The sequence below is a fragment of the Marinomonas polaris DSM 16579 genome, from assembly GCF_900129155.1.
Classification (GTDB): Bacteria; Pseudomonadota; Gammaproteobacteria; order Pseudomonadales; family Marinomonadaceae; genus Marinomonas; species Marinomonas polaris.
The window spans coordinates 57,672-115,342 of sequence record NZ_FQVF01000004.1; the positions used below are offsets into that span (position 1 = coordinate 57,672).

Annotated in this window: 54 protein-coding genes and 1 riboswitch (2 of these 55 cut by a window edge); of the genes, 28 read left to right on the top strand and 26 right to left on the bottom strand. The window is 43.9% G+C overall.

Translation table 11 applies throughout. The annotated features are described in order from the left end of the window. A protein-coding gene (locus tag BUA59_RS04165) for a cryptochrome/photolyase family protein (protein WP_072838475.1) crosses the window boundary here: on the top strand, window positions 1–1,215 show its 3' portion. 348 nt of this gene lie to the left of the window's left edge; only the last 1,215 of its 1,563 coding nucleotides appear in the window; its start codon lies off the left edge, out of view; it ends in the stop codon at window positions 1,213–1,215. 36 nt (window positions 1,216–1,251) lie between these two features. Here BUA59_RS04165 and BUA59_RS04170 read toward each other — a convergent pair whose 3' ends face one another. Continuing rightward, window positions 1,252–2,193 (bottom strand): DMT family transporter, encoded by a 942-nt coding sequence (locus BUA59_RS04170; RefSeq protein WP_072838476.1) that lies wholly within the window; start codon window positions 2,191–2,193, stop codon window positions 1,252–1,254. Between the two features lie 98 nt (window positions 2,194–2,291). Between BUA59_RS04170 and BUA59_RS04175 the strand changes: the two genes are divergently transcribed. Then, the gene (locus BUA59_RS04175) at window positions 2,292–3,191 is read left to right on the top strand and encodes a LysR family transcriptional regulator (RefSeq protein ID WP_072838477.1); all 900 of its coding nucleotides are present in this window, start codon (window positions 2,292–2,294) and stop codon (window positions 3,189–3,191) included. 30 nt (window positions 3,192–3,221) lie between these two features. Here the strand turns inward: BUA59_RS04175 and BUA59_RS04180 are convergent, their stop codons facing one another. Together BUA59_RS04180 and BUA59_RS04185 are read right to left on the bottom strand one after the other, a co-directional pair. Next, window positions 3,222–3,740 carry a glycine cleavage system transcriptional repressor gene (locus BUA59_RS04180; protein ID WP_072838478.1) on the bottom strand — a complete coding sequence of 173 codons (519 nt, stop codon included), beginning with the start codon at window positions 3,738–3,740 and terminating at the stop codon, window positions 3,222–3,224. A 127-nt stretch (window positions 3,741–3,867) separates the two neighbouring features. Further along, on the bottom strand, window positions 3,868–5,106 hold the full coding sequence (locus BUA59_RS04185; RefSeq protein ID WP_072838479.1) for an MFS transporter: 1,239 nt from the start codon (window positions 5,104–5,106) through the stop codon (window positions 3,868–3,870). 223 nt (window positions 5,107–5,329) lie between these two features. Between BUA59_RS04185 and BUA59_RS04190 the strand changes: the two genes are divergently transcribed. Beyond that, window positions 5,330–6,979 carry a methyl-accepting chemotaxis protein gene (locus BUA59_RS04190; RefSeq protein WP_198432034.1) on the top strand — a complete coding sequence of 550 codons (1,650 nt, stop codon included), beginning with the start codon at window positions 5,330–5,332 and terminating at the stop codon, window positions 6,977–6,979. A gap of 99 nt (window positions 6,980–7,078) precedes the next feature. Here the strand turns inward: BUA59_RS04190 and sstT are convergent, their stop codons facing one another. Beyond that, complete coding sequence (sstT, locus tag BUA59_RS04195) at window positions 7,079–8,302, bottom strand: serine/threonine transporter SstT (protein ID WP_072838480.1); 1,224 nt, start codon at window positions 8,300–8,302, stop codon at window positions 7,079–7,081. A 223-nt stretch (window positions 8,303–8,525) separates the two neighbouring features. Here sstT and BUA59_RS04200 point away from each other — a divergent pair, with 223 nt between their 5' ends. The 3 genes from BUA59_RS04200 to BUA59_RS04210 all read left to right on the top strand — a co-directional run bounded on the left by BUA59_RS04200 (window position 8,526) and on the right by BUA59_RS04210 (window position 12,042). Then, window positions 8,526–9,164 carry an NAD(P)H-dependent oxidoreductase gene (locus BUA59_RS04200; RefSeq protein WP_072838481.1) on the top strand — a complete coding sequence of 213 codons (639 nt, stop codon included), beginning with the start codon at window positions 8,526–8,528 and terminating at the stop codon, window positions 9,162–9,164. Window positions 9,165–9,346: 182 nt separating this feature from the next. Continuing rightward, on the top strand, window positions 9,347–9,883 hold the full coding sequence (locus tag BUA59_RS04205; protein WP_072838482.1) for a DUF3750 domain-containing protein: 537 nt from the start codon (window positions 9,347–9,349) through the stop codon (window positions 9,881–9,883). Window positions 9,884–10,116: 233 nt separating this feature from the next. Then, window positions 10,117–12,042, top strand: coding sequence for an amylosucrase (locus BUA59_RS04210; protein WP_084122141.1), 1,926 nt, complete (start codon window positions 10,117–10,119; stop codon window positions 12,040–12,042). A 78-nt stretch (window positions 12,043–12,120) separates the two neighbouring features. Here the strand turns inward: BUA59_RS04210 and BUA59_RS04215 are convergent, their stop codons facing one another. Together BUA59_RS04215 and prlC are read right to left on the bottom strand one after the other, a co-directional pair. Continuing rightward, window positions 12,121–12,381: a YheV family putative zinc ribbon protein gene (locus tag BUA59_RS04215; RefSeq protein ID WP_072838709.1), complete on the bottom strand. Its 261-nt coding sequence runs from the start codon at window positions 12,379–12,381 to the stop codon at window positions 12,121–12,123. Window positions 12,382–12,489: 108 nt separating this feature from the next. Further along, entirely contained in the window at window positions 12,490–14,520 is a 2,031-nt protein-coding gene (gene prlC, locus BUA59_RS04220; protein ID WP_072838483.1) for an oligopeptidase A, read from the bottom strand. 169 nt (window positions 14,521–14,689) lie between these two features. On the opposite strand from prlC, the gene BUA59_RS04225 reads away from it, so the two are divergent. From BUA59_RS04225 to BUA59_RS04235, 3 genes are all read left to right on the top strand, one after another. Further along, window positions 14,690–15,235, top strand: coding sequence for a gamma carbonic anhydrase family protein (locus BUA59_RS04225; protein ID WP_072838484.1), 546 nt, complete (start codon window positions 14,690–14,692; stop codon window positions 15,233–15,235). 80 nt (window positions 15,236–15,315) lie between these two features. Then, window positions 15,316–15,945, top strand: a complete 630-nt coding sequence (locus tag BUA59_RS04230) for an RNA polymerase factor sigma-70 (RefSeq protein ID WP_072838485.1) — start codon at window positions 15,316–15,318, stop codon at window positions 15,943–15,945. Next, entirely contained in the window at window positions 15,946–16,137 is a 192-nt protein-coding gene (locus tag BUA59_RS04235; protein ID WP_072838486.1) for a zf-HC2 domain-containing protein, read from the top strand. It abuts the gene before it with no gap. Window positions 16,138–16,162: 25 nt separating this feature from the next. Here BUA59_RS04235 and BUA59_RS04240 read toward each other — a convergent pair whose 3' ends face one another. After that, a complete protein-coding gene (locus BUA59_RS04240; RefSeq protein ID WP_072838710.1) occupies window positions 16,163–16,753 on the bottom strand; it encodes a biliverdin-producing heme oxygenase in 591 nt (196 codons plus the stop codon). Between the two features lie 82 nt (window positions 16,754–16,835). Beyond that, complete coding sequence (locus BUA59_RS04245) at window positions 16,836–17,228, bottom strand: YbaN family protein (RefSeq protein ID WP_072838487.1); 393 nt, start codon at window positions 17,226–17,228, stop codon at window positions 16,836–16,838. A gap of 327 nt (window positions 17,229–17,555) precedes the next feature. Between BUA59_RS04245 and BUA59_RS04250 the strand changes: the two genes are divergently transcribed. Next, window positions 17,556–18,221 carry a response regulator transcription factor gene (locus tag BUA59_RS04250; protein WP_072838488.1) on the top strand — a complete coding sequence of 222 codons (666 nt, stop codon included), beginning with the start codon at window positions 17,556–17,558 and terminating at the stop codon, window positions 18,219–18,221. A gap of 4 nt (window positions 18,222–18,225) precedes the next feature. After that, window positions 18,226–19,605, top strand: a complete 1,380-nt coding sequence (locus BUA59_RS04255; RefSeq protein ID WP_072838489.1) for a sensor histidine kinase — start codon at window positions 18,226–18,228, stop codon at window positions 19,603–19,605. A 66-nt stretch (window positions 19,606–19,671) separates the two neighbouring features. On the opposite strand, the gene znuB is transcribed toward BUA59_RS04255, so the two are convergent. The 7 genes from znuB to BUA59_RS04290 all read right to left on the bottom strand — a co-directional run bounded on the left by znuB (window position 19,672) and on the right by BUA59_RS04290 (window position 28,128). Continuing rightward, a complete protein-coding gene (gene znuB, locus BUA59_RS04260; RefSeq protein WP_072838490.1) occupies window positions 19,672–20,463 on the bottom strand; it encodes a zinc ABC transporter permease subunit ZnuB in 792 nt (263 codons plus the stop codon). A 38-nt stretch (window positions 20,464–20,501) separates the two neighbouring features. Next, the gene (gene znuC / locus BUA59_RS04265; RefSeq protein WP_072838491.1) at window positions 20,502–21,290 is read right to left on the bottom strand and encodes a zinc ABC transporter ATP-binding protein ZnuC; all 789 of its coding nucleotides are present in this window, start codon (window positions 21,288–21,290) and stop codon (window positions 20,502–20,504) included. Beyond that, complete coding sequence (locus BUA59_RS04270) at window positions 21,287–21,811, bottom strand: Fur family transcriptional regulator (protein WP_072838492.1); 525 nt, start codon at window positions 21,809–21,811, stop codon at window positions 21,287–21,289. The genes znuC and BUA59_RS04270 overlap by 4 nt, the downstream gene beginning before the upstream one ends. Next, window positions 21,811–22,770 (bottom strand): nickel/cobalt transporter, encoded by a 960-nt coding sequence (locus tag BUA59_RS04275; protein ID WP_072838493.1) that lies wholly within the window; start codon window positions 22,768–22,770, stop codon window positions 21,811–21,813. Before BUA59_RS04275 ends, BUA59_RS04270 begins: the two co-directional genes overlap by 1 nt. Before the next feature lie 114 nt (window positions 22,771–22,884). Then, complete coding sequence (locus BUA59_RS04280; protein WP_072838494.1) at window positions 22,885–23,505, bottom strand: MarC family protein; 621 nt, start codon at window positions 23,503–23,505, stop codon at window positions 22,885–22,887. Between the two features lie 322 nt (window positions 23,506–23,827). Next, a complete protein-coding gene (locus tag BUA59_RS04285) occupies window positions 23,828–26,932 on the bottom strand; it encodes an efflux RND transporter permease subunit (protein ID WP_072838495.1) in 3,105 nt (1,034 codons plus the stop codon). A 50-nt stretch (window positions 26,933–26,982) separates the two neighbouring features. After that, window positions 26,983–28,128: an efflux RND transporter periplasmic adaptor subunit gene (locus tag BUA59_RS04290; protein ID WP_072838496.1), complete on the bottom strand. Its 1,146-nt coding sequence runs from the start codon at window positions 28,126–28,128 to the stop codon at window positions 26,983–26,985. A 234-nt stretch (window positions 28,129–28,362) separates the two neighbouring features. Between BUA59_RS04290 and BUA59_RS04295 the strand changes: the two genes are divergently transcribed. Continuing rightward, the gene (locus BUA59_RS04295; protein WP_072838497.1) at window positions 28,363–28,920 is read left to right on the top strand and encodes a TetR/AcrR family transcriptional regulator; all 558 of its coding nucleotides are present in this window, start codon (window positions 28,363–28,365) and stop codon (window positions 28,918–28,920) included. A gap of 23 nt (window positions 28,921–28,943) precedes the next feature. Here BUA59_RS04295 and BUA59_RS04300 read toward each other — a convergent pair whose 3' ends face one another. Genes BUA59_RS04300 through BUA59_RS04310 form a run of 3 tightly spaced genes read right to left on the bottom strand, consistent with a single transcriptional unit; the run spans window position 28,944 to window position 31,195 of the window. After that, a complete protein-coding gene (locus BUA59_RS04300) occupies window positions 28,944–29,579 on the bottom strand; it encodes a LysE family translocator (RefSeq protein ID WP_072838498.1) in 636 nt (211 codons plus the stop codon). A gap of 60 nt (window positions 29,580–29,639) precedes the next feature. Next, complete coding sequence (locus BUA59_RS04305; RefSeq protein WP_072838499.1) at window positions 29,640–30,203, bottom strand: DUF1007 family protein; 564 nt, start codon at window positions 30,201–30,203, stop codon at window positions 29,640–29,642. Between the two features lie 29 nt (window positions 30,204–30,232). Next, a complete protein-coding gene (locus BUA59_RS04310; protein ID WP_072838500.1) occupies window positions 30,233–31,195 on the bottom strand; it encodes a homoserine kinase in 963 nt (320 codons plus the stop codon). 252 nt (window positions 31,196–31,447) lie between these two features. Here BUA59_RS04310 and BUA59_RS04315 point away from each other — a divergent pair, with 252 nt between their 5' ends. From BUA59_RS04315 to BUA59_RS04330, 4 genes are all read left to right on the top strand, one after another. Further along, window positions 31,448–32,518 (top strand): GGDEF domain-containing protein, encoded by a 1,071-nt coding sequence (locus tag BUA59_RS04315; protein WP_072838501.1) that lies wholly within the window; start codon window positions 31,448–31,450, stop codon window positions 32,516–32,518. A 155-nt stretch (window positions 32,519–32,673) separates the two neighbouring features. Further along, window positions 32,674–35,424: a DNA polymerase I gene (gene polA / locus BUA59_RS04320; RefSeq protein WP_072838711.1), complete on the top strand. Its 2,751-nt coding sequence runs from the start codon at window positions 32,674–32,676 to the stop codon at window positions 35,422–35,424. Between the two features lie 73 nt (window positions 35,425–35,497). After that, a complete protein-coding gene (locus tag BUA59_RS04325; protein ID WP_072838502.1) occupies window positions 35,498–36,493 on the top strand; it encodes a hypothetical protein in 996 nt (331 codons plus the stop codon). Between the two features lie 12 nt (window positions 36,494–36,505). Beyond that, a complete protein-coding gene (locus tag BUA59_RS04330) occupies window positions 36,506–36,829 on the top strand; it encodes an STAS-like domain-containing protein (protein ID WP_084122144.1) in 324 nt (107 codons plus the stop codon). Between the two features lie 137 nt (window positions 36,830–36,966). Here the strand turns inward: BUA59_RS04330 and BUA59_RS04335 are convergent, their stop codons facing one another. Next, a complete protein-coding gene (locus BUA59_RS04335) occupies window positions 36,967–37,560 on the bottom strand; it encodes a hypothetical protein (RefSeq protein WP_072838504.1) in 594 nt (197 codons plus the stop codon). 601 nt (window positions 37,561–38,161) lie between these two features. Next, entirely contained in the window at window positions 38,162–39,049 is an 888-nt protein-coding gene (locus BUA59_RS04340; protein WP_072838505.1) for a DMT family transporter, read from the bottom strand. Window positions 39,050–39,309: 260 nt separating this feature from the next. Between BUA59_RS04340 and BUA59_RS04345 the strand changes: the two genes are divergently transcribed. The 5 genes from BUA59_RS04345 (at window position 39,310) to BUA59_RS04365 (ending at window position 42,564) form a co-directional block, all read left to right on the top strand. Then, window positions 39,310–39,906 carry a hypothetical protein gene (locus tag BUA59_RS04345; protein WP_072838506.1) on the top strand — a complete coding sequence of 199 codons (597 nt, stop codon included), beginning with the start codon at window positions 39,310–39,312 and terminating at the stop codon, window positions 39,904–39,906. A 56-nt stretch (window positions 39,907–39,962) separates the two neighbouring features. Continuing rightward, entirely contained in the window at window positions 39,963–40,118 is a 156-nt protein-coding gene (locus BUA59_RS04350; protein WP_072838507.1) for a DUF2256 domain-containing protein, read from the top strand. Window positions 40,119–40,314: 196 nt separating this feature from the next. Beyond that, window positions 40,315–40,698: a SpoIIAA family protein gene (locus BUA59_RS04355; RefSeq protein WP_072838508.1), complete on the top strand. Its 384-nt coding sequence runs from the start codon at window positions 40,315–40,317 to the stop codon at window positions 40,696–40,698. Between the two features lie 214 nt (window positions 40,699–40,912). After that, window positions 40,913–42,238 carry a type II toxin-antitoxin system HipA family toxin gene (locus BUA59_RS04360; RefSeq protein ID WP_072838509.1) on the top strand — a complete coding sequence of 442 codons (1,326 nt, stop codon included), beginning with the start codon at window positions 40,913–40,915 and terminating at the stop codon, window positions 42,236–42,238. Beyond that, window positions 42,235–42,564 carry a helix-turn-helix transcriptional regulator gene (locus BUA59_RS04365; RefSeq protein WP_072838510.1) on the top strand — a complete coding sequence of 110 codons (330 nt, stop codon included), beginning with the start codon at window positions 42,235–42,237 and terminating at the stop codon, window positions 42,562–42,564. The genes BUA59_RS04360 and BUA59_RS04365 overlap by 4 nt, the downstream gene beginning before the upstream one ends. Before the next feature lie 11 nt (window positions 42,565–42,575). Here BUA59_RS04365 and BUA59_RS04370 read toward each other — a convergent pair whose 3' ends face one another. After that, window positions 42,576–43,298 carry a metal-dependent hydrolase gene (locus tag BUA59_RS04370; protein WP_072838511.1) on the bottom strand — a complete coding sequence of 241 codons (723 nt, stop codon included), beginning with the start codon at window positions 43,296–43,298 and terminating at the stop codon, window positions 42,576–42,578. 269 nt (window positions 43,299–43,567) lie between these two features. On the opposite strand from BUA59_RS04370, the gene mtgA reads away from it, so the two are divergent. Continuing rightward, window positions 43,568–44,245: a monofunctional biosynthetic peptidoglycan transglycosylase gene (gene mtgA / locus BUA59_RS04375; protein ID WP_072838512.1), complete on the top strand. Its 678-nt coding sequence runs from the start codon at window positions 43,568–43,570 to the stop codon at window positions 44,243–44,245. A gap of 1 nt (window position 44,246) precedes the next feature. Here the strand turns inward: mtgA and BUA59_RS04380 are convergent, their stop codons facing one another. The 4 genes from BUA59_RS04380 to BUA59_RS04395 are packed head-to-tail and all read right to left on the bottom strand — an operon-like array spanning window position 44,247 to window position 48,703. Continuing rightward, the gene (locus tag BUA59_RS04380; protein WP_072838513.1) at window positions 44,247–45,020 is read right to left on the bottom strand and encodes an ABC transporter ATP-binding protein; all 774 of its coding nucleotides are present in this window, start codon (window positions 45,018–45,020) and stop codon (window positions 44,247–44,249) included. Beyond that, a complete protein-coding gene (locus BUA59_RS04385) occupies window positions 45,017–45,955 on the bottom strand; it encodes a FecCD family ABC transporter permease (RefSeq protein ID WP_072838514.1) in 939 nt (312 codons plus the stop codon). The genes BUA59_RS04380 and BUA59_RS04385 overlap by 4 nt, the downstream gene beginning before the upstream one ends. Before the next feature lie 52 nt (window positions 45,956–46,007). Next, entirely contained in the window at window positions 46,008–46,910 is a 903-nt protein-coding gene (locus tag BUA59_RS04390; RefSeq protein WP_084122150.1) for a cobalamin-binding protein, read from the bottom strand. Then, window positions 46,910–48,703, bottom strand: a complete 1,794-nt coding sequence (locus BUA59_RS04395) for a TonB-dependent receptor domain-containing protein (protein WP_072838515.1) — start codon at window positions 48,701–48,703, stop codon at window positions 46,910–46,912. Before BUA59_RS04395 ends, BUA59_RS04390 begins: the two co-directional genes overlap by 1 nt. A gap of 62 nt (window positions 48,704–48,765) precedes the next feature. After that, a riboswitch (cobalamin riboswitch) is annotated at window positions 48,766–48,959 on the bottom strand. Between the two features lie 200 nt (window positions 48,960–49,159). Here BUA59_RS04395 and BUA59_RS04400 point away from each other — a divergent pair. From BUA59_RS04400 to BUA59_RS04425, 6 genes are all read left to right on the top strand, one after another. Then, window positions 49,160–51,088 (top strand): B12-binding domain-containing radical SAM protein, encoded by a 1,929-nt coding sequence (locus BUA59_RS04400; protein WP_072838516.1) that lies wholly within the window; start codon window positions 49,160–49,162, stop codon window positions 51,086–51,088. A gap of 242 nt (window positions 51,089–51,330) precedes the next feature. Next, window positions 51,331–51,873 (top strand): heme NO-binding domain-containing protein, encoded by a 543-nt coding sequence (locus BUA59_RS04405; RefSeq protein ID WP_072838517.1) that lies wholly within the window; start codon window positions 51,331–51,333, stop codon window positions 51,871–51,873. Between the two features lie 14 nt (window positions 51,874–51,887). Continuing rightward, entirely contained in the window at window positions 51,888–53,405 is a 1,518-nt protein-coding gene (locus tag BUA59_RS04410) for a sensor histidine kinase (RefSeq protein ID WP_072838518.1), read from the top strand. Next, window positions 53,402–54,748, top strand: a complete 1,347-nt coding sequence (gene nosR, locus BUA59_RS04415) for a response regulator c-di-GMP phosphodiesterase, NosR family (protein ID WP_072838519.1) — start codon at window positions 53,402–53,404, stop codon at window positions 54,746–54,748. Before BUA59_RS04410 ends, nosR begins: the two co-directional genes overlap by 4 nt. Before the next feature lie 115 nt (window positions 54,749–54,863). Continuing rightward, entirely contained in the window at window positions 54,864–56,522 is a 1,659-nt protein-coding gene (locus tag BUA59_RS04420) for a diacylglycerol kinase family protein (RefSeq protein ID WP_072838520.1), read from the top strand. A 201-nt stretch (window positions 56,523–56,723) separates the two neighbouring features. After that, the gene (locus BUA59_RS04425; RefSeq protein WP_072838521.1) at window positions 56,724–57,311 is read left to right on the top strand and encodes a cytochrome b; all 588 of its coding nucleotides are present in this window, start codon (window positions 56,724–56,726) and stop codon (window positions 57,309–57,311) included. 84 nt (window positions 57,312–57,395) lie between these two features. On the opposite strand, the gene BUA59_RS04430 is transcribed toward BUA59_RS04425, so the two are convergent. Further along, a protein-coding gene (locus BUA59_RS04430; RefSeq protein WP_072838522.1) for a BCCT family transporter crosses the window boundary here: on the bottom strand, window positions 57,396–57,671 show its final stretch. 1,713 nt of this gene lie beyond the right edge of the window; the window shows 276 of its 1,989 coding nt (coding positions 1,714–1,989); its start codon lies beyond the right edge, outside the window; it ends in the stop codon at window positions 57,396–57,398.

The window sequence follows — 57,671 nt, forward strand, 5'->3', positions numbered from 1 at the left end:
TATCATCAGTTAATTTCTAGTGACTCAGATCCGAAATTTAGCATGGTCGATAGCGAGCATTTCTTATTACCCTTCAACGATATTCCTAACTTTTTTCAGGCGAAAAGCACCGTTCGCATGGAGCATTTTTATCGAAAAATGCGTCAGCGGTTTAACATATTGATGGCAGATGAAAGAGAGCCTGAAGGTGGTCAATGGAACTATGACAGCGCCAATCGCAATAAACTCAAAGCAAAAGATCTAGCAGATATACCAACACCTTTGTGTTTTCAGCATGATGTGACACATTTGCTTGAACGCATTCAACGTCACAATATTCCTTCCCTTGGCAAAGCAGAATCCAGTTTACTTTGGCCTGTCACCAGCCAAGACGCGCTGAATTTACTCACCTTTTTCTGCGAGCATTTGCTGCCAAATTTTGGCCGTTTCCAAGATGCGATGACAAACAAAACACCACACAGTTGGAGTTTGTACCATTCACGTTTGTCTTTTGCACTCAACGCTAAATTGATCAGCCCAAAACATGTGATCAAAGCCACCATTACGGCTTATCAAGAAAATGACAATATCGACATCGCCCAAATCGAAGGTTTCGTTCGGCAGATACTTGGCTGGCGCGAATATGTACGCGGCATGTATTGGATCAATATGCCGGACTATGAACAACAAAATGCCCTAAACGCCGAGCGAGATTTACCAAGCTATTTCTGGAACGGACAAACCAAAATGAAGTGCATCGCTAGCGCTATTGGGCAATCTCTTGATTATGCTTATGCGCATCATATTCAACGCTTGATGGTGACAGGCAACTTTTGTTTATTAACCGAAATTCAGCCGCAGCAAGTCGACGAATGGTATTTAGGCATTTACGTGGATGCGTTGGAATGGGTGGAATTACCTAATACGCGCGGCATGAGTCAATTTGCTGATGGTGGTTGGATTGCCTCCAAACCCTATGCGGCGAGCGGCAGCTATATGCAGAAAATGAGCGATTACTGCGGTGATTGCCATTACAAGGTAAAAGAGAAAACCAGCGCGGAGTCTTGCCCGCTAAACAGTCTATATTGGCACTTTATGGTGAAACATCGAGAACGTCTTGCGAAGAATCATCGCATCGGCATGATTTATGGTAACTGGGATAAACAAGACGACGCGCAAAAGCATGCCGTCTTAGAAAGAGCCGAATGGTGTTTGGAAAACATTGAATCGCTCTAATTTCTACTTTTTACTTTTTACTTTCTGATTAGACGTTTAATTAGTCGACGCGGCTTCTTGACGATTAAAACGTTGTTGCTGCCATTTAACGACTCTTGGCAGTAACAAACCGGCAATCACAATCGCTACTCCTAATAGCTGCAAGCTTGTTACGGTTTGACCGTAAGCGAATGCCGTCAAGGCCGCAAAGACAGGCACAAAATTGAAGAACAAGGAAGCGTTCGCCGCACCGAGTTGCTTCACACCTGAGATCCACAACAAGTAACCACCAACAGTACCAAACACACCGATGAATAATAAGTCACCCAACACATAACCACTGATCGCCAAACTTTCTTGCAAGGGATGAACCTCAGCACTAAATGCCGTGACCAAAGAGATCACCCCTAACCCTGATAGCATGCCAACTAGAGTATAAGGAATCATTGGCATCCAGCGACTCACACCTTGCGTTAAATAGGTATAAAGGCTCCAGCACAACATGCCCAGAAAGATCATTTGATCGCCGTGGTTAAACTCAAAACCCAGCAAGCGTTTTAGCTCACCATTGGTTAACACCAGCAACACACCGGATAAACAAACCACCAAACTAAAAACCGCACCGCGAACTGGCAGTTTACGTTGCAACAAAGAGCCAATCAAAGAGGTGGCCAATGGACTAAGCGCCATGATCAAGGCGCCATTGCTGGCATCTGTTTGCGCCAAACCAGTAAACAAACCCAGGTTTAATCCACCAACACCAATGATAGAAACGCCAATAGCCCACGCCCATTGTTTTGCCGTTAAGCTAGGCATTGGCATGTTTTTCCACTTGGCATAAATAAACAAACAAACAGCAGCAATGGCAAAACGCCAAATAACCAAAGTCAGCGCATGCACTTCTCCCAACGCATGCTTACCCACAGGAAAACAAGCTCCCCAGAAAAACGTGCATAGCAACAATAGTAATACGGCATTAGTACTCGCCGAACGATTCATATCTTTCTCCATTAAAAGAAAACTTGAAAATATAAGGCGCAGTGTATAGATTTTAAATACGGAATAAATAGACAAAATTGAGACAATAGATCCCAAATATGAAATTTAACTATTCACTCGATGATATGCGTTGTTTTTGCGCGGTTGCCCAACACGGCAGTTTTAAACAAGCTTCGGCGGCATTGGAGATTCCTCTTTCCACATTGAGTCGACGAGTCGCTAAATTAGAAGAAGACTTGGCGATAAGATTGCTAAACCGTGACGCCCATAGAGTCCAGCTCACCCATTCTGGGCAAAGATATTTCGAAAGGAGCGCGTCTCTTTTTGAGGAATTAGACGATGTTGCTGTGTGTCTTCTGCAGGACAAAACCCAAGCCAAAGGTACTATTCGGATTTCTGCGCCGGTGAACTTTGGCGTGCATGTTTTAGCTCAGCATTTTAATGCCTTTTTGATCGAATACCCTGACATCCATTTGGATTTGCGACTTTCAAATCAAAACATCGATATTGAGGAAGAAGCCATCGACATCGCGTTCCGCGTCGGTGACCATAATGCAGACCATTGGATTGGCAGGCACTTAACGAACATTCGCTTTGTTATTTGTGGCTCCGTCAATTTAGACATGTCTAGCTTAAAGACACCTTGTGATTTAGAAGGCTTTCCCACTGTATTGTGCGCGCCTATGTCCACTTGGAAGCTGCAACACACTACCTCTGGAGAAATGCAAACTCATAAACCAAACCATAATATTCGCCTAAAAGTAGACGACATCAGCTTACTTACGCGCGCCATACAAGATGGCTTAGGTATCGGTTTTATGCCTGATTATCATGCGCAGCCATTGATCGATTCGGGAGAGCTTCGACAAGTTTTACCTGAGTGGAGCAACCAACCTCGCGGTTGCCAAATGCTCTATCGTGACCGAGATAACATGCCCTTTCGGTTACGCTTGTTAATCGATTTTATGATTAAGCGGTTTAACGAAAAACCGCTATAAACCAACAAACATGTCATAAAAATTAAGTAACTAGGCAAACTGATTAACGGATAGCTCCACTATTAAATCGCTACTAATTTTTTCTAGTGCAGCTTCCAACTCTGACAAAGGTAGATCTTTCGGCACAGCCAACACCATGTCGGTTTTAAACAGCATATCGGAACTCATCGGCGCAGGTTCACAAGTGGTAGTGAGTTCTTTGACGTTAACCATCAAAGAATGCAGCACCTGAGATACTTCTTTGACAATGCCGGGACGATCATTGCCAACAACAGACAGCGACAAAGTCGATCCTTCCGTCACACTCTGTTTTGCCATTTCTACCGTGACATGCAGACCAAGTTGTTCGAAATTACGTAATGCGTTAACCAGTGCTTCTTGATGCTCCAACGGAACAGTCACGGTTAAAATACCCGCAAATTTATCGGCTAGATGTGCCATACGGCTTTCCAGCCAATTACCATTATGGCGAGCGATAGTATCGGATAAACGCTCAACAAGACCGGGGCGATCTTCTCCAATGAAACTCAGTACAAGATGCTGTGACATGGCTTTCTCCATCAATATTTTTAGAATTATGCAAAAGAGTGAATCACTTCATGCGATGCTATTTATAAAAAGTACACTAAATAATCACTATAGACGACTGCAATTTATTTAAGTTATTCACGCCGTACTAAAGCATTTTGTTTTTCAACTCTGTTTGAGCCTGTCGACGCAAAAACCAAAAGCCTAACGAAGCCGCGACAATACCCGAAATACTGCCCATGCCAATCGCCCATCGGGCACCAAATACATCAGCAATCCAACCAACCAAAGGCGCGCCTAGTGCGGTACTCCCTAACGCAGTTGCCAGAACCACAGCCATTACTCGGCCTCGATAACGTTTTTCCGTTGTAACCTGCATGTAAGACGCAGTAGAAGTGGTAAACAACTGCAAACTGAGCCCAAGGAAAATAAGCAGCACAGCAAACGCCCAAAACGACGTACTGATAGCAACCAAAAAGCAGCTAACAGCGAACATGGCTGCCACATAAATCATAAAGCGAAATGACGGCGAAGAGCGACGGCTCGCTGTCACCATAGCACCAGAAATAGAACCAATCGCCATCATTGAAATTAAGAAACCATATTGATCCGCGTGACCTTGAAATACATGCACCGTCATCGCAGATAGGTACACAGAGAAATTCATCCCTAAGCTACAAATCAAGAAAGACATTACCAATATGACGGCCATTTCTCGATGCTGCCAAATATAACGAAAACCATCAAAAAATTTCGCCAGATCAGGTGTTGCTTTGCCGTTATCTGAAACAACAGCTGGCAGACGCGTTTTGAATTTATGGAGGGCAATTAATAACGGAATAAAAGACAACACATTGATCATAAATACCCAACCGCTGCCGATCAACGCAATCAATATCCCAGCAATAGCAGGCCCAACCAAACGAGCCGAGTTAAACGCCACCGAGTTTAACCCCACCGCGTTTGATAATTCTTTTTCACTGACAATATCAGACACAAAGGCGTGGCGCGCAGGCGCATCAAACGCAGCAACACAACCCAAAGCAAACGCACAAACGCAAACTTGCCACAACACCACTTGTCCACTCAGAACCAACACGCCCAGCACTAAAGCCAGTAGCGCCATTAAGGATTGAGTAATAAAGAGTAATTTACGTCGATCCATACGGTCTGCCGTCCAACCTGTAAGCGGCAATAAAAGAATTTGCGGGGCGAATTGCAAAAAGACCACCAAACCAACAGCCGAAGCATTTTTATCCGACAACTCAGCAATGACGATCCAGTCCTGAGCAGTACGTTGCAACCAAGCGCCAATATTCGAAATCGCCGCGCCACCAAACCAAAGCCGATAATTCGGATTGGATAGAGACCGAAATGTACTGCTCAATTCAAACTCCTTTGACTATTCAACGAAATATCCTTTTATCACTTAAAAAGTGTCATTTATTGGATATAACATAAGACAAACTAATAACAGAGAGTAAAAAAACATTTATTAAAGATACTTTCTTGTACAATTAACGAAGCACATCCTATCCTGTAAAACGACAGTAGATTTAAAGTTTCACAGTAATTCCACATTCAAAAAAATAATCAGCAGGTAACACATCGTGATCTTCAACAAAATGTCTCTAAAAACACAATTTATATCTGTGATCGCACTCCCCTGCCTTGTACTCTTGCTTGTCAGTTGGGCTGGTTTACGCGGCCTTTCTAGCGTGCAAGAACAAACAAAACAGCTTGCCCAAAACACCAGTGCACCAATGAGATCTCTTGCGGAAGTTGCTTCGCGCATTCCACGCATGCGTGTTGGTATCGATATTATTTTGCTGCAAGAAATTCCAGCTATGCAGGATAAACGAGGCGCACTCACTCGCGTAAAAGAAACCCGCGCAGAAGATATTCCTGAGATGGATATAGCTCTTAAACAAGCGTTGGATTCTCAAGTGAACCCTAAAATGCGCGCAGAAGTACAAAAGGTCATAGATATATTTGCTAAAGTCAAAAGCGATGAACTAGCTCCAATGCTAACGGCAATAGAAAACAATGACCTGACCACAGCTCAAGAAATATACAAAACAAAATACGCAGACAGCTATGGTGTAATGCGTAAAGCCGTCAACAAAATACTTGATGACTTACTTGAACAAGGTCAGCAAGGCTATGCTCAAAGCCAAGTAAATTACGAAAACAGTCGCAACAACATGATTGTCTTAATTATCTTAGCATTGTCGGCTTCGATTATCTTAGCTTGGCTAATGTTACGTCGTCTTAATAGCCGTGTCTCTTATCTTCAGCAACACATTTCAAGTGCCAGTGACAAACTTGACCTTGGCACCGTGATGAAACTAGATGGCAAAGATGAACTGAGCGACATTGCTCAGCACTTTAACCAATTTATTACCAAAGTACGTACCGCCATCGAAAACGTAGCCGAGAACTCGCGTCAGCTAGCTCACACCGCAAATGATGTCGCAGCGAAAGCAAAGGCGACGCACACTAACTGTCTAAATGAACGCGATCGTACTACTCAGATTGCCACGGCAATTCATGAAATGGGGGCTACGGTAGAAAACATCGCAGAAAATGCCTCTCAAGCTGCAAGAGCTGCACAAGAAGCCGATAAACAAGCCCATCAAGGTGCAGGATTGGTCGCACGCGCCCGCCAAGGCGTAACGGCGTTGTCTACAGAAATACAGCACATCAGTTCAGACATTGGTTCATTAGCAACGCAGACAGATTCGATTGGTAGCATCCTAGACACTATTCGTAGCATCTCTGAACAAACTAACCTGTTAGCCTTAAACGCTGCGATTGAAGCCGCTCGTGCTGGCGAACAAGGTCGAGGATTTGCAGTAGTTGCCGATGAAGTTCGAAACCTTGCAAGTCGCTCTGCCGCTTCCACTGATGAAATTCAAAAAATGATCGACAAGCTACAAGAGCAATCAGCGAAAACAGTCGCGACCATTCAATCTGGACAAGACCAAAGCACTACTGTAGTTGGTCAAGCAAACGAAGCAAACAGCTCGCTTGAACAAATCACCAAACATATTGGCCAGATTAGCGATATGAACATACAGGTTGCTACCGCCACAGAAGAGCAAGCGCTTGTGGTAAATGACATGAGCAAAAACGTCGAAGAGATTAACCAACTAACAACAGAAACTTCTGAGATAGCTGATGAACTGACAGCATCAAGTACTAACTTGCAAAAACTGTCTGTTCAACTTGATAAATTGGTTACCCAGTTCAAGCTTTAAAACAAACAGCCAATTGACAAGAAAACCATACAAACAAAAAAGGGAAGCCAAATGCTTCCCTTTCTTTTTGTGATCCTATTTACCAAGCAAGCCTCAATTTCAACTCGCTTTTTCGTTAGCAAGACAAGCCGCTGCGGTAAACAGTACATCCGTCGAGCTATTCAGCGCAGTCTCAGCGGAGTCCTGCAATACGCCGATAATGAAACCGACAGCAACAACCTGCATCGCAATCTCATTGGGAATATTAAATAAGCTACACGCCAATGGGATCAATAATAATGAACCACCAGCCACGCCCGATGCGCCACATGCAGACACAGCCGCTATCACACTAAGCAATAACGCCGTACCAAAATCCAATGTAATACCTAAAGTATTTACCGTCGCTAAAGTTAAAACCGTAATGGTAATCGCAGCGCCAGCCATATTAATGGTCGCGCCTAATGGAATAGACACAGAATAGGTATCTTCATCCAAGTCTAAACGCTTACACAGATCTAAGTTGACCGGAATGTTAGCTGCAGAGCTACGCGTAAAAAATGCCGTTACGCCACTTTCCTTTAAGCACTTAAAAACCAATGGGTAAGGGTTACGACGAATCTTCCAGAACACCAATAATGGATTGGTAACGAATGCAATAAACAACATAGCGCCAATTAATACAGCTAACAGATGAGAATACCCAAATAAGGCATCAAAACCAGTTTCTGCGATTGTACTAGCAACCAAGCCAAAGATCCCAAATGGTGCCAAGCGAATAATCACCGACACAATACTTGTCACACTGGTCGCTAAATGCTGCAACAATGCTTTTGTAGCTTCGGAGGCATGACGCAAACCCAATCCAAAGCCAATAGCCCAAGTCAATATGCCTACATAATTCCCCTGAACAAGTGCATTTACTGGGTTATCAACCATTTTAAATACTAGTGTACGCAGGACTTCCCCTACTCCCTGAGGCGCACTTTGGCTTAAGTCTGGAGCAACCAAATGCAGCTGTGTTGGAAACACAAAACTAAACACCACTGCCGTTAAAGCGGCAACAAACGTACCAAACAAATAAAGGACAAGTACCGGACGAATATGACTTTGTTGAGCTTGTTTATGATTAGCAATAGATGCCATTACCAATAAAAACACCAAAATCGGAGCAATAGCTTTTAGTGCTTTAACAAAAAAATCACCAAGTAAACTTGCCGATAAAGCGGTGTTAGGTGAAACGTATGCCAACACGACACCACAGATAATACCGATAGCAATTTGTAGTACTAAGCTACCGCGCAAATAACGCTGTAATATTGATGATTTATGATTTAACGTCATTTAAAAGGGGTCCATTGAAGTTTACGAAATCGCACCTTACTGCATCTCGCAAAAAAAATGAACCATTTTAGGGCGTTATTAAAGAAACTATTGCAAGATACCAACAAAGTTCGACATTTAACCGATCATTCAACTTCCTCATTTTCTACTTAAAACAACACTTGTACTTAACTAACATTAGACCCATATTGCTTCCATATACAAACCTTACCAAGGAATTGAAATGTCGAATTTGTTAGATAAATTGAACTGGCGCTATGCCACTAAAAAAATGGACTCAAGCAAAGCCGTTGAGCAAGAAAAAGTAGACCGCATTCTAGAAGCGATTCGTCTTACAGCAACGTCAAGCGGACTTCAGCCATACGAAGTCATCGTAGTAAAAAACAAAGCATTGCGTGAAGCCATCGTGCCTCACGCTTGGAACCAAGCGCAAATTACTGATGGTTCTCATCTATTAGTTTTTGCGGCATGGGACAACTACACAGAAGAACGCATCAACAAGATGTTCGACTTAGTAAACGACGAACGTGGCTTTAAAAACGAAGGCTGGGAAAACTACCGTCAAATGATTTTAGGCGCTTACCCTCCTCGCGAGGCCGAAGTGAATTACCAACACGCAGCTCGTCAAGCATACATCGGTCTTGGAACGGCATTGATCGCGGCCGCCGAAGAAGGCGTAGACAGCACACCAATGGAAGGTTTTGACCCTGCAAAAGTAGACGAAATTCTAGGTCTAACTGAACGTGGACTTCGCTCTGTGATTCTACTTCCTTTAGGTTACCGCGCAGATGAAGGTGACTGGTTAAAAGGCCTGAAAAAAGTACGTCGTTCAGCAGAAGACTTTATTACTGAAATGAACTAATTTGCTGTTTCGTTGAAACAACAAACCTAAAACGTCAGTCTTCTGGCGTTTTTTATGTCCAATTTTTGAACTGGGCAAAAACCATGAAATAAAACATATTTGATAAAAAATAATGGCCCAAATAGAGCAAAACTTGCGTATGTTAATAGCATTAAAACGATCTAACAGCCCAAGGACAAAGCATGACAAAGTATTTAGGACTATTATTTATCACCCTATTTTTAAGCGCTTGCTCTTCTAACGATAGCTGGCGCACCGCAAGCCGAGAACCCGCAGGCATAGCCCCATCACCCGAAGAAGAAAAAGACGCTGTTATCGAATTTTATGCCGCCGACGCTTTCAGCTGGCGCGGTTGGTTTGCAGTCCATACTTGGGTGGCAACCAAAGAGAAAAACGCGGCCGAATATACTGTTCATGAAGTCGTTGGTTGGAGAGTAGATAGAGGACTTCCAGCCTTATCTGAATATAAAACCACAACACCAGATCGCTATTGGTTTGGCGCAAAACCAGAGAAAGTTCTTTCAATTATTGGCCCAAAAGCGGAAGCATTGATTCCAAAAATCAACGAAGCAGTGAAACGTTATCCTTGGGCAAACGAATACACGGTATTCCCTGGTCCAAACAGCAACACCTTCCCAACCTGGATTGGCTTACAAGTCCCAGAACTCAATCTTGATATGCCTTTTAATGCTATCGGCAGCGGTTACGCAGACAACTAACCTAACGATTAATTTCCGAGAGGTGAGCTTCTCGGAAATTAAGTCAGTATTTAGAAAGCTGCCATATTGACCCGCCATACCCCTTAGGCTACGTTTTCTCCATGGAAAACGAAGCGCGCTGATCTTGTTGTTAAAGCGAACTCTCCAACCAAACTTTTAGCCTAAGGTTCCAGCCTAGGTAACAATAATCCGAACTCGTCGTTTTTCACGAGCACGTCTTACAAGGCAAAAATATGGTCATGAATTTCGCTTTTGAAGCACAAAAAACACAACAGCGTTTGTTAGCCGAATTAGATTTTAGCCAACTGACTTCTCAACAAAAAGCGATCTTCGTTAAGCGATTAGAGAACGGTTTTGCACCACTCTTCGAACAGCTTTTCCCGCTTTATGGACAGTGCTTCGACCTGCACTATCATCTCAAGGTGTTGCTACAATCCTTTATCGATTTTCATAAGAAAAAACGCCCTGCCCAAATCAAAGACAAATCAGAGTTCTGGTTCGAATCCAATCAAAATGTCGGCATTGCCGTATATGTGGATTTATTAGCTGACGACCTCAGCTCTCTAATCGACAAAATCCCTTATTTTGAATCCTTAGGAATTAACTATGTGCATCTAATGCCGCTTTATTTAGCTCCAGAAGGCAACAGTGACGGCGGTTATGCGATTTCAGATTACCGTACCGTGTCACCTAATTTGGGCACTAACAAAGACCTAAAAGACCTTGCTTCCGCGCTACACAAAAAAGGCATACGCATGGTGTTGGATTTTGTGTTTAATCACACATCAGACGAACATCGTTGGGCCGAAGCTGCAAAATCAGGTGACCAAGGGTTCCAAGGCTATTACTACTTCATGGGCGAGCAAGACGCCATGGAATACAACCAAACCGTACGCGAAATATTTCCTCAAATTCGTCGCGGTAGTTTTACCTATTTACCTGAATTAGACAGCCATGTCTGGACGACCTTTAACTCATTTCAATGGGATTTGAACTATTCCAATCCGGCGGTTTTTGTCGCTGTCGTCGAAGAAATGTTACATCTAATTTTAAACGGTTGTGATGTCTTACGACTCGACGCCTTAGCCTTTGTCTGGAAAGAGAAAGGAACAGTGTGTGAGAACTTACCTAAGGCTCACAACCTGATCAAAGCTTTCAAAGCCTGCTTGGACATCGCAGCACCACAAGTCGTCTTTAAATCCGAAGCAATTGTTCACCCAGATGAAGTCAATAAATACATTGGCGCCGATGAGTGCACGCTGTCTTACAACCCACTAATGATGGCCTTGTTATGGGAAAGTTTAGCGACACGTCAAACCAACTTGTTGTACCAATCTCTTGAGCGCAGCTTCGCGATTCCAGAGCATACGACTTGGATCAACTATATCCGCTGTCATGACGATATTGGCTGGTTATGGGATGACGCCATTTCTGATCGTCTTGGCATTGATGGGATCGGTCATCGTCGCTTCTTGAATCAATTCTATACTGGCCAATTCGAAGGCTCTTTTGCTGCAGGTGTGCCGTTCCAAGAAAACCCAGTGAATGGCGATTGCCGTGTTTGCGGTACCTTGGCGTCTCTTGCGGGCGTGGAAAATGCCATCGCTGCAGACGATCCGCTGTTGCTTGATCATGCCATCAGCCGCATACGTGTCCTCAATGGTATCAACTTCGCCATGCCCGGCATCCCATTGTTGTATCAAGGCGACGACCTTGGCGTGCTAAACAACGATGACTACCTAAACGACTCGACAAAAGCAGAAGATAGTCGCTGGGTACATCGTAAGAAGCTCACCAACGCAGATTTCGCGCTTGCTGAGGATAACGGCGCACCGCAGGGAAAAATCGCTCAGCTAATCCGAGAGATGATTAAAATCCGCAAAGCTAATCCACTTTTCGCTGCGCAGGAATTCGAACTTGTCTCACTAGGCAGCGAACACCTATTCGCCTTTAGGCGACAAATGGACGACAAAACACTATTAGTCATCGCCAACATGAGCGAACACCTAGTACCGCTCGAACATCTACCACTTGGGAAATCACTAAGTGAACTAATCGGACAAGAAACAGCAATTAACTTGTTAAACAAGGAATTGGTAGACTTGCCATCGTTAAGCCTCATTCAACCGTTAGATATCCTTTGGTTGGTTAATAACTAAGCGCTTTCCAGCGGGTACAAAAAAGCGGATTGATAGAAATATCATCCGCTTTTTTAATTGCTCTGTGCTCGATTGAGGCTAGTGTTTGGTCGAACCCGGATTCGGTATAAAATTAATCACCATTTCTTCCGCTTGAGGAGCGCTACTGTGAGGCGTATTCACTCGCGTTGGAATCTCAGTTGGCTGCGCCTGTATTACCGTAGATTGCTCATCCGTGTAACCACAGGAAATGCACTCTCGATATTGCTTTTCAACATCATCGTCGCGCCATGCACGAATCTTATCCATCTCACTACAACGAGGGCACACAGCCCCTGCGATAAAGCGTTTTACAGTCATAACCCAACTACCTTTAAAAAAAGTAACGCCTTCGAGCGACGTCATAAAAAAGCAGCGTCTTGTCTGATCGTCATCAGGCGAGACGCTGCTTCCTTGCAGAACAAATATTTATGCCGCGATGCCGCTGTGTCTCAATAAGGCATCGGTGCTTGGCTCACGACCACGGAATTCAGCGAATAATTCCGCTGCTGGACGAGAACCACCATTGGCTAATATGGTATCACGGAAGCGTGCGCCGGTATCTTTATTGAAGATGCCGTCTTCTTCGAATTTCGAGAACGCATCGGCTGACAAGACTTCCGCCCATTTATAGCTGTAGTAACCCGCCGCGTAACCACCAGCAAAAATATGCGAGAAGCTAGTTTGGAAACGGTTAAATTCAGGTGGCGTCGTTACTGCTACTTTGCTGCGTACGTCGTTGATAACGGATTGAACAGAAATGCCTTTTTGGTATTCCATGTGCAAACGGAAATCGAACAAAGAAAACTCCAGCTGGCGCATCATCTGCATACCAGATTGGAAGTTCTTCGCTGCCAGCATCTTATCTAACAAGTCTTGAGGCAATGGTTCGCCCGTTTCGTAATGTCCTGCGATGTGGGCAAGCGCTTCTGGCTCGTAACACCAGTTTTCCATAAATTGACTTGGCAACTCGACGGCATCCCATGCCACACCATTAATACCGGATACGGATGAAACGTCCACTTGGGTCAACATGTGATGCAAACCATGACCAAATTCATGGAACAAGGTGGTGACTTCATCGTGAGTCAATAACGCTGGCTTAGCGCCAATTGGTGGTGTGAAGTTACACACAAGATACGCAATCGGTAGCTGCAGACGATTGTCTCTCAAACGACGACGAGTACGACAAGAATCCATCCATGCGCCACCGCGTTTTGCTTCGCGAGCATAAGGATCTAGATAGAAACGAGAAACGTCTTCACCGTCTTTGCTGATAGTAAAAAGTTGCAAGTCTTTGTTATAGCTATCAAATTCTTTTTCTTCTCGAATATCCACGCCAAATAAGGTTTGTGCCACGTGAAACAATCCGGACAAAACCTTATTCATTGGGAAGTAAGGACGCAGCTCTTCTTGAGAGATACTGTACTTATGCTGACGCAATTTTTCCGCGTAGTAAGTCATGTCCCACGCGTTCAATTTTTCTACGCCATTTTCGTCTTTTGCGAACGCAGTTAACTGTGCAAGATCTTGTTCTGCCGAGCTTTTTGACTTTTTAGCAAGGTCTTCCAAGAAGTCGATAACCTGCTGTCCGTTGTCAGCCATCTTAGTGGCAACCGACAATTCAGCGTAATTATCAAAACCAAGAATATGCGCCATTTCATGACGCAATGCCAAAATCTCGTCAATCAAAGGCGCGTTATTGAATTTGATGTCGCCACCTTGATCTGACGCGCGAGTCGCAAAAGCGCGATACATTTCTTCGCGCAAAGCGGCGTTGTCAGCATAGCTCATTACAGGCATGTAAGATGGGAAGTCTAAGGTGAACAACCAACCGTCTTTTTCTTTGACTTCGGCCATTTGCTTCGCTTGTGCTAGTGCTGACTCCGGTAATCCAGACAATTCACTTTCGTCGGTGATTAACTTGCTCCACGCTTGTGTCGCGTCCAACACGTTTTCACCAAACTGGCTACCCAACTCGGACAAACGCTGGTTTATCTCGCCGTAACGTTTTTTGGCGTCGCCTTCTAGACCAACACCTGACAATTCGAAGTCACGGATGGTTTGGGTCAAAGCTTCACTTTGTGGTTGTGTTAGCGTTTTTGCTGCATCGCTTTGCGCAAGCGTTTTGTAGGCTTGGTACAAGGCTTTGTTTTGCCCAAGATCCGTATAAAACTGGGTCAATTTTGGCAAGCAAGCGTTATAAGCCGCACGCAACTCTGGAGTGTTCTTAACTGAGTTCAAATGGCCAATTGGTGACCAGAAGTTGTTTAGGTCATCGTGCAGTTGATCCAAGGGCAAAACAAGGCTTTGCCATGTTGGATTGGTATTTTCACTCACACAAGCGTCGATGGCTTCTTGATTGTGCTTTAGTAGTTTCTCTAGATCCGCTTCGATGTTCGCAACATCGACATCGGTAAAATTCGGTAAGCTGGTCGCGTCCCATACAGACTGTGACATATCATGATATCCTTTTATATTAATTGAACGCTGTATTGCATTGATCAATACTATGCTTACTAAGATAGGTTGTCTTAACACTTTTTCAATGCATAAAAGCCTATTGTGTTAATAGTTCCTTCATTTATTAGTACATTCTATTAAGAAGCCCCCCTTTAAGAGAGGATTTATGGTGATGAAATCTTTCCGTGGTAAAACACCACAACTTGGCGACCGTGTTTGGGTCGATGACAGTGCCGTAATTATTGGCGATGTAACCATTGGCGAAGACAGTTCTGTATGGCCTTTAGTTGCGATTCGTGGCGACATGCACCGCATTCGTATTGGTGCTCGTACCAGTGTTCAAGACAACTCCTGCTTGCACATCACTCACGCCAGCGACTATAAGCCTGAAGGTCATCCTCTAACCATTGGCGACGACGTCACCGTGGGTCACATGGCGATGTTACACGGCTGTACGATTGGCAGCAGAGTATTGGTTGGCATGGGAACCACCATTCTTGATGGTGCTGTAATTGAAGACGAAGTCATCATAGGCGCAGGCTCTTTGGTGCCACCTGGCAAGCGTTTAGAAACGGGCTTTATGTACATGGGATCTCCCGTGAAACAAATCCGTCCACTCAACGACAAAGAAATCGAATATTTTCAGTATGCCGGACTTAACTACGTCAAACTGAAAGATGAGTACTTGGCAGAAGCAGCAGCGAGCAAATAGACAAATTAAAATCATGGTTGAATGGTAATAAATACCAGACGAATATCGTCTAACAATCAGACAAACAACCCGAGGCTTAAATGACCAATGCGAACCTCTCTGTTGAGATGGATTCTTCAGCAGCAGTTAACATCTTTCAGGATGCTGTTTTTATTGAAGAGCTACGCACGCAGATGCTGAAGTTCGCCAGGCTTCAAGTACGAGACAATCAATTAGCCGAAGACGCAGTACAAGAAGCCATGTTCTCTGCGTATCAAAATATTGATCGTTTTGCGCGACAAGCGGCATTTAAGACTTGGGTATTTTCCATATTGAAGAACAAGATCATCGATTTATTGCGTAAGGAAAAACGCCATACGGCAGCCAGTCAGCTCGAAGAGGGGCCCAATCTAAGCGGTGAAGCGTTAATCGAGCACTTGTTCGAGGAAAATGGCCATTGGCAAAAAGACGAGCGTCCTAAAAAATGGGATCAGCCAGAGCATGGTGTTGAAAACGAGCACTTCTGGCGTATTTTCGATGCTTGTTTGGATGCTTTACCAGCCAAATATGGTCGATTATTTATGATGCGCGAATTTCTCGAAATGGATACACCTGAGATTTGTCATAACGAAGATGTGTCGGTAAGCAGCCTAAATGTCACTTTATATCGTGCTCGTCTACGTTTACGGGAATGTTTAGAAGATCACTGGTTTCAAAAGGAGAAGTCGTAAATGATAAAATGCAAACAAGCGACCCAAATGCTCTCGGAGAAACTCGATCGCACGTTATCCGCCAAAGAAAAAATAAACTTGACCATGCACACTGCAATTTGCACTCCTTGTCGTCAGTTTGGAAAACAAATGGAGACCATTCGCGAATTATCAAAATCCTATACCAAAGCAAAAAAGCCAGATGAAAAGTAATACTCATCTGGCCTCGGAACGACGCTTAGGAATTCAAGCTCGCCAGTGTTTTTTTATAAAAAGCGAAAGCGTCCATCGCTCCTTTTATAGCCAGAGCTTCTTGCTCTTCCGTTAGCGACAAAGCGTCTAACTGAGCAACAAACTTACGCCAATGCGGCGCTCGTCCTTCAGGATGTGCTGCTAAATGCCTAGCGCCATGGTCTGCATCAAAGCTCAATTTCTGTGTTTCTTTATACAAAAATGCTGCACCAATATTCGACCCTTCACTGCAATAAAGCCAACCAATGGCTTGGTACAGATCTGTCGGCGTAGCTAACAAAGATACATCAACATCCGCCTTTAAGCCCAAGTCATTCAAATCCGATTCAACCGCAGACAACCTAGGTAATTCAGCCAACCCGGGAAACAACACTTGCAGAGCTTTATTCTGGTACAAAGGCGCAACAGATAAATGAAAAATATGCTGTAAACGCAAAAATTTTCTGTAATTTTCTTCGTTTGCAAATGGCTCTGACTGCATCACCAGTGAATCGACACTATCGTGATTAGTACGCGTAGAATATTTTAAACGCTTTGCAAATGTCAGTGTATCTTGGTCTTTTTCTATTGTTTGCATATCTGGCCTCATTTAAAAATCCATCTTATTTAATGATAAAAACTTACCTTCCAAATGACCACTTCATTTATATTAAGAAAAACTAACATTCTTTTGTTAAATTTTTAACTTCTTCTGGCCTAGACCACATCCATAAAAAGCCAACAAACATCCCTGATAAAGCAAAAAACAAAACGTATGAATTAACTCCGCTACATACTAATAAACAGGCACATAAAAACATGCTTATTGATGATATCACTTTATTGCTTCTAGAAATCACCTTGCCATTATCCCAATTATAAAGAACAGGACCTGTAAATCGATTATTATGCAAAAACCGATAAATCCTAGGGGAACCTTTTGATGATGACCAAGCACAAAGTAATATAAACTCGGTAGCAGGAATACCAGGAACCATCACACCTACAAACGCCATTATCAAGCTAAGGAAAGCAATAACTTGATACATGAAGGTTTTACTTTTTACAAACATGAATTCAATTCCAGAAAACATTATTTATTAGCATTTAATCTATTAAGTATTAATAAATAAAATATCAAGCCGAATTATTAACAGTCATTTCCTCTAATAACTCAACCATTAATGTATTAAGAATGCTTAATAAACAAAAGCTAGCTCTTTGCCTGTCAGTTGCTAGGATGGTCAATCCTTACAGAAAAAAACAACTAAGATTGTAAGGAAGAAGGAAGGCTAAAAAAACAAAAAACACGATATTGATAACCATTATCAATTGATGCTAGTATGCTGATGCTGTTTCTAACACTCATTACCATTTTTACTCTATAGAGATAAGAAGATATGCGAATTCTCGTTGTTGAAGATGATGCTTCCGTTAGCCATTGGATTAGCAGCAAACTGCATGTATCAGGTCATATATGCAAGCTAGTAGATAATGGTGAAGACGCATTGAAGCTGATTAAGAAAGAAGTTTTTGATGTCATTTTATTGGATCGTGTCCTCCCTAAACTAGACGGTATCCAGTTGCTTGGTTTACTTGGTAATACTCCTCACCCACCTATACTTATTCTGTCGGCGAACGATCAAATATCGGATCGAATAGAAGGTCTCAGAGCAGGGGCGGATGACTACCTCGGCAAACCATTTGATTTTACCGAGCTACTTTTACGCCTAGAACGATTGTACTTCCGTACCAAAAAAGTAGCATCAAGCAATCTTATAAAAATCAAAGATATGATGATAAATCTTGAATTACACGAAGTAACTCGTTCAGGACAAAAGATTGACTTAACCAACAAAGAATTCAAATTACTCTATGTACTTGCCGAACATCCAGGACAAACCGTTACTCGCAGCATGTTGTTAGAAAAAGCATGGGGATATCACTTCGACCCACAAACTAACATCCTAGATGTTCACCTTTCCAAATTAAGACATAAGCTAGATGGTGGATCTAAAAATCCAATCATTCGAACTATTCGTTCAGTTGGTTATGCTTTAGGATGATTCTGTGTTTATTAAATCGTTGTCCCATAGTAGCAGCTTTAGGCAAGCTACTATCATTGCCTTTATTTGCTTATTGATATCTTCTGCTTCTATTTTTATTTGTGACTACATTTTAGACAACATCATGAAAAGTCATGTTAAAAATATGATTTTTGAAAATATAGAAAATCAAAAATTAAATAATAAATTTAACAGCAGCAATGATTTATCAATACAATTAAAAAATGAAAACTATAAAGAAAGCAGAAAAGATCACTTCACCTTTATTTTTGACGCTTATGGAAAAGTTTTATTAGGAAATAAGCAGAACGTATCAGATAGTCAAATCCAATACTTACAAAAACACAATATAAATTCGCCAGATATTGTCTCGTTAAAAGATAATAATGTCGAGTTATTAGGACTATTAGTGCCTTTAACAGATGGCGGTATGTATTTTAACGCATACAACGTAAAACCAATGAACCAACAAACTCAAATAATATCTCTTATGACAGGTGTTGGGCTGCTGGCAATACAACTCATGATTTTAGTAATTAGCCTACGCTTTAGTCGACACAATCTCTACCGCGTTAATCATATCATTTACACCCTAGAGCAATATGCTAGTGGTAAACACAACGTTAGAGTTAACTCAAACGACAATAAAGATGAATTCGACCAACTGAGTCAAGAAATTAATATTGTACTTGAACGCACTCAGAGGCTAATGGGAGAAGTTCGAGACATCACTAGTCATGTTGCACATGAACTAAGAACACCACTCACTCGCCTGCAGCATAAGTTGATCAACTTATCAGAACGTGTAGGAGGAAAAGAGCTCAACGAGCTCGAGCAAGCAATTAAAGAAACCGAGCAAATACAAATACTTTTTCGCTCTATCATGCGACTTTCTGAAGTCGAAACAGGACAAGTTAGCCATCAAAAAGACAACATTAATGCTTATGACATATTGCATGAAGTTTATGAGTATTATCAGCCATTAGCAGAAAATTATGGAATTAACATAAAGCTCGAAGCACAAAAAAAACATGTTTTTTGTGCTGATAAAATCCTTATTTTTCAAGCTATTGCAAACCTATTAGATAACGCTATTAAGTACGCGCCAGAAAGTGAAACTATAACTCTTAAAATAGATTCATCATTGGGGAATACCTTTATAAAAGTCTCAGATCAAGGTAAAGGTATCCCAGAAGAGAGTCTGCATTTTGTCACTCAGAGATTCAAAAGGCTTTCTTCAAAAAAGGACGTATTCGGGCACGGATTAGGACTGACTCTGATCCGAGCTATAGTCTCTTTGCATAATGGCGAGTTGGTTTTAACCAATACGCACCCAGGACTCTGTGCTTGTATTAAAATTCGTTCAAATAAAACGACTTCATAGCATTTAAGAAAAATACAAAAGGCCACTTTGGTTTCCCAAGGTGGCCTTCATCTAAGCTTTAAAAACCTAACGCAAGCGCTTAAACGGCAAGGTATAAGCAATCAAGAATAACAAGGCAGCACACACTACAACGCTTGGGCCAGTTGGTGTATCCCAACGATAAGACGCCCACAAACCACCGCAAACAGCCAAACAACCAATCAAGCTAGCAAACGATGCCATTTGTACTGGGGTACTCGATAACTTACGCGCCGTCGCAGCGGGAATAATCATCAAAGACGTAATCAACAAGACACCGACGATTTTCATCGCTACCGCAATTACCAAAGCCACCAGCAACATCAGCAATAGACGAATCGCTTCGACCGGATAACCTTCTACCTTGGCCAACTCTTCATTAACGGTTACAGCTAGTAGAGGTTTCCAAAATGTGACTAATAACGCAATGACCGCAAAACCACCGCCGTAAATCCAGTACACATCGGCTTGGTTAATCGCCAGCAAATCACCAAACAAATACGCCATTAAATCTATACGAATATTGTCGAGAAAACTTACTGCAACCAAACCAAGTGACAATGCCGAATGCGCTAGAATCCCCAACAAGGTGTCCGTCGCAATAATGTGTTTCTTTTGCAAAGTCACCAACACCAAGGCCAAACCAACGCACAGAACGATAATCGCAAGGTTCAAATTGATGTCTAATAAAAAGCCTAACGCCACACCTAATAGAGCAGAATGCGCCAAGGTGTCACCGAAATACGCCATGCGTCGCCAAACAACAAACGCGCCTAACGGCCCTGCGACCGCGGCCACACCCAATCCGCCTAACAAGGCTCTGAGCAAAAGATCTAACATGCTATTACGAACTCCAAAATCTGCTAACTGGTGTGTAATTAATGATGATTACAGTGAGAATGATCGTGGCCGTGAGCATCGCCACCCTCGGATACAATGCTGCCGTGCTCGTCATGCACATGATCGTGCTGATGAGCATAAATCGCGATGGATTCATCGGCTCCTGGCACACCAAACAAAGCTTGATAAGCCGGATGGCCGGTTACGTGCTGCGGGCTTCCAGAACAGCAAACGTGCTGATTGATACACACCACGGTATCGGTTTTCGCCATCACCAAATGCAAATCATGAGATACCATCAGCACGCCGCAATTTAGCTCATTACGGATGTTTTCAATCAGGTTATAAAGCTCCACCTGACCATTCACATCCACGCCCTGTACTGGCTCATCAAGCACCAATAGATTTGGTCGGTTCAACAAGGCACGCGCCAACAAAACACGCTGTGTTTCACCACCAGACAACACATGCACTTGTGATTTCAACAAATGCCCAATGCCGAGTTTTTCTAGTGTAGGAAGAATTTGTTGTTTATCAACACCACGCACCAAAGCCAAGAAATGCTTTACCGTTAATGGCAAAGTCGGATCGATATGCAGCTTCTGCGGCATATAACCTATGCGCAAGGTTTTATGCCTGACTATTTCGCCAGAAGTTGCTTCTTGCAGCCCTAACAAGGTGCGAATCAAGGTACTTTTTCCGCTGCCATTTGGGCCAATCAAGGTGACAATCTCACCTTCGCTGATCGTCATATCAATGTTTTCAAGCAAAACTCTGCCATCAAACGAGATACCAATTTTATCAAAAGCAACCAATCGCTTACTCACGCGCTTGCTCCTACTTTTTTTGCCTTACATTTCGCACATAAGCCTGTTAATTCAATGGTTTCAGCACGTAACTCAAAACCTTGATGCGCGGCTTTTTCGATCAAGGCCGCATGAATATCTTGGTAATCGAATTCCATAACATTGTGGCATTCATCGCAAATCAAGAAATAACCTTTGTGCGCTTTATCTGCATGGGCACAGCCAAGGTAAGCGTTCATCGATTCCACTTTGTGAATCAGACCCGCACCTAACAAAAAGTCTAAAGCACGATAAACCGTTGGCGGCGCAGAGTTAAAACCCTCTTCGGCCAACTTCGCCAATAACTGATAAGCACCAAGTGGGCGATGACTTTCCCAGATCAATTCCAATGCGCGGCGACGTACTTTCGTTAATCGCTGGCCTTGCTCTGCACACAGGGTTTCCGCTGTTTCTAACGCGGTATCAATACAATCATTATGGTTATGATGACTGTGTTGATGAGAATCTTGTTGTGAGTGCTGATGTGAGTCTTCATGTTTCATTAGAAAGCCCTTCCTGCATTGCTTACGTAACTCCAAATCATTGAAGTACTGATTATTATCAAAGCGAAAGCGGCAAGAAAACCAAAGATGCGCGACACTCGTTGTCGCCAAACACGATGCTCACTACTTAACGCAAAACCTGTATCACGAACAAAAACACTAACGCCAGCCAAAGCAGCGACAGTAATAGCAGTACCTAATGCCATGGCAAAGGTTGCCACCAAACCCCAAACAAAAATGCCCGTGCTCAAAGAGAATAACAAAACTAAAATCGCCCCAGTACAGGGACGAATACCCACCGCGGCCACCATTGCCCAAATACTACGACGAGCGGTTTTCGCTTCATCTTTGTGGTGAGAACAACATGCATGACCATGAGAATGTTCATGGGAGTGATCGTGATGCTCCGCAGAATGATCGTGATGATGTTCTTCAAGATGGTCTTGTGAGTGATCGTGACCACAACCAGATTGGCCGCGTAATAAACGCAAAAGAATCCACACACCAATCAAGCCAACTGCAGCAAAACTCGCCACTTCAAAAAAACGACTTATTTGCATGGCTTTTCCTGCCAAGGAAAACACTTGGCTAAGCACAACAATGACTAAGACTGCCATCACTGCCTGAACACCAGCGCACAAAAATGCCAAGCTAATACCACGGCGTAATGGCGCTTTGCTCGCCAACATATAAGCAGAAATAACCGCCTTACCATGACCTGGTCCAGCCGCGTGAAAAACGCCATAAAAAAAGCTTGTAGAGATTAACCCCCACAGTAAAACCGGACTGCCGCCTTTGCTGATAGAGCGAACTAAAGACACTAATTCACGATGAAAAGTGGCTTGCTGAGAAATAATCCACTGGATAAAATCTTGATACAGCGCAAAATCAATCGCTGCATAAAGAGGCGAGCTGAGACATAAAAAAGATAACAATAAAAAAGCGACGTTCTTTGCCATAATTGGCTCTCACCGAAATTGGATACAATTTTGTTATGATATAACAAGTAAAACCCAAGGAGAAGCCAAAGCCTAGAAACGCCGCATTTTGTACAAAATTTAATTCATAACCACTTAGCTAACGGCTGAAGTGGCTGGATGTAAAAAACCCATTACACCACTCATAAAGATCTGCGCAGCCATGGCCGCCAAAACCAAACCGGTAATCTTAGACAAGACATTTAAGCCTGTTCGACCGAGCATTTTTTCAATCAAAGAACCGGAATACAAAATGATCGCCAAAGTACCCAATGCCAACAACAAACCACACAAGCCAATAAATAAATCCCAACCTTGTAGTTCAGCACCGTAAACTAGAATTGTACCAATCGTCGCTGGTCCAATAATCGTAGGTACCGCCAATGGCACAACAGACACATCATCACGTTCTTCGCTTGGCATGCCAACCGCATGGTTACGCGTACCGTCACGGACCAAACTCAAGGCTGATAAAAACAACAATACGCCGGAGCCAATACGGAAAGAATCCAGCGTGATGCCTAACACAGCAAACAAACTGCCACCAAAAAACAACAGCACAATAGAAATCGCCACAGAGGCAATAATGGCTTTGTTCGCCACTTGTCGACGAGATGCCGAAGATTCTCCGCGGGTTAACGCAAGAAACATCGACAACACAAAAAACGGCGCGAAGAGAAAGAAGAACTTAATCCAAGTTGAAATTAATAAACTCATTTAGAATAATCACCAAAAAAGCAGACAGCAAAACCGAATGCTTATTGAAACCTTTGCTCGATGTCATAAGCCAATACGAGACAAAGATCTCTTATTATCTAAAGCCCTATCTTATATTGCTAGGACTCACCCAATTTACCGCGCTTGTGGCACAGCAAATATTTATCTGAAAGCAGTCTCTATTTAAGGACCGTCCCGAAGAGAACGCAGATGGGGGAATTCTAGCAAAGAATCAGAAAAAATGAGGAAAAAGTGGCATTGAATTACAAAAAGAAAAGCCGACACAAAATCGGCTTTTCGAACAAAAAATAAGTGTCTTTTATTAGACTGTTTTATTTGACGTTTTGAAGCGCCCAAGCACCCATGTGAAGAACACAGGAACAAACAATACACCTAAGACTGTTGCGGAGATCATGCCACCGATAACACTTACACCTAATGAGTGCTGACTTGCCGCACCTGCTCCCGTAGCTATCGTTAAAGGTACCACCCCTAAAATAAAGGCCATTGACGTCATAATGATAGGTCTAAAGCGCAATTTTGCGGCTTGGATCGCTGAGTCTTTTAGCGAATGCCCTTGTTGATAAAGATCTTTGGCAAACTCAACAATCAAGATAGCATTTTTCGCCGATAAACCAATAATCGTAATCAGACCTACCTTGAAGTAAACGTCATTCGACATCCCCATCAGATAAACTGCTGCAACCGCACCGAGTGCTCCAATCGGAATAATCAAAATAACCGACAATGGAATAGACCAGCTTTCGTATAATGCCACCAATAGTAAGAAAACCACCAAAATAGAAATGGTCAGCAGCATTGGAGCTTGTGACCCCGCTGCTTTCTCTTGGTAAGACAACCCGGTCCACTCATAGCCAATACCTTTTGGCAGAGTACTAATAATACGTTCAATTTCCGCCATTGCCTCACCAGAACTGTGTCCAGGCATTGGACTTCCGGAAATTTTATACGTTGGGTAACCATTGTAACGAGATACCTGAACCGGCCCGATCTCCCACGAGCTGCTTGCAAAAGAGCGCATTGGAACAAGGTTACCCTCGTCATTTAACACTTGCAGCTCTAAGACACGCTCTGGTGTCATACGATCTGCAACATCGGCTTGAACAACAACGCGTTGCAAGCGACCTGCATTAGTAAAGTCGTTAACTGAGGCCGAACCGTACGCCGTTGATACCGCATTGTTGATTGATTCGAACCCTACGCCCAATGCTGTCGCTTTTTGACGATCTATATTAATTCTAAGCTGCGGCGCATCTTCTAAGCCTTCCATCATGGCATAAGCAATGATTGGAGATGCATTCGCTTGGCCTAGAACAGTATTACGTGCATTAGTTAACGCTTCTCTACCTAGATTACTACGGTCTTGCAATCGCAATGAGAAACCACCAGAGTTCCCCATTCCTTCAATCGATGGCGGTGGAACCGCCATCGAACGGCCATCTGTGATGCTACCGGCAAATTGATTGTAAGCCATCGTTTCATCAAATAAAGACTGCTCACGATCAGACCAATCGGTGAAAGTCGGAAATAGCAAACCAGCATTCGCCCCCATTCCAGAGAAACTAAAGCCCATAACAGTAACTACGTTTTCAACCGCATCCCGCTGCCCTAAGAACTCCTCAACATCTTTCATTGTCTCATTGGTTCGAGAAAAAGTAGCACCTGCAGGGAGCTGCAAATCGACGATCATGTAACCTTGGTCTTCCGTTGGCACAAAAGATTCAGGTAAACGCATATAGGCATAACCAAGCCCAATAATAAGTACAAGATACATCAACATGAATCGTCCTGGGCGGCTTACTAACTTGCCGTTCAACGCAGAATAACGATTAGTTAACCCCGCAAATTGGCGATTAAACCAGCCAAAAAAACCACCTTTTTCATGATGTGCTTCTTTATCAATGGGTTTCAATAGAGTCGCACACAATGCAGGCGTAAAAGTTAGCGCCAATATCCCAGACAACATAATAGAAACAGCAAGAGACATAGAAAACTGCTGATAAATAATACCAACGGACCCGCTCATAAAAGCAAGAGGGACAAATACCGCCGATAGCACCAATGTGATACCCACGATGGCACCGGATACTTGCCCCATGGCCTTGATCGTTGCATCTTTTGGAGAAAGACTCTCTTCCACCATAATACGCTCAACGTTTTCGACCACCACAATGGCGTCATCCACTAAAATACCAATGGCGAGCACCATACCAAACATGGTCATCATGTTTACCGAGAAGCCCATCAAGGACATCACTGCAAACGTCCCTAAGATACAAACAGGTACAACGATAGTAGGGATCAAGGTGTAGCGTAAATTCTGCAAGAACAACAGCATCACAAGAAACACTAAGACAATCGCCTCAATCAAGGTATGAATTACTTTTTCAATCGCTGCACTAACAAATTTAGAGGTGTCATAAGGAAAGCTGATTTGAATATCATCTGGAAAGTTCGCTTCCAGTTCCGCAGCACGAGCTTTTACCGCTTTCACCGTCTCGATGGCATTCGCACCCGGCGATAGCTGAACCGCCCCCATGATGGCTTTATGACCATTTAAACGAGTTTCAAAATTATAATCTTGCTTACCCAGCTCAACACGAGCCACATCTTTAAGATAAACAGCTGAACCATCCACGTTACTGTGTAGAACAATATCGCCGAACTCTTCAGGATCTTCCAAAAAGCCTTTCACAACCAGACTAGCGGTTAACTCTTGCGTATCATCGGCGGGTCGACCACCAAAACTACCAGCAGGTACCTGAACGTTTTGGTTTCTAATTGCGTTATTAATATCACCAATGGATAAACCGTAACTCAGCAACTTTTCCGGTGAAACCCAAACCCGCATAGCGGCTTCGGTGCCAAAATACTGCAGCTTACCCACACCCTCCACACGGCGAATATTATTGTTAATATTTCGTGCTGCGTAATCTGCCAAAGTAATAATGCTCTTAGACGCATCATCACCTTTGAAAGTCAAAGCATAGATCATCAAGAAACCAGAGCTTGCTTGGTCAACTTGCACGCCTTGAGCAATAACACTACTTGGTAAGCGCGCTTCCGCTTTTTTAAGACGGTTTTGTATGTCAACCTGAGCTAGATCAGGGTCAGTGCCGGGCTCGAAAGATGCCGTAATCTGGGCGATACCATTTGCGTTACTAGAAGAATCAAAATAGAGCAAACCTTTCGCTCCATTTAATTCCTCCTCGATAACACTGGTTACCGAATCAACTAAGACTTGAGCGGATGCACCGGGATATGTGGCGGTGATTTCAATCTGCGGTGGTGCTACTACCGGAAATTGCGACACAGGCAAAGTTGGTAGAGCAAGCAGCCCCGCCAACAAAATAAAGATTGCCATGACCCAAGCAAAGTTGGGGCGTGCAATAAAAAAATTAGACATGTATTGAGCCTCTAAAACGTCTTAATAGTTAAGATAAAGTGAACAATGAACTAAGTGTTAGAGGCTACTTTAACGGAAGCTGTTACCTTCTCTCCCGCTTGATACATAGCTGCATTATCAATAATTACTTTATCGCCAGCATTTAATCCCTCTGTAATACGCCATAAATTTTGTGACATTGAACCCGTTACAACTGAACGAGATTCCACTGCATTTTGATCATTCACAACGTAAACAAATGCTTGTCCTCCGTTACCACGCATAACAGCACGTTGAGGAATCAATATCGCCTTAGCAGAATGAGACTGAACAGCCTCAACACGAACATACATGCCAGGCAGTAGCACTTTATTAGGGTTTGGGAACAAGCCTCGCAACACAACATTGCCAGTTTTTTCATCTACTTGACTGTCAGAAAACAACAATTTCCCTTCGAAGCTTTTGTTGTAACCATCTAACTTGGCCATCAATTTCGTACTGTTAGCAGAAGTGCCATCTTCTACAGATTGTCTATATTTCAGGGTATCGGTAACAGATTGAGTAAAGTCTATATAAACAGAGTCAAGTTGCTGAATAGTTGCTAATAGAGTTGTATCACTTTGCCCCACTAACATGCCTTCACTAACATTTGCTCGACCAATTCGACCTGAAATAGGCGCTCGTACTGTTGCGTATTCAAGGTTAAGTTCGGCATTCGCAACATCTGCTTTGGCTGAAGCAACAGAGGCACTTGCACTTAAATAGGCAGCTTGAGCAGCATCAAAAGTTTGCTTGCTGACCGCTTGAGACTGCAACAAAGGCGCATAACGATCGACCAGCACTTTTGCATCAAACAAGGTCGCTTCCGCCATTGCTAATTTGCCCTTAGAACTAGCAAGTGCAATTTTTAAAGATGCGGGATCGATTTCAAATAATATATCTCCCGCTTTGACATCGGAGCCTTCAATAAAGGTTCTATGCAACACGATACCGGGTACACGAGCACGCACCTCGGCTTCACGAATAGGCTCAATTCGCCCTGGCAAAATAGCATTTTCTTCATATTCAATTGGTTGAACAGTCGTTACTGTGGCAGCTCTTGCGCTTGGAGGAGGACTGGCTTGAGCCTCTGGCTCACTTGAGGTACAGCCAGACACTACAAATAACACCGCCAAAACTGGTAGCAACGCTCGTCCATTTTTCAGAATTCGTATCATTGGTTAATACCTTAAATTTTTGCCAGAGATAAAACAGCTTTAAATAGTATTAAAATAATCCAAATGAATCCATAGTGATTCATTTGATATATACTTAATTCACTTTGTTTGTGCTTTTTACTCGCATCTAAGATTTCATATACTAGATATTCTGCGTAAAATCCCCTTGCATAAAATACGTAAAACGTAGACAACCATGAGACATGGTTATTTAAAGACAAACTGGATAAAGATATGACAGAACACGAAACAAACAATGCACTGCAGAATGCACTAGCGCTTGCATTAGTTGAGCACCCACGAGCTTCACTGCAAGAACTCGCCTGTGCTGTAGGTGTCAGTAAAGCTACCTTGTATCGTTTCTGCCCCACTAGAGAAAGCCTGCTTGAAAGACTACAAAGCAGCAGCCTTAACGCTTATAAATCGGCAATCAAGGACGCTAATCTAGACACGGCGGAGCCAAGAGAAGGGGTTCGAAAATTACTAGAAAATTGCTATAAGAATAAAGAATTAACCCTCTTTACTATTCAGCATTGGCAGCCGGAACTGTTAGAAAATGGTGAGTGTATAATTGCACAAGAAAAAATCGATGCATTTTTCTTAAGAGGCCAACAAAGTGGCCACTTTCGAGTAGATATCAGTGCAGCGGCTATTACAGAGTGCTTCCATGGCTTATTCTTTGCCATGATTGAAGCGGAGCGACTAGGACGAGTACCTAGAGCAAGAGTACTAACTATAATAGAATTGATACTGATGGAAGGTGCCAGTACAGCTTCAAGTACACCTTCCTAAAATGTGTGTTTAATAAGCAAATGCTAGCGCTGGCTCAGTGCGAGTTTTACACCAAAGCCCAATAGCAACACGCCAGTCAAGCCATCTAAGACGAGCGCCACTTTTGGGCGCGCCAGCCAAACTCGCGCCTTATGAACCATAAGCGCAAGAAACGTTTGCCACACCATCGCTATGATAAAGTGAAGTGAGGCCATAAAAAGGGATTGAGCCAACGCAGAATGGCTCGGATCAATAAATTGTGGCAAAAATGCCATGTAAAAAATAATCGGTTTTGGATTCAAGACGTTAGACAAAACACCCTGGCGAAAGCTGCCCCAAGACGTCAGTGATTTAGGATTTTTTGCGTCTTTAAATGTCATACCGACCGGCTTCATCGCACTGCGAATAGCTTGCACACCTAAGTACACAAGATACGCCGCACCCACCAGCTTAAACGCAGTGAACAAACCAGCGGAACCAAGCAAAATCACCGACAAACCTAACGCTGATACAGTCGCATGGGCGAACAAACCCATGCAAATACCCAAACTTGTCAAAAAACCCAAACGCCAGCCACCAGATGCTGCGTTACGCATGACCAGAATCGTATCAACACCTGGGCTCATTGTCAGCACAGTGATAGCAGCTAAAAAAGGCAACCATTGGAAATGTTCTAACATGTGCTTTTACCTTTATATTAGGCGTTGAAAAGAGAATTCTTTACGAGATCACTTTATAAGTTAGGGCTTACAAGTCAAATCAACCCACACTGCAACCGATGTTTCCGTTGCTTCATGCTCAACTGGTGTACAAATTTCAGATAACGTACCAGACAAACGCACTAAACCTTCTTCCAACGGCTCCATCGCAAAATACAATTCGTCGTCACCAAAGGCCAAGCTCAAAGTCGAGGTTTCAAGATTGACCGGAGTTGGCAAATCGATGCCCAAGCGAATCCACAGCATTTGATCGCGAATGCGAACATCTAAAATGTGTACTTTTTTTGGTATAAGCTCAGAGCCATCTTGCTTCATTTTGATGAAAAAGCCATAGTTTTCAAAGCTCTTCAATACCTCGATCATGTCGAGTTTTTCTTGGCCTTTAAACTCGCCATCGCCGTCAATATCGTATTCGGCAATCAAGCTTGTGGAAGTAAAAAGATCCAAACTCCACGTTGCCTCAAGGCTTTCTACATTGGCTTGATCCACCTTGACTCGATACTGTGAATCCACCCAAACATGAGGATGCGCCATGACCGATCCAGCAAACAAGACCGTAATGCACAAACACAACAAAAAACGCATCAGATTATTACCTTTTTTAAAAGTACCTTTTATTGGAACTCAACTAAATTCGGTGTGTGACGTACTCGCGCTTCTAAGATACGCTGAAATTCAAGCGGATCATGCTGTTGCGCCAAGCGTTCAGGGTCGTGTTTTGCGCCGTGCCATGCTTCCAAACGAGACAACCAAAAACGTAGCGCCGCAATTTTCAACATATAAGGCCAAGCAAGAACTTCCTCTGAACTAGCTTCACGTTCATGCAAATAGGCTTTTATTAACGCCTTATATTTGGCTTTATCCAGCTCGCCAGTCTTCATATCCGAACACCAATCGTTCACCACAATGGCCAAATCGTACATCACCCAAGAATGGCAAGCGTTATAGAAATCGATAATGGCAGACAATTTATTGTTTTCAAACAAGGTGTTGTTGTAGAACAAATCCCCGTGAATGGTGGTTTTAGGTAAGTCTGGGTATTCGGCAATAAACGCATCGAATTCGGCGATTTGAGACAACAATAATTGCGCTTGTGCTGGCTCTAACTCCTCAGCAATCGCTTTACTGGTTTTATGCCACCAAGCCACACCACGGTGACTATCACGATGCACAGGGAAATCTTCACCCGCAATATGCAACTTAGCCAAGGCTTCACCCATTAACCGGCAAGATATTTCATCCGTACCTTTTAGCTCACCACCGGGAAAGCAATCGACAATAATGGTGGGGCGGCCATTTACTTCACGTAGTCGCTCACCATGAATATCGATCAGAGCAGCTGGAACATTAAAACCTTTGTGTTTCAAATGCGCGACAACGTCTAAAAAGTATGGCACTTCGTCAAGTTGAAACTCTTCAAACAAGGTCACCACGTACTTTCCTGTGGTCGTCGTCAGAAAGTAGTTTGTGTTTTCTACCCCTCCAGAAATGCCTTGGAACGAAATCAGTTCACCTAAATAATAATCGGCCACTAAGGCGCGCATGTCAGAGTCCGAAAGGGAAGTGTAAACAGCCAAGTTTCTACCTATTGTTGTCTAAAAGAGATGGAATGAAAAAATAATTGCCTATGCTCTACAATTAGTTTCAAAAGGTCAATTCTAACTGGTGTAATTCGTGGTTTTTTCTCTTGTCATCTATCAATGTCGCTAAACGGCTATTTACACGACACACCAGCTTAAAGACATATTTTCACGAAGAAACAACAGTAATCTATGTCAGACTTCATTATGATCACAACGTTCGAATAATGTTTAAAGTAAACCAACACGATGAAGAAACGATCTATTAAAGAAGAAATTAAAATAGCGACCACTTATAAGGTACTCATTTCGCTGTGTATTACTTGCCTGTCATTTGCGACCTTTGTCTTCTTTTTTCCAACCAAACACATCATTGACTTTGTTATCCCATTCTCTAATGTCTTCTTGATGCTTGGTTTACTTTGGTTCTTCTCTCGCTCTCCGGATTCGCGCGCCCGCATTACCATAAAAATTTGCGCTGCCATTGGGATATTAACGTTTATTCCTCCCGTATTATTTTTCACCATAGGAGCATGGCAAGACCAATGGCGATTAGTTGATGAATTGCCCCCTATCATTGGTATTGTCATCGCATCATTGGTAATCGGTATGATCATGCTGCCGATGAAATACAAAAAATACATTTTGGTGCTTTGGGGAATACTGGCGCTGCCTATATTGCATTATTTATTCAATCACCTAGATGAACTTCACACACCAAGAGGTCGTGAAATACTGTCAATGCTGATTCCTGCCAGCTTACTGTTTTACATCATTTACCCGTACCAAAATAAAATCACCCGTCATATGAATCAGGTCACCTTCGACCTTCAACGCTCAGAAGAAAGCGCATTTCGAGATTACCTAACCGATGTCTTTAATCGCCGAGGACTCTCCCATTGGCTTGGCCAACGTCATTTTGATGACAAAATAGGCGTTTTACTTATCGATATTGATCACTTTAAAAATGTAAATGATCACTATGGTCATTCTATTGGCGACCGAGTTTTAATAGAGCTCGCTTCACGCTTACGTACCGTTTATACCGAAGAGCACGCCATAGCGCGTTGGGGAGGCGAAGAATTTGTGATTGTGTTAGCGAATCCTCATCAAGATACGCTGAATGATATTGCTGTGTTATTTCAAACGTCTCTCAGCTCATTGCCCTACAAAGTCGTCGGCAAAGTGACCGTCAGTCTTGGCGTTTCTACCATTAATCACCATGAAAGTTTCTCGACACTGATAGAACAAGCCGATAAGGCATTATATATAGCAAAAAACAACGGCCGAAATCAGACCGTATTTTTTCCGAATACATAAAACACCAGCAACTCCCTCGTGTTTACCAATTTCCCTACTTAATTTCTCGCTTAACACTGAAAAATCCCACATAAACACATAGAATAGACCTCATATTTGCCGATTCACAAAGAGGTTCTATTTTGGCTACGGATTCAACAACACAAACATCCCCAATGGTTCTGGTAGATGGTTCGTCTTACCTTTACCGAGCTTTCCACGCGATTCCACCGATGCACACCAGCGACGGTCACCCAACCAACGCCACGCGCGGTGTGATCAGCATGATCCGCAGCCTAATCAAAACCTACCCAGACTCCCCTATGGTGATCATTTTTGACGCCAAGGGTAAAACCTTCCGCGACGAGATCTACAGCGAATACAAAGCACACCGTCCACCGATGCCTGACGACCTACGCCCACAAATCGAACCGATTCATCGCATGGTGGAAGCCATGGGCTTGCCGCTTGTTATCATCGATGGTGTAGAAGCCGACGACGTCATCGGCACCATTGCCAAACAAGTGGGCGAAGCGGGTCGCGACGTAGTGGTTTCCACTGGCGATAAAGATATGGCACAGCTGGTTACCGAAAAAGTCACCCTTGTGAACACCATGAACAACACCGTCATGGACATCCAAGGCGTGAAAGACAAATTCGGCATTCCACCAGAACTCATCATCGATTACCTCGCACTCATGGGCGACAAGGTCGATAACATCCCAGGCGTACCGGGCGTTGGCGAAAAAACCGCCCTTGCCTTGTTGCAAGGTTTGGGCAGCATCAAAGACATCTACACACGCTTAGACGAAATCGCTGATTTGGGCTTCCGTGGTTCCAAAACCATGAAGCAAAAAATGGAAGTCAACAAAGAGATGGCCGAGCTGTCTTATACCTTGGCGACCATCAAATGCGACGTAGAACTGCCTTTCGAACCACAAGAATTGAAGAACGGCGAAGCCGACAAAGACACCTTACGCGAATGGTTCGCCAAGCTGGAATTCAAAACATGGCTATCTGACCTAGACAAAGCGCCAAGCGTAGAAACCGCCAGCGACACAGTAGGCAATGCTTCCTCAGAGCAAAATGGCCAAGTGGAAACACCGGTTAAATCCAACATCGAAGCCAACTACGAAACCGTCTTAGACAAAGCAAGCTTCAACAAATGGCTAGAAAAAATCCAAGCCGCTGAGCTGGTTGCTTTTGACACAGAAACCACGTCCCTCAACTACATGGCTGCGGAACTGGTTGGCTTGTCCTTCTCGGTAGAAGTGGGCGAAGCGGCTTACATTCCAGTGGCTCACGATTACGAAGGCGCGCCAGAACAGCTAGATCGCGCTTGGGTGCTAGAACAACTTAAACCTTGGCTTGAAGACGACAGCCAAGCGAAAGTCGGTCAACACCTAAAATACGACGCCAACGTACTAAACAACTACGACATCACCTTGCGCGGCATCGCTTACGACACCATGTTGGAGTCTTACGTGTACAACTCCGTAAGTTCACGTCACGACATGGACACCCTTGCCAGCAAGTTCCTCGGCCACACCAACGTTAGCTTTGAAGACATCGCCGGCAAAGGCGCTAAGCAGAAAACCTTTAACCAAATCGACTTAGAGGTCGCGGCGTTTTACGCTGCGGAAGACGCCGACATCACCTTGCGCTTGCATCGAGCAATTTGGCCAAAAATCGAAACCACGCCAGAATTGGTCAGCATTTTTAAAGACATCGAATGCCCATTGATTCCCGTCTTGGCAAAAATGGAACAAACTGGCGCCTTGATCGACCCAGAACTCTTGCACCTGCAAAGCACCGAAATCGCGGGCAAACTGCAAGAACTGGAAATCAAAGCCCACGAACAAGCGGGCGAAAGCTTTAACCTAAGCTCGCCGAAACAGCTACAAGTTATCTTGTTCGAAAAACAAGGCTTGCCAGTTATCAAAAAAACGCCAAAAGGCCAACCATCCACCGCTGAACCTATCTTGCAAGAACTGGCGCAAGACTACGAACTGCCACGCTTGATCATGGAACACCGCAGCCTGTCTAAGTTGAAATCCACTTACACAGACAAACTGCCAGAAATGATCCAAAAAACCGGCCGCATTCATACCTCTTACCACCAAGCCATTACCGCGACAGGCCGTTTGTCGTCGACTGATCCGAACTTGCAGAACATCCCGATTCGTTCTGCCGAAGGTCGTCGTATTCGCCAAGCTTTTATCGCGCCTAAAGGCTACAAGTTAGTGGCTGCCGACTACTCTCAAGTCGAATTACGCATCATGGCTCACCTGTCCCAAGATACGGGCTTATTAGACGCGTTCACCAAAGACGCCGACGTGCACAAAGCCACCGCAGCGGAAGTCTTCGAAGTCAGCTTAGAAGAAGTCACCACAGAACAGCGCCGCCGTGCCAAAGCCATCAACTTCGGCTTGATCTACGGCATGTCTGCCTTTGGTCTAGCGAAACAGCTTGGCATTGGTCGCCCAGAAGCAGGCAAATACATCAAACGCTACTTCGAACGTTACCCAGGCGTACAGCAATACATGGAAAACACCCGCGAAGGCGCGAAAGAGAAAGGCTATGTCGAAACCATCTACGGCCGCCGACTGTACTTGCCAGACATCAAAGCGAAAAACGCCATGATGCGCCAAGCCGCCGAACGCACCGCGATCAACGCCCCGATGCAAGGCTCCGCCGCCGACATCATCAAACGCGCCATGATCAAAATGCACGACTGGCTAGCGGAAACCGACTTAGACGTGAAAATGATCATGCAAGTACACGATGAACTCATCTTCGAAGTGGCTGAAAAAGACATCGACGCAGCGAAAGCAAAAATCGTCGATATTATGCAGAATAGCAGCCAGATTGATGTACCGCTGTTGGTTGAAGCTGGGGTGGGGGATAATTGGGACGAGGCGCATTAGGCGCCTTAAATTTTGTATTTGTAAAAATATAAGCCTTCCATCAAATTTAATTTTAAGACTAAGGACAGAATTAATGGCTATTAGTGGACCCATAAAACTTAGCAACTCTATAACTGAGGACGATTTAGAAGAGTTGGCTAATTATCTACCTGAATCATCTGTACATAGCACAATTATTGTAGATCTAAATGACTTATCTTTTATTGAAATTGGACCTTTAGCTTTCCTAATTAGCAGAATTCAACAGTGGCGCTCACAAGAAATAATCGTTGAGATTGACGCTCAATCTGCGTCATGTTTTAGCTATTTACAACGAATTGACTTCTTTAACTGTCTTGGTATCGAGACCCCTGAACAATTCCAACGACATAGTGCTGCAGGCAAATTCCACCCCGCAGCAGAAATAAGCAATCAATCCTCCGGACTCGCAGATAGCCTTAGTGAAAAGATAGCTGAAGCTGTAATCGGTGAGACATGCTCACAGGATGATTTCACGGATCAGCCTCCTACAGAAGGTGCATTTGAAGCAATTGCCTACTCTGTTAGTGAATTAATTAAAAACATTCAGCAGCACTCCAAGGGCAAAGGTATTGTGATATCGCAATACTACTTATCAAAAGGTGTAGCAAAAGTGGCAATTTTTGATGACGGAATTGGGATTAAGCAAAGTTTCATTGAAAGTGGATCAAGCTATGGTTCTAATTTGTCAAACGATATTGATGCTATCCAGCTTGCTCTTCAAGGAGAAGTATCCAGCAAACTTACAGCTTCAGGAACTAGTAACGCTGTGTATGGTGGACTACCTGATAACGCAGGTGTCGGACTAACTTTTCTAACCATGCTAGCAATACGTGCTGGCGGAGATTTCACAATTATTTCAGGAAATGGCCTCGTTTCATCTGGAAAGGCAACGAAAATTAACCAAAAAACAGTTGGAACTTTTGTTCATTTATCATTCAATAGGGCTCAGCTAGAGTCTTTCGAAATACTGCTCGAAGAAATAAAAAGAGAAGTTCTTCATCTCGATGAAGAAGAACAGCAGGAAGACTTAAGTAGCTTATTCGAATAGCGGGGAAAGGAAATGAATACTTATAAAATGCAAGATCTCTTTGGCATCGTCTGTGGAGATGGAACGAAAGCTTTGGCTTTTTTGAAAGATTGTGTTTTGCCTTCGCTACAGGAAAAAGATTCCACAGTATTCGATTTTGATGGTGTTCGTGTGCTTAGCAGTTCTTTTAGCAACGCGCTCTTTGGAAACTTAGTCCTTAAAGAAGGCAAATCTGCCCTAACTCACATTAAATTTGTTAATACATCATCTCTAGTACAGTCGGAGATTAAATCTGGGATAACTTTAGGCCTAAGTAAACATTCAAAGAAGTGGCGCGCCGAGGCGGTAACTGTATAAGTGGAAATGTCTAGCTCTTCTTCGAAGCCCTTGATTCCCTCAAGGGCTTTTTTGATCAGTTTAGAACCCTTGCTAAATGTAAATTAATCAACATGTACAGTCTCTATAAATTGATTTGGGGCAGATGAAAATTAATCTTAATCCCGCCAAAACCTATCGAGTAAGTCATCCCATTTCGAGACGATCATATCCCATTTATAGCGAATTGATAGTATGGCAGCTAAAGAGAAAAACACGCTAACTTGAACCCAACTGGCTAAGCTCAAAACGTTGATGGCCATCGCAGCATCTACGAAATAAGTCAAATTGACTAACAATACTTCACTCTTACTATATTGTGGATAATCAACAAGATAGGCCTGCTCTAGTTGTGCTTGAAAAACAGTCATTTCTTTCACCTGATCAAAGGGGTATATGAAATCTTCTACATACCCAATTACTTTGGTTGACAACAAGAAGCTAACCACTGTCATAACGACCATCACCCAAGTAGATTCTGGCATAACCAGAACTTTCGTAATCAAGCCTTTTTGATCTTTGATTGCAGAGGTAATAATACAAATTACAAACATCAAAATAAAAAACATTGAAAAGGCTTCAAGGTCTGTGGTTTCCAAGTGGCTAGCTTTCCATACATACATGGAAATAGCTGTTACTAAGTAAATGACCCAGCCAAAATAGTAAGCCAACGTTAGGCTGCCTAAGTACGACATTTCATCTGAGGACTTCATACCCCCTCCTCATTGAGCGATTTAACTTTATCACGACAAATTGGGGGCAGATAAAAATTAGGCCTTTCATAAAGTCCTTCCAATAGAAAATCTACCAAGGACAGTCTTCGTAGTGATATAAATCAGGTATAAAAAAAAGAGCATCATGCTCTTTTTAAAATGAAAAATGATAGTTCGTGGCAGCCCTTTAGCTCTTTGGGGTCAGGGTGACTAAACAATGTTTAGTCTAACCATCAACAATGATGTCACTGGCGAATCATTGGTAGCGTGAGAACATATGGACAATCCAGTAATGAGTCATATGTTAAGCCCTTCTACAGGATCAACTTTAGTACTGACTCCGACGTATTGCAACCGACAACAATCAGTCAATGATAAAGAACCTTCAGGTAGGATGTAAAATAACCAAGATAGTCTGATCGAAAGCTTTTTTTACCCGCGCCCCTAGTGGCTTATAACTTTCTTTGAGTACAAAAAAACTCCTAAGCAAATCAGCTACATCAAGTAGCCTCTTTGAAAGGAGCCGTGTTGCTACAACGTATATAACTGACCACTATGAAGTTCCACGCATATATCTCCAGAATTCGGGGAAGATCAAATACTATTCACGAGTACGCTGTAAGTAGATCACGTACAGTCCACTGGCAATGACAATGCCCGCTCCTACAATGGTCCATCTGTCTGGAAGTTCGCTAAATACTAAGAAGCCAATAATGGTAGCAAACACCAATAAGCTGTAGTTGAACGGTTGTAATACCGAGGCTGGCGCATACTCTAGCGCTTTCACTAACAATAGCTGCGCGGCGACACTCATAATCGAGATAACGGCCAATAACCCCCATTCCTGCATGCTTGGTGCTCGCCATGCTGTCACACCAAAGAGGGTTGCACACACGAAGCCGATCAACGCCATATACAATATGTTGGTATGAAAGCCATCACCCGCTGAACTCACCTGTCGAGTCACCACGTGGTAGCAGGCAAAACACAGGGCGGCGGTTAATGGTATCAATGACTCAGGTTTGAAAACGTCCAGCCCAGGCCGAAGGATAACGAGCGTTCCGGCAAAGCCGACACAAACCGCCAACCAAGATTTCATGCTTACCCGTTCTCCTAGAATGGGGGCCGCCAAGGCAATCGCCATCAATGGGAACGCCGCCATCAACGAATGGGATTCTGCCAAGCCAAGATAACGCAGTGCCAGATTAAAAATCGCAATCTCAGCGATGGATAATAAGGAGCGTAATACTTGTAACTTAGGGCGAACAGAACGCAATGCATGACGAATGGTGCTGGTACGTGACACCCAAACGATAGCAAACAAGGCAAATACCCAATAGCGCACTAATACCACTTGCGCCACGGACATATCCTGCACGAGGATTTTCGTCACGGCATCTTGTGACGCGAATACCAACATCGCCGCTAAACATAACAGCACACCTTTTCCCACTAAGGTGCGCTCCGCTTCCATTTCCAATGGGCTCATTTGGTTATTCGCCTTTCATCGTTCGTTTAATAATCGGATTGTAGAGCATCTCAATAAAGTTGAATATCTCGACTTTGGGCTTCATTCCCAACGCTACATCGGACTAGGTTGCTATGCGTACTCTATCGAGTACTATTTATATCTAACCGATTTACCTTAAACGACCTGTTTCAGTGCAAATCTGACGTGTTTTGCCCGTCTGTTTCGTGATGAAGTCGGTAGAATAAGTTTTACTATGATGGTTGGAGCTAGGCAGGCAGATGGATTTCAATATAAAGCTTATTTTTAGTGTCATCGCCATTGTGTTGGCGATCATTGGCTTTGTGCCTTACATTGCGCTGATCTTACGCGGCCAAGTAAAGCCTCACGTGTTCTCGTGGGTGATTTGGGGCATAACCACCACCATCATTTTCTTTGCTCAACTGGAAGCCGAGGGAGGCATGGGCGCATGGCCCATTGGGTTGTCAGGTTTTATTACGATTTTCATTGCCATTCTGGCGTATATAAAGCGTGGCGATGCCACTATCAGCAAGTTGGATTGGGGCTTTTTAATCGTGGCGTTGGCGTCGTTACCGCTGTGGTACATCACCAATGATCCCTTGTGGACAGTGGTAATTCTGACCACCGTCGATATGATAGGTTTTGGCCCCACCTTCCGCAAAGCCTACCATCGCCCCTTTGAAGAAAGTCGTGTTTTTTTTATTATTATAATTTTACGTAATGTGTGTTCCGTTGTGGCGCTCGAAGCCTACTCGGTTACCACGGTACTGTTTCCATTCTGCTTGGCAGTAGGAGCTTTGGTTTTGCTGGTTATCCTGCAGCACCGGCGCCTCGCGCTGTCTGAGCAAGCGACTTAAATTGGATCGACGATTTTAACTGATCCCAATCTAGTGTCATTTACGTAAATATAGCTATGACTCATAAAAAACCGCATTTACCCGAAAAAACTTGCCCAATCTGCCAGCGTTCATTTGCATGGCGTAAGAAGTGGGAACGCGATTGGCAGCAGGTAAAATACTGCTCTGAACGCTGCAAACGCCAAGCAAAAAAGTCGCTTTCCTTGGCGTGATGTCGAACGGAAAAAGACTCGTTTAGCCTCCTACCGTTAATGGTATCCCCTTTTTCTATTGTCTTTGCTGACAATCATGACAAAAAGCGTAAATTTCACGCTGCTTGCTGACTATCAATGCTGAGTTAATCAACTTTCAAACAGGCCATTTTGTTTTACAGTATTAGTATCAATTAAAACGGCTCAGGAGCGAGTTATGTCTGTCTACGAGAGCGGTGTATCACTGAATGCAAAACGTTATAACGACAAGCTGTTACTTAACATTAAAACATCGGGCCACCCAAGTGATATGGATTTTGAAAACATTACGCCTAAGCTAGAAGCAGCGCTTTACTCTATCCATTCCCCATACGCGGTATTGCTAGTCGATATTAGTGAATTTGAAGACTGGAGCATGAAAAGCGCTTGGTCGGAGTTTTTATTAAGCCAACGACTCGGCGGTGAATTTAATCGCATTGCCATCTATGGGAAGAGTCGTTGGCAAAACCGACTTATCCGTATGATCAGCTGGTTTATCTCGGCAGACATCAAGGTGTTCAAGCGTAAGAAAGAAGCCACAGACTGGGTTATGTCTTCATAAGCCAGTCTTGCATGGTTGAACGACTTAACCTGTTTCATGTATCGACAGCCACTTATTCATATCCCAAAAAGTGAGCTGTGAACCAATCTATGCCATACAAAATGAGCAACATTGTGCTCAAAAATAACTTTTACCGACATTTTTGAGCAATTAATTTCTCAAAAACCACTTCCAATGACTATAATGAGCAAAACTATGCACATATAGGCATTCAATGAAAGCACTCACGATTCAAGCTCTGACTCAACAACAATGGCGCGATATCGCCATATTAAAGCTACTCAGTCCTGAAAAAGGCGTCGCTAGTCCAAGTCGCCTTGGTTATGAATTCGAGTATGCTGTTGAATGGTTAGACTTTCATGATGAGCATGCTTGCAGCTTAGTGCTACCCGTACAAATTATGATTGAGCATGAAGCCGATCATTGGTTTGGCTTTTTAGAAGATATCGTTCCTGCTGGCGCAGCCCGCCGCTATTTAATTGATTTCTGGGGGCTTCAAGCGCTTTCTTCTAGTGAACAAGACAGTGTCTTATTGACAAAAGGCACTATCGCACCAGTAGGCAACTTGAGAATAAAAGAATCCCTCCCGAGTTTGCCTGCTGACTCAACCCTTCATCTTCGAAAATTCACTTTAAATGATGTGGTCGAACGCGACTCTAGCTTTTTAGAATATGCTCAAGAAATGGGAGCCATTAGTGGCGGCGCAACAGGCGCAGGTGGAGAAGCGCCTAAGCTGTTATTACGTTGCTCTGACCATGAAGAAATTTGGATTGATACCTTTCAAGAACAACATGATATTGCCGATGCCTATTATTTAGTGAAGTTTCCTCGTGGCAGAAAAACGCAAGATGATTGTGATATTTTGCGAGCGGAATATCACTTTTACCATGAGCTAACAGCGATGGGATTTAATACGATCAGCACGGAAAACATGAAACTACAGGAGGGAAGTCGATACCCTTCTCTTTGGCTACCTAGATTTGATACGCATTGGAATGGGAATAACTGGGAGCGCTTCGGTTTGGAGTCTATTTTTTCTGTGCTAAACAAACCAGCAGGAAGCTACCTTAACCATTTTGAGGTCATCCGTTCTGTTTGTAACTTATTACAAAAGCGATCAACAGAGTTTGATGCTGAACGTTTTTTGTGCGATTGGTTAACACGCGATTTGCTCAATATCGCTTTCGGCAACTCAGATAACCATGGTCGAAATACAGCTCTGCTCAAAAAACCGAATAATATTTGGCTATCCCCTATTTATGACTTTGCACCAATGAAGGTCGATCCTGAAGGTGTTACTAGAACGACAAAATGGGGCTCACCATTTGAAGAAGGCGGAGAATATCGTTGGCAAGCTATTACTGAAGAACTTAACGATTTGTGTCCAAGTGAAACATCGCTGTCGGCGTTAAAAGAAACAGCCAGCAAACTTGTTGGGTTACAACAACGCTTAGAAGCAAGAGGGGTTCCTGAACGCATCTTAGAGGTTATCCAAATTAAATGGTTAGAAGCAAAACTCAATCGCTGGGGACTTTTATGAGCATGACAGCTGAACAACGCCAAGCTTTACTCGTAGCACTTTTACAAAAACATCTTTTAGGTGAAATCACCCAAGGGCAAATGTTAAAACGTCTTCGCAAAGAGGTACTTGGTTTTTCCCAAACTCGCTACGCAGAATTAGTTGGCGTTAGCCGTCGCACCTTGACCGATATCGAGCAAGACAAAGGCAGCCAAATGCAGAGTATTATCGATAAAGTATTCAAGCCATTAGGAATGAAATCTGGATTAACTCCAATTCACCCTCATGTAGCAAAGCAGATGATGGCTGGTGCTCAACTTGATGGTGACTTAAAAGTGAAACCGTAATGTTATGAGCTCTAGCTCCACAAGTGATTAAACTCATTCAGTCCCTGCTTTATCCACTCAGCCAAACGTTCTGACTCCGGCCACCAAGCAAAAGCATCGAGCCAAGCTTCCGCGCTTGGACTGAGCCAGTAGCCCACAACACAACCAACAACTAACAGGATTGAAGTCAGCGGCTCGCCCCAGTCGGTGAGTTTCATTGCCGTACCAAACGAGCGTTTAATACGCATCCCAGACAGCTCGATGCTGTATAACTCATCGAGAACCAGATGAATGGTCGCACCAAGAAATACAAAAACACCAATGCCCCACGCGGTTTTCGCTGGCAAAGCGAACAGGTGATACGCCGCTGGCACAGCAAGAATGGCAAACATAATATTGGCCAGCAGGCTGTGTAGCGTGCCTCTATGAATGGTAAATTGTTCAAACCCCAATTGTATTGGGAAGCGCACGATTAGGTAGCTGACTATCGCTAAGGCGAGTATTTGCCAATGAAGCAATTTGTCCATCCCGAATGCAATGGCGAGACCTGCCACCAATGCGCCGAACAGTCGAAATACCAATCGAATCGCAGCGGAATCATCGGCGTCGATATCCGGCAGTAACCCACCCAGTGTTCCAGCCAAAGCATAAAAAATGGCTTCGTTCATGTTGGCAAAGCCCATAATAAACGTGCTTGCTGCCAATGGTGTGCAGAGTATGGCAGCCACGGTAACGTGGGTTTTAAAATCGGCCATTTGATGTTGCCCTTATTGCGATGATCTAAAGTAAGATATTGTTTTATATATAGTTAAAAGTTAGTGGGCGCATACTACAGGAATAAAGCAACAGAATTAAAGACAGTCAGATGTAAAGGAATAATAAACTTCCAAGCTTCTCAATTTGCCATTCAAGTTTTTCATGATGAGCCCACTTGTCAGAATTAAAGGAGACCGATGCCTTTTTTGTTTATACTTATGCTTGTTGCGGGCTAGAAAGCCCCATTAAAACTATTAAGAGACAATGAATGGCAAAGCGTAAACAAGGTATATTCGGTAGGATTTGGTTTGTTGTTTGGCGTTTTTTGCTATTTCTCATTCTCGTCTTATTGTTGTTTCGGTTTGTACCGCCACCGACTACGGCGTTTATGCTGCAAAGCCAGTATCCGGTCAAGCATACTTGGATTAGCATTGATAAGTTACCGACTTATATGCCGCTGGCGGTTGTGGCGTCTGAAGATCAACGTTTTCCGAATCACTTTGGTGTCGACTTTACAGCGATCAGTAAAGCGCTCGACCAATACGACGATGGCGACGGACTACGCGGCGCCAGCACCATTACCCAACAAACCGCAAAGAATCTCTTTCTGTGGTCGGGACGAAGCTTTATTCGCAAAGGCCTAGAAGCCGGTTTAGCCATCGGCCTAGAAACCCTTTGGGGTAAGAAACGCATTCTCGAAGTGTATTTAAATATCGCAGAATTTGGCAAAGGCATCTACGGAGTTGAGGCCGCCAGCCAGCATTATTTTGGCCGCTCCGCTAGCAAGCTCACCATGAATCAAGCGGCACGACTGGCCGTGCTATTACCCAGTCCAAGAACTCGAAACCCAAATGATTTAACTTTTTATCTTCGCGAAAGGGTCGACTGGGTTGAACGCCAAATGCAGCAACTTGGCCCTGATTATCTCAAACCAATTATTGAGTAAATTAGGCTATTGGCACAAATAGTGGTTTGCCGTTTAGTTCTGTCATGGCCAGTTTCTGGCGATAAAGCGGTTCTAGATTTTGCTGAGTTAATAAGCTAGCGGCTTTTCCCCAGATCGGTGGACGGTCTGGGTACAAAAGTAGTACATGAGAGCACCATTGAGCAGCAACATTTACATCGTGCAGTGACATAACAACCACTTTCTCCATGCTAGCTTGTTCTGCGAGTAAACCCATCACCGCGACTTGATAATGCAAATCTAGATGATTAGTCGGTTCGTCCACCAGCCATACATCTGGCGCTTGCGCCGTTAAAGCCGCTAACGCTGCACGTTGTCGCTCCCCACCCGATAAACTGTTTAACGCCCGTTGTGCAAACTCCGCCAAGTCCAAACGCTCTAACGCCGCGTGCGCTAGCGCTAGGTCCTGTTCGCTCTCCATTTCCCAAGGCGATAAATGAGGAAAGCGTCCTAACAAGACAGTTTCCAGCACGCTCGCAGGGAAGCCATCTTGATGCTCTTGAAACATAATGCCAATTTGCTGCGCAAGTCTTAAGCGATGCAATTCGGTAATAGGTTGGTCATTTAATTCAATAGTGCCTAATGCTGGCGCTTTCAAAGCTGCCAGAGTATGCAGTAAGGTAGTTTTTCCAACGCCATTTGGCCCCAAAATTCCCCACATTTGGCCAGCTTGAAAGGTTAATGACAAAGCATGCGTTGGTTGGGGGGATTTATTAGGTATCGCCGCCAGCAATTGAGTTAATTTCAGCTTGGTCATAAGCGCCCCCGTTGTAATAGATACAAGAAGGTTGGCACCCCAAGCAACGCGGTGATGACGCCTACAGGCAGTTGCTCTGGGGCAATAACGGTACGTGCCAAGGTATCTGCAAGTGTTACCAAACAACCGCCAGCTAGAGCACTCGCGGGCAGAATCAGTCGCTGGTCATTGCCCAGAACCATACGCAGCATGTGTGGAATAACCAAACCAACAAAACCAACGCTACCAGCCGTTGTCACTGCAATCGCGGTCAGTAGACTGGCTAACAAAAAAACAAAGCGTTCGAGGCTTTTCACATTCACGCCAAGTGCCGCTGCTTGCAAAGGCCCACGAGCCAACACATTGAGGCTGCGCCCGAGCGGCATTAAAATCAAGCAGGTCGGAACCAATACCAGCCAAGCTAACCATGGCGTGCTGGCGTAGGATAAATCGCCCATCAACCAATACAACATACCAGGGATTTTATGGGGCGGCGCGAGGGCCAACATAAGCGTAATCAACGCACCCCAACCTGCAGCAATCACCACGCCAGTTAGTAACAACCGCATAGTCGCCGTATTACCCAAGCGAGCAGATAAACCAAATACCAATAAAGTAGATAAAACCGCGCCGAGAAACGCCATGCCTGACATCAAAAAACCGCTGATTCCAAGCAAAATCGCCGCCAGCGCTGCCACAGATGCGCCACCTGAAATCCCCAACACATAAGGATCTGCCAATGGGTTACGAAGGAGGATCTGCATCAAAGCTCCCGCCACTGCCAACAAACCGCCCGTAGCAAACGCCGCCATAACACGAGGCAAGCGCAGCTCTAATACGAGAGTTTGATTAAGACCCGAGCCTTGCCCAAGCAAAGCCTGCCAAACAGCATAAGGCGATAAGTTGACGCTGCCTTGGGTGATCGCAAACACGACACTAAGCATCGACACACACATTAATATCCCAAGCGGCAATATCAACGAGCGCCGGTTTGTCGGGTGGCGAGTCTTAGCGTCGAGCACGGGCAATATCCAGTTTTTCACAGAGTATTTGTGCACCTTCTAATAATCGCGGCGTTGGCCGCTGAATCAACGATGGCGGCACAAAAAACAGATTGTCTTTTTGCGTAGCTAACAAATCGGCAAACACTCGCCATTTTTCAAGCCAGTTGGCGTTTCGTTCGCCCATACCTCCTGCGATGATGGCTTCAGGATTTTTCAGTAATACCGCCTCTTGGCTCAGGCGAGGAATCAAACGCGGCGAATCCGCAAACACATTATCGCCGCCACATAAGTCGACCACCTTGCTAATATAATGGCTGCCATTCATCGTCATTAGCGGTTCATCCCAAACTTGATAAAAGGTTTTGACCCGAGGGGCCTGTTTATAACGTTCGTGCAAAACATCAATGCCAGTACGAAAGCGCTTTGCTTCTTCCTTGGCTCGTTGTGAGGTGCCAGCTAGTGCGCCCAAGTTGTCGATATTACGAGCAATGTCTTCGAACTCATGGGGCTCTACGTAATATACAGGTAGCCCCAAGCGTTCTAGTGTTTCGATTTGCTCGGTTGGATTACCGGTTCCCCAAGCCAGTATTAAATCGGGCTGTAGGCTGATCAAACGCTCTAAATCTAAGCGCGTATGACTGCCCACTGAGGTAACGCTTTTTGCAGCTTCTGGGTAATCACTATAAGACACCACCGCAACCACATTATCCCCCGCGCCAGCAGCATAAATCAGCTCGGTGGCGCCAGGTGATAACGCCGCGATGCGCATTGCCGCATGATCAATACAGACATCTCGCCCGCGATCATCCACCACACAGATAGGATCAGCCAACGCGTTGGACACGAATGCCCAACCACTTAGCAATAAAGCCGATATTGACAACAAACTACGCATCGGGTTAGCCATTAAAATGCCGAATAGTTAAGGGTTAAGAACACGCCACGACCCGGACTAAAGTAGCCTTTTGCCGTTTGGTACTCTTTATCAAGGGCGTTTTTGACACTAAGTTCAGCGTTCCAATCAGCGGCAAAGTCATAACTAGCGCGCAAATTCATCGTCACATAGCCTGCCAACGTTTCAGAGCTGCCCAATGTTGTAGCTCGACCATCCGCTCCGATTAATGTCACACCAACCCGTCCTTTTTCAAATAAGCGATCTGCACTTAAACGGGCACTGCGTTTGGCACGTTTAGGCAACTGAAAACCCGTATCGTCATCTTTTGCGTCTAGCCACGTTAATGCCGCTTTTAACTGCCATTGCTCTAATGTTAGGCCTGAAGACAGCTCAACACCTTGGACTTTAGAATCCACATTGTAAGCCGCCCAAGACCCTGTGTAATTAGACCAGATAACCATATCGCCATAGGATGCATCAAACACCGCAGCGTCCCAGTACATATTGTCATAATCGGCACGAACGCCCAGTTCTACAGTTTTAGATTTCGTCGCTTTGAGTGTTGGGTCACCGCTGCTTGGATAGTATAAATCGTTAAACGTTGGCGCTTCGAAAGCGGTCCCGTAGCTTGCACGTAGAGTATGTATACCATCAAGCTTGTAACCAACAGCCACACCGCCTGTCGTCGAATCACCATAAGCACTGTTATGATCTTGACGAATATTAAGTTGCAAATTGGTTGCCCCAAAATCAAACTGAGACTGGGCAAACACCGCATTATTACTGCGATCAGGTGCTTGGTAGCTGGTGACGTCGACCTTGTCTTCAGAGGTTTCAGCTCCCAACACAAACTCATGTTCACCTGCCGAAATAGTGTTGCTCCAACGAGCAGTTTGAGTTTTAGTGTTGTACTTATCCTCTGAAGAAATGGTTTTGCTGTCGTTGCGAGTCTGAGACAATTTCAGCTCTGTATCCCAATTTTCCGTTACTGGAAGGCTGACGCTCAACCCGATCACCTGCACTTGGTAATCATTTTCGTCACCGACATAGTGATTTCGCCCTTCACTATTCATAATCAAACCACTGATGCGCGCACCACTGCTAAAATCATGTCCAACATTGAGCAATATATTTTCGTTGCGGTAGCCCTGAGCTCCCTCACCTTCTTTAACAATATCACCGTCGGTTTCAAACTTGCCTGCTGACAAAAGGTATTGCGTGTTATCACTGGAACCAGACACGGTCGCATCGATAGTTTTTGTATTAAACGAGCCACCACCTACAGATACATTCATGTGCGCATCATCATCGGCTTCTGGCAAAAACGCTTGAATCACGCCGCCTACCGCATCGGCGCCATACAAAGTAGCTTTAGGACCTCTAACGATCTCTAGACGATCAATCAAAGATGTCGGAATATTTTCAAATGGCGCGCCACCGGATGTCGCAGAATACAAAGGAATACCATCGAGCAAAAACTTAGTAGATTCTGCACTAGCACCGCGCATATAAACACTAGTGGTCTTTCCGTAACCGCCATTCGAGCTGATATCTACACCCGGCTGCGCCGCTAGTAGCTCGCTTATTTCTTGCGCTTGCTGAGCTTTGATTTCTTCACGATTGATAACCGTAACAGATGACAGCGAATCCGCCACACTGACCGAAGTAGATGTTGCTGTAACCACCAAAGGCGATAAGGTCGACGATGAATCTGCTGTTGTCTCTGCGTGAGCCGAAACGGCGGACACAACACTAAACGCCACGAGGGTTCTCGTGAACGCTGGGGAAATACATTGAGTTTTCATAATAAAGTCTACTGTTGCACTGAGCACGCCCGCACAGTGGTGACATTTGGTTCCAACTTACGCAGAACCCCCAGTTACAGGCAGGTCTCCGGACTCAAAAGTTGCGAATGCAGGCTTTGCCGCCTTCCCATGGTGAACCACAGTGGCTTGTTGGCAAAGTTTGACTTTTTTACCGTTGCGGGGGCAGCGTCAGAGTTGCACTGACTTCCCTATTATTGCTGACATCACGCCAGCAACCTGTAACGGCGCGTACTCTAACATAAGGCTCCATCAGGGTCAGATGAAAAAACTACCGTCTAAACTCGGTTTCCTTCATTTTGAATGATTAATGTTACCAAAATCATTCCATATCCAGCTTATTGATCACCGCAAGCACATCATTTTTTAAGGGTTCTACTCTTCTTTAAGTGCTAGAATCCGCCAGATTATGATTAGGTTTTACTTTAAAGGCAGGCTATGACCGTTCTTCTGATGACCCCACCCATGACGCAACTGAATACGCCGTATCCAGCGACGGCGTATTTGACTGGCTTTTTGCGCTCTCGGGGCTATGAGGCGGTGCAGCGAGACCCTGCTATTGAGCTTTTTCTTGAGATGATGACAGCGCCTGCGCTGGATATTATCCGTCAGCATGTGGAAGAGAACTTCGAGTCATTTGAAGACGACGAATTGCCTGATGCCATCTTTATCTTTTTGGCAGAGTTCGATCGTTATCGTCTTTGCGTCGAACCTGCGATTCGCTTTTTACAGGGCAAAGATTCCAGCCTTGCGTTGCGAATTATCTCTCGTCGTTTCTTGCCAGAAGGCCCAGCCTTCGATGCCATCGCTCAGATGGAAGAAGTTTCCGGCGATATACTCAAAACCGCCTTTGGTAATCTTGGCGTACAGGATAAAGCCAAGTATCTCGCTACATTGTTTATTAATGATTTGTCCGCGGTGATTACTCAAGGCGTTGACCCGTATTTTGAAGTGAGCCGTTATGGCGAGCGTTTGGCGGCGGCCAACCCAAGCTTTGATGACCTCTACAATACGCTGATGGGCGAACCGAGTTTTAGCTCTGAGATTCTAGAGCAGTTGGTCGAGCAATATCTGGAAGAAACTCAACCCAGCGTCGTGGCGTTAACCGTGCCTTTCCCCGGTAATATGCTGGGTGCGCTACGTATTGCACAAACTTGTAAAGCCATCAATCCTGATCTCCCTGTTGTATTGGGCGGTGGTTTTATTAATACCGAGCTGCGTGCGCTAAAAGATCCTCGCGTGTTTGAGTTTGTCGATTTTATCTGTCTGGATGATGGTGAACGCCCTTTTATGACCTTGCTGGAATTCTTTGACGGCAAGCGCAAAATAGATGAGTTAGTACGTACTTACTTCCTCTCAGAAGACGAGAACGGCGAATCATACGTTCACTATAATGAAAACGCGGAGCTGCACGATATTCCCCAAACAGATGTCGGCACGCCTATTTACGATGGTTTGCCTTTAACCGAATACTTGTCCTTGTGTGAGATGCTCAACCCGATGCACCGCATCTGGAGCGATGGCCGCTGGAACAAGCTGACCATTGCTCACGGTTGTTACTGGCGTAAATGTAGCTTTTGTGATGTGACGCTGGATTACATTGATCGCTACGATGCCGCAGGTGCTGATATTCTGGTGGATCGTATAGAAGAATTGATCGAAGAAACCGGACAGACCGGTTTCCACTTTGTCGATGAAGCAGCTCCGCCAAAAGCCTTGTTTGCTTTAGCAAGACGTTTAATCGAACGAGGCGTGGTAATCAGCTGGTGGGGCAATATTCGTTTTGAAAAGACGTTTACGCCAGAGCGTTGTCAGCTTTTAGCGGATTCTGGTTGTATCGCTGTAAGCGGCGGTCTTGAAGTAGCGTCTGATAGATTGCTAAAACTGATGAAAAAAGGCGTGAGCGTCGAGCAAGTGGCACGTGTAACCAAAGCCTTCAGCGATGCGGGTATTCTGGTTCATTCCTACCTGATGTATGGCTTCCCAACACAAACCGAGCAAGAAACCATTGATGCCCTAGAAATGGTGCGTCAGATGATGGCTCAAGAATGTTTCCAATCGGCCTTCTGGCACAGATTCGCAGCCACTGCACACAGCCCGATTGGTATTAATCCGGAAGAATACGGCATCACTCTCGCGGAACGCCCCGATATTTTGTTCGCAGAAAACGACGTGGATTTCACTGATCCAACCGGCACAGATCATGACATGCTGGGTGACGGACTGCGTAAAGCGCTCTACAACTACATGCACGGCATCGGTTTTGATCAACCAATGGATTTTTGGTTTGATAAACCAGTTAAACGTACCTTGGTGAAAAAAGATCTGATTTCCAAAGCCTTGAACGATCTAATTGTTAGTAGTTAAACATAGCCTCTAAAACACCCAGAGCCAGATAGATACTTTATGTATCTGGCTCGGTACGTTTCCCTTCCTATATACCTCCAGAACAATGCTAAATCCCCACAAAATCATATGAAACGCCTGTTTTCATTACGTTAAGCACCTTAACGTCCAACAAAAAATTACGCACCTAAACCAATTGCCTGTAAGAGTTTTTGCATTTTTTGTCTACTCTATTACTAACACAAAGAGACAGGACAAGAGTCATGAAAGGCGCCGTTTTTACTCACTTTCAAGAAATGATCGAAGACCAATTTGGTATGGAATGTTGGGAAACGTTACTGGAAAAATGTGATTTGCCCAGTGGCGGTATTTATACCAGTGCAAACAATTACGACGACCAAGAGATTTTATCCCTTGTTGTTGCTTTGTCAGAATACAGCTCGGTCCCGGTTCCAGATCTAGTTGAGGCATTTGGCCGTTATCTATACAAGGGCTTAGCACACAGCTTGCCTCCTGTAATGATGAATTTTCCTGATCTTTGGTCGCTGCTTGGCGCTGTGGATTCAGTGATTCATGTGGAAGTTCATAAGCTGTATCCAGATGCGTTAACACCGAAAATTCTTGTTACTGAAAAACATGAAAACGGCGTCACTCTTTATTATCAATCACCTCGTAAAATGTGTTTATTGGCCATAGGTCTTGTACATCAAGCCGCTGAAAGCTTTGGTACTCCCGTTATCATTAAACATACTTGCTGTATGAATGAAGGGGCAGATCATTGCTCTTTACTCGTAGAGCGAATCTAGATCCGGAGATACCTATGGAATACGAAGCGGCTTTTCAGCGAGAACGTAAAGCACGTAAACAAGCAGAATCTATACTTGAGCAAAAAAGCAGAGAGCTTCATTTTGCTAATATCGCGTTGAAAGAAAGTGTCAATTCTCTTCACTCAGCGGTGCAGGAAAATAAGTTTCTTAACCACATCGGTCGTTATGGTTTGGAAAGGCTACGCCTTCGTGATTTTCTACCCAAGATTGTCAACGATATGATGCGTTTAAGTAACATTTCCTTTGCTACGTTTGCGCACTTTCCCTTTGATAATAATCAATCTGATTTTCACTCTCCGCTACTTAAAAACCCTGATCAACATGAAGGGCAGCCATTAGAAATAGAAAGTGATGAAGTGGGAAATATCATTGCTGAGATAGAGCCGCTCATTCGTGAAAGAAAAGCAACACATCTACAAATAATAGACTTAGTTATCGACGAGAAAAACATTGATACCGTCATAGCTCTGCCAATCATTAGCCTAGATCATCTTTGCGGCATCGTTTTTTTGTTTAGCCAAGGGCTGACAGACAAACAAACCCAAGTTTTCAATGTATTTGAAACAGGCTTCAAACAGCTCGCGATCATTCTGGAACACAGATATCAGGAAGATAAATTGTTAACGAGTTATGAGGAAATCACCAGTGCCAATGAAGCCTTAAAAGAAACACAACAGAAACTTGTTCAGTCCGAAAAGATGGCGACTGTAGGCCAGTTATCAGCAGGGATTGCTCACGAAATAAATAATCCAATGGGCTTTATCAAAAGTAATATAAGTTCTTTGGGCGGCTATATTGCTGACTTTATCGAGTATGTCGAAACGTCTAAAACCCTGACAGATGAATCGATCAAGTCCACTGATGAAAACATAAAAAATGCGGCAAAAGCACTCGATAAGGCATGGAACGATGTCGATATGAATTTCTTAATAGAAGATACACAAAACCTATTAAATGAGTCACAACAGGGCGTAAAACGAATTATCGATATCGTTGGCGGCTTAAAACGCTTCTCTCGTCAGTCGGATCATCAAAAAGAATTCTGCCACCTCAATCAAATTATCGATGAAGCATTAAAACTTGCCAGTAATGAACTAAAGTTTAAGGGTGTAGTGAAAAAGCAAATTGAAGAAGTGCAGCCGATCTTGGGAAATAGCGGTGAGCTTTTGCAGGTGTTTTTGAATTTATTTGTCAACGCTTCCCATGCTATGAATGAGCACGGGGAACTAACCATACATCTCGCCGAAAGCGCTGACGGTGCAAGAATTAAAGTATCAGATAACGGTAGCGGTATTGATAAACAGAATTTGAAATCTATCTTTAATCCATTTTTTACCACCAAAGAAGTTGGTGTCGGTACAGGGTTAGGGCTATCGATTTCCTATGGCATAATTGAAGACCACCAAGGCACGATTGATGTAACAAGTGAACTGGGCAAAGGCACGGAGTTTAGTATTTGGCTACCTTATGAAGGCGCCCGCTCAACCAGATCAATGGAGGGTATAAAATGAGCAACGATGCATCAAATCTAGACGCGATGGAAACCCGTCCTAGCTTATTATTAGTTGATGACGAAAAGAACGTATTGTCTTCTTTAAAACGCTTATTTCGTAAGGCTAACTGTGATGTATTTATTGCTAATAGCGGCCAAGAAGGTCTTGAGGTTTTAAAAGAGCAAGCCATTGATGTGATTGTTTCAGATGCTCGTATGCCAGAGATGACAGGACCTGAATTTTTGGCCATTGCAGCAGAAAAACATCCAAATACAATACGGATCTTATTAACTGGCTATGCGGATATGGAAGCCATTTCCGATGCGATAAATTTAGGTAGAATTTCTCATTATGTTGAAAAACCATGGGACGATGAAAAGCTACAAACGCTGGTCCACGATGCTTTTGTCACCATAAACCTCAAGAAAAGAAATGAGCACTTACAGTCTTTGGTTACTTCGCAGAACGAAAAACTCACCGCAATGAATGAAACATTAGAAGCAACAGTAAAAGAACGTACGCAAAAAATCATTGAGATCAATGCAGCATTACAAGAAAACTATAAAAATACGATCGATTTATTTGCCAATCTTTTAGACATGCGTACGCCAAGATCGAGCGTGGATGTACCCGATATAATCAGCTTAGTAACCGACATGGCAGAGTTATTAAACTTACCCCAAAGAGAGCTAATTCATCTTACCAGAGCGGCAAAAATGCGCTATATGAGCCAAATGAGCTTCGCTGATGAATTGCTTTTTACCCCTTATGTTTTGTTATCAGAAGAACAAAAACACGAGTACAAACAGTATCCATTGAAAGGAGCGACATTACTGAAAAATATTCGCCCTTTAGTTCCGGTCGCAGACATTATTCTTCATCATAAGGAGTACCTAAACGGTGAAGGCTACCCAAGAGGAGAGAAAGAGGCGTCCATTCCAAAGTCGGCGCAAATATTAACCGTCGCCAATGACTATGTTGAGCTAATCACAGGGCGCATGTGGGAAACCACATTGTCACACCAAGATGCTATGGACTATTTGATTTCAAAATCAGGCACTTATTACTCCACCAGTGCCGTTGAAGCACTAAAGTCTTGTTTATCTACACAGAAAATCGAACACTCTATCGATGATCATTGTGTTGCTTCTCAGCAGCTTACGGCAGGGATGATACTATCTCGAGACTTAAGAAATCATCACGGTGATTTTTTACTTGCCAAAGGTGTAGAGCTCGCCGACAGTGCAATAATGCTACTGATTGAATTGGAGAAAAGTTCGAAAAAAGAGTTTAACCTTTTTGTCGATATTCCAGCCGGTTTGGAAGTATCCAAAAGTCTCTTAAAAGAAATACAAAAATGAAGCTTTAATAAATATATTAGGATTATTTTACAGCATTCTCACAATCCTCTTCCTTTATTTTAAAAGGTGGTGTGTTACTCTGTTTAGACTATGGCTGGACTCTAGGAGAGTTGTATTGTTTAAACCAAACTACTATTTATTGGTCACCGCTGTCTTTATTTTGTTGGTTATTATGACCAACAATGTCTACTTTCAGCTAGCTTGGGCATGGTTCGCCCTGTCTTTTTTCACTGTCAGCCTTGCCTACCTTCTTAACAAACCCACCATTTTTCGCAAACGCTCCGATGGCACAGTACCCATGTATGTTCGTTGGGTCTTTATGCCATTTTTATGGAGCACACAACTTTATAACAGCTGGGCGAGAAGCACAGACTCTGTTCCTGCGTTACAAAAAATAGATGAAGGTTTATACCTTGCGAGACGTTTGTTTCCTTCTGATATTCACCAAATCAAAAGCGAGAACATCAGTGCAGTATTAGATGTAACGGCTGAATTCAGCTCTTTGAATTGGATGTCATACCAAGCCGATGTGGATTATTTGAACGTCCCTATTCTTGACCATTCAGTTCCCTCCGATACCCAAATACATCGTGCGCTAAACTGGATACATACGCATCGTAAAACGGGACGTTCCGTTGTCGTGCATTGTGCTTTGGGCCGTGGCCGCTCGGTGTTTATGATGGCGGCGTATTTGCTCAGCCAGAATCCAAAATCGTCACCCAGCGATATCATGGATAAAATACGTGAAATACGCCAAACAGCTCGTTTGAATAAGCGCCAGTTTAAGTATTTGAAACGTGCTTTGGATAATAAGCTGCTAGTGGTTCATAACTCGGCTTGGTTAATCGCCAACCCAGTGTCTGGTACGCGCCAATGGGAAGAGCAACAAGATCTGATCTTGCGTTACTTATCTGCCTATTTTGATATCACGGTAAAAACAACAACACCGGAAATAAACGGTACTGATCTAGCCAAAGAAGCTGTCAAAGCCTCACCAGATATGATCATTGCCTGCGGTGGCGATGGCACCGTCACCGAGGTTGCTGCCGCAATGGTAGGCACAAATATCAAGTTGGGCATTATTCCATTTGGAACCGCTAACGCGTTAAGCCATGTATTGTGCGGCACTATGTCGAAAATCGCCCCACTGGAAACGATCTGCTTGAATTTGATCGACGGCTGCGAGCAACGCATCGACACCGCAACCTGCAATGGCGAATTAATGCTATTACTGGCTGGTGTTGGCTTTGAACAACAAATGATTGAAAAAGCCGATCGTAGTAAAAAGAACACTAGCGGGCAACTTGCCTATTTGAAAGGTTTATGGGAAGCCATCGGACAAAACGATGTCTATGAGTTTACTGTGCAGCTCAATAACGAAGAGCCGTTTACCATCAAAACTCCGAGTTTAACCATTGCTAACGCAGCGCCAATCACCACTTTGTTAGCACAAGGTAAAGGTGTGCCGAATATCATGGATGGCGAATTGGATTTAACTTGGTTAGACCCAGAACGCATGCAAATATTAAACTTAGCAGAATTAGCCATGCTAGGTATGGGTGACAGAAACGAAGACAGCGAATTACCAGAAGACAGCAATAGCCCTGAAGGCAACAATGGGATCTTTCACCGTTCTGCACAGCGTGTCACAGTGGATATAAGCCAAGTTGGTCACTATGTAGTGGATGGCGAAGAGCGTGAAGCAGAGAAGCTAGAAGTGGTCGTCAGACCTCAATCTTTAAGCGTCATCGTGCCTGAATCGGTAGTTAGCTAGCTCTGCCATCCTTTCAAAACACTAAAACGAGAGCCTAATTTTCATTAGACTCTCGTTTTAGTGTCATAATTTCCACAACAAACGCCTTCAAATGATAACAATTATCGTTATAATCAAGCTCTTTTATACAAAGCTTTTTAACCGCTAGCATGAGTTACAAACTTCAGGACAAGGTTAAAAAATTAGGGAGCTCTAGATTCAATGACGTTTCATATAGAAAACACAGGCATCATAAATCAAAGTGATACAAAATGGCGAGACAGTCAAAATTACTACGGAAGAGTCAGCCGTACGTTACATTGGCTTACCGCAGCCCTCGTCATATTACAATTCTCTGTAGTACTAGCTTGGCGAGGAACAGGAAAAAATACAGTTACATTATTCTTAGACAGCATAGGCCCACATGGGTCACTAGGTTTGCTGATTCTGGTCGTCACCCTTGTTCGTTTATATTGGACATGGCTAAACAGAAAACAACGCCCACCAAAAGCGCCAGGGTTAGGTGGAAGGATTGCAAGTTTGGTACATATGGCCTTTTATATGTTACTGCTTTTTCTACCTGCCTTTGCACTACTACGTCAGTATGGTGAGGGCTATGAAATACGTTTATATGGCATGACCATGCTGCCTGCAGCAGAACGTCATATTGCGTGGATGGTTGCTCCTGCCGATCTATTACACAGCCCTCTTTCATGGCTACTGGCAGGATTAATGATAGGCCACATAGCAATGGCACTAATACACCGCTTTTGGTTCAAAGATAACATTTTGGCTCGCATAGCAGGCTAAAGTGAAGCCAATGAAAAAGCCAGCATTCACTCTTGTTGAGTCAATACTGGCTTTTTGCTTAGCTCTTTTTTACTAGATCTATGTCTAAGAAACCGTATTCCAAGGCAATTGCCCTGGCGCGGCATCAACAAAGTTGAAGTACTGCTCTAGCTGATCGATCAGGTCTCGAATGACTTCATCTTGACTACAGCCATATAGTTCATAACCCAGAGCACCATTGCGAATATACACATCCGCTTGCCAATGGGTATCGTATTTGGAGTTCTCACTGTGCGCCTCTGGTATCTCATGTTCCGTCGCTACAACTTGGTAATAGAAGTCTAATTTTTCGTCACGCTCTAGCTGGAAAGTTACGCCGTT

Excerpts from the sequence above, each read along its gene's own strand:
- BUA59_RS04170 (WP_072838476.1), bottom strand. The coding sequence starts at position 2,193 with ATGAATCGTTCGGCGAGTACTAATGCCGTATTACTATTGTTGCTATGC.
- BUA59_RS04175 (WP_072838477.1), top strand. The coding sequence starts at position 2,292 with ATGAAATTTAACTATTCACTCGATGATATGCGTTGTTTTTGCGCGGTT.
- BUA59_RS04180 (WP_072838478.1), bottom strand. The coding sequence starts at position 3,740 with ATGTCACAGCATCTTGTACTGAGTTTCATTGGAGAAGATCGCCCCGGT.
- sstT (WP_072838480.1), bottom strand. The coding sequence starts at position 8,302 with ATGACGTTAAATCATAAATCATCAATATTACAGCGTTATTTGCGCGGT.
- BUA59_RS04200 (WP_072838481.1), top strand. The coding sequence starts at position 8,526 with ATGTCGAATTTGTTAGATAAATTGAACTGGCGCTATGCCACTAAAAAA.
- BUA59_RS04205 (WP_072838482.1), top strand. The coding sequence starts at position 9,347 with ATGACAAAGTATTTAGGACTATTATTTATCACCCTATTTTTAAGCGCT.
- BUA59_RS04210 (WP_084122141.1), top strand. The coding sequence starts at position 10,117 with ATGGTCATGAATTTCGCTTTTGAAGCACAAAAAACACAACAGCGTTTG.
- BUA59_RS04215 (WP_072838709.1), bottom strand. The coding sequence starts at position 12,381 with ATGACTGTAAAACGCTTTATCGCAGGGGCTGTGTGCCCTCGTTGTAGT.
- prlC (WP_072838483.1), bottom strand. The coding sequence starts at position 14,520 with ATGTCACAGTCTGTATGGGACGCGACCAGCTTACCGAATTTTACCGAT.
- BUA59_RS04225 (WP_072838484.1), top strand. The coding sequence starts at position 14,690 with ATGGTGATGAAATCTTTCCGTGGTAAAACACCACAACTTGGCGACCGT.
- BUA59_RS04230 (WP_072838485.1), top strand. The coding sequence starts at position 15,316 with ATGACCAATGCGAACCTCTCTGTTGAGATGGATTCTTCAGCAGCAGTT.
- BUA59_RS04235 (WP_072838486.1), top strand. The coding sequence starts at position 15,946 with ATGATAAAATGCAAACAAGCGACCCAAATGCTCTCGGAGAAACTCGAT.
- BUA59_RS04240 (WP_072838710.1), bottom strand. The coding sequence starts at position 16,753 with ATGCAAACAATAGAAAAAGACCAAGATACACTGACATTTGCAAAGCGT.
- BUA59_RS04245 (WP_072838487.1), bottom strand. The coding sequence starts at position 17,228 with ATGTTTGTAAAAAGTAAAACCTTCATGTATCAAGTTATTGCTTTCCTT.
- BUA59_RS04250 (WP_072838488.1), top strand. The coding sequence starts at position 17,556 with ATGCGAATTCTCGTTGTTGAAGATGATGCTTCCGTTAGCCATTGGATT.
- znuB (WP_072838490.1), bottom strand. The coding sequence starts at position 20,463 with ATGTTAGATCTTTTGCTCAGAGCCTTGTTAGGCGGATTGGGTGTGGCC.
- BUA59_RS04270 (WP_072838492.1), bottom strand. The coding sequence starts at position 21,811 with ATGAAACATGAAGACTCACATCAGCACTCACAACAAGATTCTCATCAA.
- BUA59_RS04275 (WP_072838493.1), bottom strand. The coding sequence starts at position 22,770 with ATGGCAAAGAACGTCGCTTTTTTATTGTTATCTTTTTTATGTCTCAGC.
- BUA59_RS04280 (WP_072838494.1), bottom strand. The coding sequence starts at position 23,505 with ATGAGTTTATTAATTTCAACTTGGATTAAGTTCTTCTTTCTCTTCGCG.
- BUA59_RS04285 (WP_072838495.1), bottom strand. The coding sequence starts at position 26,932 with ATGTCTAATTTTTTTATTGCACGCCCCAACTTTGCTTGGGTCATGGCA.
- BUA59_RS04290 (WP_072838496.1), bottom strand. The coding sequence starts at position 28,128 with ATGATACGAATTCTGAAAAATGGACGAGCGTTGCTACCAGTTTTGGCG.
- BUA59_RS04295 (WP_072838497.1), top strand. The coding sequence starts at position 28,363 with ATGACAGAACACGAAACAAACAATGCACTGCAGAATGCACTAGCGCTT.
- BUA59_RS04300 (WP_072838498.1), bottom strand. The coding sequence starts at position 29,579 with ATGTTAGAACATTTCCAATGGTTGCCTTTTTTAGCTGCTATCACTGTG.
- BUA59_RS04305 (WP_072838499.1), bottom strand. The coding sequence starts at position 30,203 with ATGCGTTTTTTGTTGTGTTTGTGCATTACGGTCTTGTTTGCTGGATCG.
- BUA59_RS04315 (WP_072838501.1), top strand. The coding sequence starts at position 31,448 with ATGAAGAAACGATCTATTAAAGAAGAAATTAAAATAGCGACCACTTAT.
- polA (WP_072838711.1), top strand. The coding sequence starts at position 32,674 with ATGGTTCTGGTAGATGGTTCGTCTTACCTTTACCGAGCTTTCCACGCG.
- BUA59_RS04325 (WP_072838502.1), top strand. The coding sequence starts at position 35,498 with ATGGCTATTAGTGGACCCATAAAACTTAGCAACTCTATAACTGAGGAC.
- BUA59_RS04330 (WP_084122144.1), top strand. The coding sequence starts at position 36,506 with ATGAATACTTATAAAATGCAAGATCTCTTTGGCATCGTCTGTGGAGAT.
- BUA59_RS04335 (WP_072838504.1), bottom strand. The coding sequence starts at position 37,560 with ATGAAGTCCTCAGATGAAATGTCGTACTTAGGCAGCCTAACGTTGGCT.
- BUA59_RS04340 (WP_072838505.1), bottom strand. The coding sequence starts at position 39,049 with ATGAGCCCATTGGAAATGGAAGCGGAGCGCACCTTAGTGGGAAAAGGT.
- BUA59_RS04345 (WP_072838506.1), top strand. The coding sequence starts at position 39,310 with ATGGATTTCAATATAAAGCTTATTTTTAGTGTCATCGCCATTGTGTTG.
- BUA59_RS04350 (WP_072838507.1), top strand. The coding sequence starts at position 39,963 with ATGACTCATAAAAAACCGCATTTACCCGAAAAAACTTGCCCAATCTGC.
- BUA59_RS04355 (WP_072838508.1), top strand. The coding sequence starts at position 40,315 with ATGTCTGTCTACGAGAGCGGTGTATCACTGAATGCAAAACGTTATAAC.
- BUA59_RS04360 (WP_072838509.1), top strand. The coding sequence starts at position 40,913 with ATGAAAGCACTCACGATTCAAGCTCTGACTCAACAACAATGGCGCGAT.
- BUA59_RS04365 (WP_072838510.1), top strand. The coding sequence starts at position 42,235 with ATGAGCATGACAGCTGAACAACGCCAAGCTTTACTCGTAGCACTTTTA.
- BUA59_RS04370 (WP_072838511.1), bottom strand. The coding sequence starts at position 43,298 with ATGGCCGATTTTAAAACCCACGTTACCGTGGCTGCCATACTCTGCACA.
- mtgA (WP_072838512.1), top strand. The coding sequence starts at position 43,568 with ATGGCAAAGCGTAAACAAGGTATATTCGGTAGGATTTGGTTTGTTGTT.
- BUA59_RS04380 (WP_072838513.1), bottom strand. The coding sequence starts at position 45,020 with ATGACCAAGCTGAAATTAACTCAATTGCTGGCGGCGATACCTAATAAA.
- BUA59_RS04385 (WP_072838514.1), bottom strand. The coding sequence starts at position 45,955 with ATGTGTGTGTCGATGCTTAGTGTCGTGTTTGCGATCACCCAAGGCAGC.
- BUA59_RS04390 (WP_084122150.1), bottom strand. The coding sequence starts at position 46,910 with ATGGCTAACCCGATGCGTAGTTTGTTGTCAATATCGGCTTTATTGCTA.
- BUA59_RS04395 (WP_072838515.1), bottom strand. The coding sequence starts at position 48,703 with ATGAAAACTCAATGTATTTCCCCAGCGTTCACGAGAACCCTCGTGGCG.
- BUA59_RS04400 (WP_072838516.1), top strand. The coding sequence starts at position 49,160 with ATGACCGTTCTTCTGATGACCCCACCCATGACGCAACTGAATACGCCG.
- BUA59_RS04405 (WP_072838517.1), top strand. The coding sequence starts at position 51,331 with ATGAAAGGCGCCGTTTTTACTCACTTTCAAGAAATGATCGAAGACCAA.
- BUA59_RS04410 (WP_072838518.1), top strand. The coding sequence starts at position 51,888 with ATGGAATACGAAGCGGCTTTTCAGCGAGAACGTAAAGCACGTAAACAA.
- nosR (WP_072838519.1), top strand. The coding sequence starts at position 53,402 with ATGAGCAACGATGCATCAAATCTAGACGCGATGGAAACCCGTCCTAGC.
- BUA59_RS04425 (WP_072838521.1), top strand. The coding sequence starts at position 56,724 with ATGACGTTTCATATAGAAAACACAGGCATCATAAATCAAAGTGATACA.